At 70.7% G+C, this 57671-nt stretch carries 51 protein-coding genes and 1 pseudogene (1 of these 52 running past the window's edge); 23 read left to right on the forward strand and 29 right to left on the reverse strand.

Translation table 11 applies throughout. The annotated features are described in order from the left end of the window. Nucleotides 1-104: 104 nt before the first annotated feature. The 5 genes from OG435_RS22725 to OG435_RS22745 all read right to left on the reverse strand — a co-directional run bounded on the left by OG435_RS22725 (nt 105) and on the right by OG435_RS22745 (nt 4415). Nucleotides 105-746: a rhomboid-like protein gene (locus OG435_RS22725; RefSeq protein ID WP_266879181.1), complete on the reverse strand. Its 642-nt coding sequence runs from the start codon at nt 744-746 to the stop codon at nt 105-107. Nucleotides 747-858: 112 nt separating this feature from the next. After that, the gene (locus tag OG435_RS22730; protein WP_266879182.1) at nt 859-1578 is read right to left on the reverse strand and encodes an ABC transporter permease; all 720 of its coding nucleotides are present in this window, start codon (nt 1576-1578) and stop codon (nt 859-861) included. 14 nt (nt 1579-1592) lie between these two features. Continuing rightward, nucleotides 1593-2504 (reverse strand): ABC transporter ATP-binding protein, encoded by a 912-nt coding sequence (locus tag OG435_RS22735; RefSeq protein ID WP_266879184.1) that lies wholly within the window; start codon nt 2502-2504, stop codon nt 1593-1595. Continuing rightward, nucleotides 2501-3388: an ABC transporter permease subunit gene (locus OG435_RS22740; RefSeq protein ID WP_266879186.1), complete on the reverse strand. Its 888-nt coding sequence runs from the start codon at nt 3386-3388 to the stop codon at nt 2501-2503. Before OG435_RS22740 ends, OG435_RS22735 begins: the two co-directional genes overlap by 4 nt. Further along, complete coding sequence (locus OG435_RS22745; RefSeq protein WP_266879188.1) at nt 3378-4415, reverse strand: ABC transporter ATP-binding protein; 1038 nt, start codon at nt 4413-4415, stop codon at nt 3378-3380. Before OG435_RS22745 ends, OG435_RS22740 begins: the two co-directional genes overlap by 11 nt. 227 nt (nt 4416-4642) lie before the next feature. Between OG435_RS22745 and OG435_RS22750 the strand changes: the two genes are divergently transcribed. From OG435_RS22750 to OG435_RS22765, 4 genes are all read left to right on the forward strand, one after another. After that, nucleotides 4643-5512 carry a M24 family metallopeptidase gene (locus OG435_RS22750; protein ID WP_266879190.1) on the forward strand — a complete coding sequence of 290 codons (870 nt, stop codon included), beginning with the start codon at nt 4643-4645 and terminating at the stop codon, nt 5510-5512. A gap of 5 nt (nt 5513-5517) precedes the next feature. Next, nucleotides 5518-7290 (forward strand): SDR family oxidoreductase, encoded by a 1773-nt coding sequence (locus OG435_RS22755; RefSeq protein WP_266881998.1) that lies wholly within the window; start codon nt 5518-5520, stop codon nt 7288-7290. A 92-nt stretch (nt 7291-7382) separates the two neighbouring features. Next, entirely contained in the window at nt 7383-8267 is an 885-nt protein-coding gene (locus tag OG435_RS22760) for a metal-dependent hydrolase (protein WP_266882000.1), read from the forward strand. Between the two features lie 10 nt (nt 8268-8277). Beyond that, nucleotides 8278-9192, forward strand: coding sequence for a MerR family transcriptional regulator (locus OG435_RS22765; RefSeq protein WP_266879192.1), 915 nt, complete (start codon nt 8278-8280; stop codon nt 9190-9192). A gap of 105 nt (nt 9193-9297) precedes the next feature. Here the strand turns inward: OG435_RS22765 and OG435_RS22770 are convergent, their stop codons facing one another. After that, the gene (locus tag OG435_RS22770) at nt 9298-10173 is read right to left on the reverse strand and encodes an aquaporin (RefSeq protein ID WP_266879194.1); all 876 of its coding nucleotides are present in this window, start codon (nt 10171-10173) and stop codon (nt 9298-9300) included. Nucleotides 10174-10308: 135 nt separating this feature from the next. Between OG435_RS22770 and OG435_RS22775 the strand changes: the two genes are divergently transcribed. From OG435_RS22775 to OG435_RS22790, 4 genes are all read left to right on the forward strand, one after another. Next, a complete protein-coding gene (locus OG435_RS22775; protein ID WP_266879196.1) occupies nt 10309-10848 on the forward strand; it encodes an RNA 2'-phosphotransferase in 540 nt (179 codons plus the stop codon). Nucleotides 10849-10999: 151 nt separating this feature from the next. Next, the gene (locus OG435_RS22780) at nt 11000-12883 is read left to right on the forward strand and encodes an HSP90 family protein (RefSeq protein ID WP_266879198.1); all 1884 of its coding nucleotides are present in this window, start codon (nt 11000-11002) and stop codon (nt 12881-12883) included. Continuing rightward, nucleotides 12880-15963 (forward strand): tetratricopeptide repeat protein, encoded by a 3084-nt coding sequence (locus OG435_RS22785; RefSeq protein WP_266879200.1) that lies wholly within the window; start codon nt 12880-12882, stop codon nt 15961-15963. The genes OG435_RS22780 and OG435_RS22785 overlap by 4 nt, the downstream gene beginning before the upstream one ends. Before the next feature lie 108 nt (nt 15964-16071). Then, complete coding sequence (locus tag OG435_RS22790) at nt 16072-16974, forward strand: LLM class flavin-dependent oxidoreductase (protein WP_266879201.1); 903 nt, start codon at nt 16072-16074, stop codon at nt 16972-16974. A 51-nt stretch (nt 16975-17025) separates the two neighbouring features. On the opposite strand, the gene lepB is transcribed toward OG435_RS22790, so the two are convergent. Continuing rightward, nucleotides 17026-17799 carry a signal peptidase I gene (gene lepB / locus OG435_RS22795; RefSeq protein WP_266879202.1) on the reverse strand — a complete coding sequence of 258 codons (774 nt, stop codon included), beginning with the start codon at nt 17797-17799 and terminating at the stop codon, nt 17026-17028. 61 nt (nt 17800-17860) lie between these two features. Then, nucleotides 17861-18040, reverse strand: coding sequence for a hypothetical protein (locus tag OG435_RS22800; protein ID WP_266879204.1), 180 nt, complete (start codon nt 18038-18040; stop codon nt 17861-17863). Between the two features lie 137 nt (nt 18041-18177). Between OG435_RS22800 and OG435_RS22805 the strand changes: the two genes are divergently transcribed. Then, entirely contained in the window at nt 18178-19143 is a 966-nt protein-coding gene (locus OG435_RS22805) for an HAD hydrolase family protein (RefSeq protein WP_266879206.1), read from the forward strand. Between the two features lie 83 nt (nt 19144-19226). On the opposite strand, the gene OG435_RS22810 is transcribed toward OG435_RS22805, so the two are convergent. Genes OG435_RS22810 through OG435_RS22825 form a run of 4 tightly spaced genes read right to left on the reverse strand, consistent with a single transcriptional unit; the run spans nt 19227 to nt 27122 of the window. Next, a complete protein-coding gene (locus OG435_RS22810; protein ID WP_266879207.1) occupies nt 19227-20975 on the reverse strand; it encodes a sensor histidine kinase in 1749 nt (582 codons plus the stop codon). A gap of 10 nt (nt 20976-20985) precedes the next feature. After that, a complete protein-coding gene (gene cydD / locus OG435_RS22815) occupies nt 20986-24546 on the reverse strand; it encodes a thiol reductant ABC exporter subunit CydD (RefSeq protein WP_266879209.1) in 3561 nt (1186 codons plus the stop codon). A gap of 50 nt (nt 24547-24596) precedes the next feature. Next, complete coding sequence (gene cydB / locus OG435_RS22820; RefSeq protein ID WP_266879211.1) at nt 24597-25598, reverse strand: cytochrome d ubiquinol oxidase subunit II; 1002 nt, start codon at nt 25596-25598, stop codon at nt 24597-24599. Nucleotides 25599-25616: 18 nt separating this feature from the next. Continuing rightward, entirely contained in the window at nt 25617-27122 is a 1506-nt protein-coding gene (locus OG435_RS22825; protein ID WP_266879213.1) for a cytochrome ubiquinol oxidase subunit I, read from the reverse strand. Between the two features lie 189 nt (nt 27123-27311). Here OG435_RS22825 and OG435_RS22830 point away from each other — a divergent pair, with 189 nt between their 5' ends. After that, entirely contained in the window at nt 27312-27680 is a 369-nt protein-coding gene (locus OG435_RS22830) for a cyclophilin-like fold protein (protein ID WP_266879215.1), read from the forward strand. Nucleotides 27681-27750: 70 nt separating this feature from the next. On the opposite strand, the gene hisC is transcribed toward OG435_RS22830, so the two are convergent. Next, the gene (hisC, locus tag OG435_RS22835) at nt 27751-28833 is read right to left on the reverse strand and encodes a histidinol-phosphate transaminase (RefSeq protein ID WP_266879217.1); all 1083 of its coding nucleotides are present in this window, start codon (nt 28831-28833) and stop codon (nt 27751-27753) included. Nucleotides 28834-29195: 362 nt separating this feature from the next. On the opposite strand from hisC, the gene OG435_RS22840 reads away from it, so the two are divergent. From OG435_RS22840 to OG435_RS22850, 3 genes are all read left to right on the forward strand, one after another. Continuing rightward, nucleotides 29196-30311, forward strand: coding sequence for a LacI family DNA-binding transcriptional regulator (locus tag OG435_RS22840; protein ID WP_214954921.1), 1116 nt, complete (start codon nt 29196-29198; stop codon nt 30309-30311). A 215-nt stretch (nt 30312-30526) separates the two neighbouring features. Then, the gene (locus OG435_RS22845) at nt 30527-31810 is read left to right on the forward strand and encodes a metallophosphoesterase (RefSeq protein WP_266882002.1); all 1284 of its coding nucleotides are present in this window, start codon (nt 30527-30529) and stop codon (nt 31808-31810) included. A 148-nt stretch (nt 31811-31958) separates the two neighbouring features. After that, entirely contained in the window at nt 31959-32771 is an 813-nt protein-coding gene (locus tag OG435_RS22850) for a hypothetical protein (RefSeq protein WP_266879220.1), read from the forward strand. A 3-nt stretch (nt 32772-32774) separates the two neighbouring features. Here the strand turns inward: OG435_RS22850 and OG435_RS50160 are convergent, their stop codons facing one another. The 3 genes from OG435_RS50160 to OG435_RS22865 all read right to left on the reverse strand — a co-directional run bounded on the left by OG435_RS50160 (nt 32775) and on the right by OG435_RS22865 (nt 35649). After that, complete coding sequence (locus OG435_RS50160; protein WP_323187877.1) at nt 32775-33782, reverse strand: hypothetical protein; 1008 nt, start codon at nt 33780-33782, stop codon at nt 32775-32777. A gap of 253 nt (nt 33783-34035) precedes the next feature. Beyond that, on the reverse strand, nt 34036-35085 hold the full coding sequence (locus OG435_RS22860; protein WP_266882004.1) for an aldo/keto reductase: 1050 nt from the start codon (nt 35083-35085) through the stop codon (nt 34036-34038). A 174-nt stretch (nt 35086-35259) separates the two neighbouring features. After that, entirely contained in the window at nt 35260-35649 is a 390-nt protein-coding gene (locus OG435_RS22865) for a hypothetical protein (protein WP_266879222.1), read from the reverse strand. Between the two features lie 936 nt (nt 35650-36585). Between OG435_RS22865 and OG435_RS22870 the strand changes: the two genes are divergently transcribed. Continuing rightward, the gene (locus tag OG435_RS22870) at nt 36586-37698 is read left to right on the forward strand and encodes a tetratricopeptide repeat-containing glycosyltransferase (RefSeq protein WP_266879224.1); all 1113 of its coding nucleotides are present in this window, start codon (nt 36586-36588) and stop codon (nt 37696-37698) included. A 94-nt stretch (nt 37699-37792) separates the two neighbouring features. Here OG435_RS22870 and thiC read toward each other — a convergent pair whose 3' ends face one another. Further along, nucleotides 37793-39580 (reverse strand): phosphomethylpyrimidine synthase ThiC, encoded by a 1788-nt coding sequence (thiC, locus tag OG435_RS22875; RefSeq protein WP_266879226.1) that lies wholly within the window; start codon nt 39578-39580, stop codon nt 37793-37795. Nucleotides 39581-39792: 212 nt separating this feature from the next. Here thiC and OG435_RS22880 point away from each other — a divergent pair, with 212 nt between their 5' ends. Next, complete coding sequence (locus OG435_RS22880; protein ID WP_266879228.1) at nt 39793-41199, forward strand: YibE/F family protein; 1407 nt, start codon at nt 39793-39795, stop codon at nt 41197-41199. Nucleotides 41200-41423: 224 nt separating this feature from the next. Here OG435_RS22880 and OG435_RS22885 read toward each other — a convergent pair whose 3' ends face one another. The 4 genes from OG435_RS22885 to OG435_RS22900 form a co-directional block, all read right to left on the reverse strand. After that, on the reverse strand, nt 41424-41873 hold the full coding sequence (locus OG435_RS22885; protein ID WP_266879230.1) for an SsgA family sporulation/cell division regulator: 450 nt from the start codon (nt 41871-41873) through the stop codon (nt 41424-41426). 97 nt (nt 41874-41970) lie between these two features. After that, nucleotides 41971-42741 (reverse strand): IclR family transcriptional regulator, encoded by a 771-nt coding sequence (locus OG435_RS22890; protein ID WP_323187879.1) that lies wholly within the window; start codon nt 42739-42741, stop codon nt 41971-41973. A 256-nt stretch (nt 42742-42997) separates the two neighbouring features. Beyond that, nucleotides 42998-43216 (reverse strand): DUF5326 family protein, encoded by a 219-nt coding sequence (locus OG435_RS22895; RefSeq protein ID WP_266882006.1) that lies wholly within the window; start codon nt 43214-43216, stop codon nt 42998-43000. Nucleotides 43217-43391: 175 nt separating this feature from the next. Beyond that, complete coding sequence (locus tag OG435_RS22900) at nt 43392-43709, reverse strand: cupin domain-containing protein (protein WP_266879234.1); 318 nt, start codon at nt 43707-43709, stop codon at nt 43392-43394. Nucleotides 43710-43799: 90 nt separating this feature from the next. Here OG435_RS22900 and OG435_RS22905 point away from each other — a divergent pair, with 90 nt between their 5' ends. From OG435_RS22905 to OG435_RS22920, 4 genes are all read left to right on the forward strand, one after another. Next, on the forward strand, nt 43800-44180 hold the full coding sequence (locus OG435_RS22905; RefSeq protein WP_250738594.1) for a phage holin family protein: 381 nt from the start codon (nt 43800-43802) through the stop codon (nt 44178-44180). Between the two features lie 6 nt (nt 44181-44186). Continuing rightward, nucleotides 44187-44684 carry a low molecular weight protein-tyrosine-phosphatase gene (locus OG435_RS22910; protein ID WP_266879236.1) on the forward strand — a complete coding sequence of 166 codons (498 nt, stop codon included), beginning with the start codon at nt 44187-44189 and terminating at the stop codon, nt 44682-44684. After that, entirely contained in the window at nt 44681-45844 is a 1164-nt protein-coding gene (locus tag OG435_RS22915) for a cystathionine gamma-lyase (protein WP_266879238.1), read from the forward strand. Before OG435_RS22910 ends, OG435_RS22915 begins: the two co-directional genes overlap by 4 nt. 118 nt (nt 45845-45962) lie before the next feature. Beyond that, entirely contained in the window at nt 45963-46442 is a 480-nt protein-coding gene (locus OG435_RS22920) for an NUDIX domain-containing protein (protein WP_214947426.1), read from the forward strand. A gap of 26 nt (nt 46443-46468) precedes the next feature. Here the strand turns inward: OG435_RS22920 and OG435_RS22925 are convergent, their stop codons facing one another. Continuing rightward, nucleotides 46469-47755 (reverse strand): globin domain-containing protein, encoded by a 1287-nt coding sequence (locus OG435_RS22925; protein ID WP_430625772.1) that lies wholly within the window; start codon nt 47753-47755, stop codon nt 46469-46471. Between the two features lie 58 nt (nt 47756-47813). Then, entirely contained in the window at nt 47814-48464 is a 651-nt protein-coding gene (locus tag OG435_RS22930) for an HAD family hydrolase (RefSeq protein ID WP_266879243.1), read from the reverse strand. Nucleotides 48465-48613: 149 nt separating this feature from the next. On the opposite strand from OG435_RS22930, the gene OG435_RS22935 reads away from it, so the two are divergent. From OG435_RS22935 to OG435_RS22945, 3 genes and pseudogenes are all read left to right on the forward strand, one after another. After that, the gene (locus tag OG435_RS22935; RefSeq protein WP_266879245.1) at nt 48614-49501 is read left to right on the forward strand and encodes a GNAT family N-acetyltransferase; all 888 of its coding nucleotides are present in this window, start codon (nt 48614-48616) and stop codon (nt 49499-49501) included. A gap of 17 nt (nt 49502-49518) precedes the next feature. Next, nucleotides 49519-49983, forward strand: coding sequence for a GNAT family N-acetyltransferase (locus OG435_RS22940; protein ID WP_266879246.1), 465 nt, complete (start codon nt 49519-49521; stop codon nt 49981-49983). Between the two features lie 53 nt (nt 49984-50036). Beyond that, nucleotides 50037-51210 (forward strand): annotated as a pseudogene (locus OG435_RS22945) (winged helix DNA-binding domain-containing protein). 14 nt (nt 51211-51224) lie between these two features. Here OG435_RS22945 and OG435_RS22950 read toward each other — a convergent pair. Both OG435_RS22950 and dnaB read right to left on the reverse strand, forming a co-directional pair. Next, nucleotides 51225-52610, reverse strand: a complete 1386-nt coding sequence (locus OG435_RS22950; protein WP_266879248.1) for a serine hydrolase domain-containing protein — start codon at nt 52608-52610, stop codon at nt 51225-51227. 10 nt (nt 52611-52620) lie between these two features. After that, complete coding sequence (gene dnaB / locus OG435_RS22955) at nt 52621-54084, reverse strand: replicative DNA helicase (RefSeq protein ID WP_266882008.1); 1464 nt, start codon at nt 54082-54084, stop codon at nt 52621-52623. A gap of 452 nt (nt 54085-54536) precedes the next feature. On the opposite strand from dnaB, the gene OG435_RS22960 reads away from it, so the two are divergent. Further along, nucleotides 54537-55874 (forward strand): MATE family efflux transporter, encoded by a 1338-nt coding sequence (locus tag OG435_RS22960; RefSeq protein ID WP_266879250.1) that lies wholly within the window; start codon nt 54537-54539, stop codon nt 55872-55874. Between the two features lie 122 nt (nt 55875-55996). On the opposite strand, the gene rplI is transcribed toward OG435_RS22960, so the two are convergent. From rplI to rpsF, 4 genes are all read right to left on the reverse strand, one after another. After that, nucleotides 55997-56443, reverse strand: coding sequence for a 50S ribosomal protein L9 (gene rplI, locus OG435_RS22965; RefSeq protein WP_243331152.1), 447 nt, complete (start codon nt 56441-56443; stop codon nt 55997-55999). Nucleotides 56444-56461: 18 nt separating this feature from the next. Further along, the gene (gene rpsR, locus OG435_RS22970; RefSeq protein ID WP_005315025.1) at nt 56462-56698 is read right to left on the reverse strand and encodes a 30S ribosomal protein S18; all 237 of its coding nucleotides are present in this window, start codon (nt 56696-56698) and stop codon (nt 56462-56464) included. 43 nt (nt 56699-56741) lie between these two features. Then, nucleotides 56742-57344 carry a single-stranded DNA-binding protein gene (locus OG435_RS22975; protein WP_243331151.1) on the reverse strand — a complete coding sequence of 201 codons (603 nt, stop codon included), beginning with the start codon at nt 57342-57344 and terminating at the stop codon, nt 56742-56744. A gap of 72 nt (nt 57345-57416) precedes the next feature. Beyond that, nucleotides 57417-57671: the 3' portion of a 30S ribosomal protein S6 gene (rpsF, locus tag OG435_RS22980; protein WP_015034882.1), read on the reverse strand. Its footprint extends 36 nt past the window's final position; only the last 255 of its 291 coding nucleotides appear in the window; the start codon falls outside the window, past its right edge; the stop codon is at nt 57417-57419.

The raw sequence follows: 57671 nt of genomic DNA on the forward strand, positions 1-57671 counted from the left end.
CGCCGCGAGGCGCGCTCGAAGTGGCTGTTCCGGACCTTCTTGTTGCTCCCCGCACGGCTCACTCTGCCTCTGCCGCACGCCTCGTACCAGTGAATTTCCCTGCGTCAGCGGGGGTTGCGGTGCGGTTTCGGGTGGCGGGTCAGCGGCCAGGCGAGGAGGCCGACGGCGAGCGCGATGGCGTGGCCGAAGTCGGTGAAGGTGCCGTCGCTGGCGAGCGGGAGCCCGAAGAAGGCCACGGACCCGGCCAGGTAGAGCCAGCGCCAGGAGCCGGGCAGGCGGTACGTCAGCACTCCGACGGCGGTCGCGAGTCCGTAGCTGACGCCGATGTCGACGACGTGGACCATGCTGCGCGGGGCGCGGTGGTCCTGGATCGCCATCAGGACCAGCTTCTGACTGATCAGGGTGGCCGTGATGTGTCCGGTCGCGATGATGAAGAGCCAGCGCAGGGTGCCGAGCCAGCGCTCGACATTGGCCTGGAAGACCTCGAAGAGGACGAAGTAGAGCGGGAGCGAGGCCGGATCCTCGATCCAGAACGCGCTGCTGAGCAGGGCCCGTGCGGGGTGCCGGGCCAGCTCGTGGATATTGCTGCTGTTGCGGTGGAGCAGGACGTGTTCGAGATGGTCGGGCACGATCACGACCACGATGCTGGTGACCACGATGATCAGCAGCCAGATGTGGGTACCGGGCGCGGAACGTATCCAGGACCGCACCGGCCTGGACGGTTCGGGCTCCGTGTACTCGATCATGCACCGATGATCCCGCGTAAAGCTGTGCCCCGCCTGGCCGGTGGGCCGGGCGGGGCACTGTTTCACGTGAAACATCCGGTACCGGGCCCCTGAGGGCGCCGGTGCGGACCTCCTACTCCTCGCCCGCCAGGGTCAGGCGGCGGAGCTTCTGTCCGGCGTAGAAGGTGGCGCCGACGGTGACCGCGACGAGCAGGATCATCGCGGTGGGCAGCCCGACGGTGGCGTCCACGTACCCCTCGCCAGCGACCTTCTGCGCGAGGGCCAGCGACCACTGCTGGACGCTGAGGGTCTTGGCTCCGTCGACGAGGCTGCCGAAGAGCGACTCCCAGATCAGGGCGTAGACCAGGCCGAAGACGACGGCGTGCCGGCTGACGGTGCCCAGCAGCAGGAACAGGGCGCTGTAGGCGACCGAGGCGACGAGGGCGGCGACGGTGTAGGCGACGGCGATCTGCTGTCCGTTGCCGTTGAGGATGTAGCCGGCGATCAGGGTCGGGATCGCGGAGAAGACCATGGTGACGGCGATCGCGACGGTCAGCTTCGTCATGATGATCGTCGGGCGCTTCACCGGCTTCGAGAGCAGGTAGACGATCGAGCCGTCGTCGATCTCCGGGCCGATGGCTCCGGTGCCGGCGATGACGCCGATCAGCGGGACCATCGTGGCCAGGGCGAAACCGCCGAGGAGATCGGCGGCGACCTTGTCGTCGAGGCCCGTGAAGGCGCGCACGGCGATCGAGATGGCGATGAGCAGGACGGGCAGCGCACAGAGGATCAGCGCGCGGCGGCGGCCGAGCAGGGCCCGGTAGGTGAGCCGGGCAACGGTGGGGTTGTACATGGGTGCCAGCTCCTTCAGGCCGAGACGAGGTAGGAGAAGACCGACTCGAGGGACTCGTCGGAAGGCGAGACCGTCAGCAGCCGGATGTCGTGCTCGCGGGCGACCCGCGGCAGCAGCTCGGTGAAGCGTCCGAAGTCGACGGCCTGGATGCGCAGGGCGCCTTCCTTGAGGTCCACCTCGATCCCGGCGGTGGAGGGGTCGGCGATCAGGGCCGCGGCGAGGGCCCGGTCGTCGGAGGAGCGGACGAGGTAGCGGTGCGGGCGGTCCGTCATCAGGCGGCGGATCTTGCGGAAGTCTCCGGAGGCGGCGTGCCGGCCGGCGACGACCACCTCGATGTGGGAGGCGAGCTGTTCGACCTCCTCCAGGATGTGCGAGGAGAAGAGCACGGTGCGGCCGTCGTCGCCCATCCGCCGCAGCAGCTCCATGAGCTGCATGCGCTGGCGCGGGTCCATGCCGTTGAACGGCTCGTCGAGCAGGAGCACCGAGGGGTCGTGGACCAGGGCGGATGCCATCTTCACGCGCTGGCGCATGCCCTTGGAGTACGTCGAGATCTTGCGGTCTTGGGCGTACTCCATCTCGACCGTGGCCAGGGCCCGCTGGGCGGCCGCCTCTTCGAGGCCGTGCAGTTCGGCGTTGGCTACGACGAACTCCTTGCCGGTGAGGAAGTCGTACATGGCCTCGCGCTCGGGCACGACACCGATCTGCTTGTAGACCTGCTCGTTCTGCCAGATCGCGGTGCCGTCGAGGGTGACGGTGCCCGTGGAGGGCGCGAGGAAGCCGCCCATCATGTTGATGAGGGTGGACTTGCCGGCGCCGTTGGGGCCGAGCAGGCCGGTGACTCCGGGACCGATGCGCATGGTCACGTCGTTGACGGCGACGACGTTCCCGAACCAGCGGGAGGTGTGGTCGATGTCGATGATGGTCACAGCCCGGCCTTCCGGTAGCGGGCCATCAGGGCGGCGTAGGAGCCGGCGATGAGGCCGAGGATGACGAGCAGGTAGACGAAGCCGACGGCACCCGAGGGGCCCTCGCTGCCGGGGAAGCCGGCGTCCGCGCCGAGGAAGGCGGTCTGCAGGCCGTCGATGAGGCTCATCGGGGAGAACAGGCCCAGCCACTCGATGACCCCGGTCGAGCCGGTCTCGTAGGCGATGGCCTGGACGATCGACACGGCGCCGTAGGGGATCAGCAGCACGGCGATGATGGCGGCGACGCCGAAGCCGCGGCGCGGGGTGAGCGCGGCCATGACCAGGCCGAGGCCCGAGAAGAGCAGCGACAGCAGCAGTACCGACACCAGTGCCTGCCCGAATCCCTTGGTCTGGTCGGCGAAGTCGAACTTCGCCAGGAGCGCGCCGATCCACATGATCAGCAGCGGGGTGGCGGTGAGGATGAACAGGGCCGAGGCCATGGCCGCGAACTTGGCCACGACGTAGTCGACGCGCTCGATGGGCCGCGAGAAGTAGAGCGGCACCGTCTTGAAGCGCAGGTCCCGGGAGACGGACTGCGGGGCCTGGGAGGCCAGGAAGAGGTAGATGATCACCTGGGTGGTGATCGCGTACGTCGTGTACTTGATCGGCAGCGAGGTGGAGCCGGGTACCGCGATGGCCACCGCGACCATGATCAGCGCGGGAACGCACATCACCGCGAAGAGCAGCATCGGCAGCACCTTGGACTTGGCCGAGCGGCCGAGTCCGTAGGCGCCGCGCAGCGACTGTGCGAAGAGCGACTTGCGGGCGTAGGAGCGGCCGAGCCGGGGGCCGTCGTAGGACCGGTAGCCGATGTTGTGGATCTGGGTCGAGGTGTCAGGCGCCATCGGAACCGGCTCCCTTCTGCTGGGTGGCGGCCCAGGCGGCGGCCTGGGCGGACTGGGCTGCGAACTGTTCGGCCCGGGCGGCCGCCGCGTCACTGTCGCGGAAGACCTCCGCGATGTGGTGGCGGCGCTGTTCCATGCGGACCAGCCCGATGCCGAGATCGGCCACCGTGTCGCGGACGGTGTCGTACGTGGCTTCTCCGGTGGCTTCCACGAGGAGGATGTGGCCGGCTCCGGGCAGGCCCTCCTCCTCACCCGCGTGCAGGGTCAGTCCCGCTTCGGTGAGCGCCTTGCGCAGGGCGGCGGTGCCGTCCGGGTGGGCGTCGGAGTCGGTGACCTCGACCGCGAGGGTCGTGGTGGTCTGGGTGAAGTCGCTGGTGGAGCTGGAGCGCAGCAGCTTGCCGCCGTCCACGACCACCACGTGGTCGCAGGTCCGCTCCAGCTCGCCGAGCAGGTGGGAGGTGACCAGGACCGAGATGCCGAAGTCGGTGTAGACGCGGCGGATCAGGCCCAGCATCTCGTCGCGGCCGACCGGGTCGAGGCCGTTGGTGGGCTCGTCGAGGAGGACCAGCTGCGGGTCGTGGACCAGCGCCTGGGCGAGCTTGACGCGCTGCTTCATGCCGGTGGAGTAGCCGCCGATGGGGCGGTACCGCTCCTCGTACAGCCCCACGTGACGCAGGGTGTCCGCGGTGCGCTCGCGGGCGGCGGTCGGCGGGAGCCCGGACATGCGCGCCATGTGCACGACGAACTCGGTGGCCGAGACGTCGGGGGGCAGGCAGTCGTGTTCGGGCATGTAGCCGACGCGCTCGCGGATCGCGCTGCCATGGGTGGCTACGTCGAGTCCGAGCACGGCGGCGGTGCCCTCGGTGGCGGGGGACAGTCCCAGCAGAATCTTGATCAGCGTGGACTTGCCGGCTCCGTTGGCGCCAACGAGCCCGGTAACTCCGGGTCCGATGTCCAGGGAGAGCCGGTCGAGGGCGGTCACTCGGGGGTACCGCTTGCTCAGGCTTTCGGTCGCGATGACAGTCACGGGAACGACGTTAGTGGCGTCCCGGGCCCGGATCGTCAGACCTGGAGCTGGATCCCTTCTCCGTCTTCAGGACTACAGACCCCGACATAAGGCTGATGTAGGGCTGATGCGTACCGGACAAGTTTGTCCACAGGTCCGTGCACGGGCCTTGACGTGATCTCCGGTCATTGTCACATTCATCAGTGTCAAGTTACGGGCGCGTACGGCTACATGGACGGACGGCTGGCATGGCTGGGGACACCAGGCAACGCACGAAGCGACGCACCACGGAACTCTCCGCCGAGCTGCGCGGGTTCAAGGAGGTGCAGCGCCTCTCCTACGAGTGCGCGGAAGCCGTCGCGGCGCAGCTGCGCCCCGGCGTGACCGAGCGCGAGGCCGCGCGGATGCAGCGCGACTGGCTGCGCGAGCGCGGGGTGCGGGACTGGTTCCACATGCCGTTCGCATGGTTCGGGGACCGGACCGCCTTCACCAACTTCAAGATCCCCCTGCAGTTCTTCCCGACGAACAGGGCCCTGGAGCCGGGGATGCCGTTCATCCTCGACATGGCCCCGGTCTACAAGGGCCACACCGCGGACATCGGGTACTCGGGCAGCCTCGGCCTCAACCCGGTGCAGGACCGGCTCATGTCCGATCTACAGGCGCACCGCGCACTGATCCTCGACCAGGTCCGCGAGCGCCGCTCCCTGCGCGACATCTACGAGGAGGTGGAGCGGCTGATGATCGCCCAGGGGTACACGAACCGGCACCGGGCCTACCCCTTCGGCGTCATCGCGCACAAGATAGACCGGGTCAAGGAGCGGAGCTGGGCACCGACCGCGTTCGGGTTCGGCACCCAGGCCCTGAAGGGGCTGGCCTCCGACGCCCTGCGCGGCCACCGCGAGGGCTGGTCCCCGCTGTGGAGCCCGTACCACTTCTCCGACCACCCGCCGCAGCCCGGTCTGTGGGCGGTGGAGCCGCACCTGGGCTTCCGGGGCACCGGCGCGAAGTTCGAGGAGATCCTGGTCGTCACCGACTCCCGGGACCCTGAGGAGAGCGCGTACTGGCTGGACGACGATCTGCCGCACGTGCGGCGCTGGGCTGAGGAGAAGGCGGCATGAGCGCAATGACGGACGCGGGCCTGGCGGGCGGGCGCGAGCGCTGGGTGAGCACCGGCGGGGTCGAGCTGTGCGTCGTCGAACTCGGCGACGCGGACCGGCCGACCGTGGTCCTGGTGCACGGGTACCCGGACAGCAAGGAGGTCTGGTCGCAGGTCGCCGAACGGCTGGCCTCCCGGTTCCACGTCGTGCTCTACGACGTACGGGGCCACGGGCGCTCCACCGCGCCGCAGCCGCTGCGCGGCGGGTTCACCCTGGAGAAGCTGACCGACGACTTCCTCGCGGTCGTCGACGCGGTCAGCCCGGACCGCCCGGTGCACCTGGTAGGCCACGACTGGGGCTCCGTACAGGGCTGGGAGTTCGCCACGGTCGCCCGGACCGAGGGCCGGATCGCCTCCTTCACCTCCATGTCGGGGCCCTCCCTGGACCACTTCGGGCACTGGATCAAGAAGCGGATGGCCCGGCCCACCCCGCGGCGGGCGGCCCAGCTGCTGAACCAGGGCGCCAAGTCCTGGTACGTGTACATGCTCCACACGCCGGTGCTGCCGGAGCTCGCCTGGCGCGGGCCGCTCGGCAAGCGCTGGCCGAAGATGCTGGAGCGGATCGAGCAGGTCCCGGCCGGGGACTACCCGACGGCCTCCCTGCCCTCCGACGCCGCGAACGGAGCCTGGCTCTACCGGGACAACGTCCGGCCCCGGCTGCGCCGGCCGCGCGCCGACGCGTACGCCCACGTACCGGTGCAGCTGATCACCCCCACCGGGGACGCCTTCCTCTCCGAGCGGCTCTACGACGAGCTCGAGCTGTGGGCCCCGGACCTGGTGCGGCGCACCCTGCCGGCCAAGCACTGGGTGCCGCGGACCCGGCCCGACCAGCTGGCCTCGTGGATCACCGAGTTCGTCACCGCCCGGGAGGAGCCCGCCACACCGGCGCCGGAGCAGAAGGCCCCCGGCCGGTACGCGGACCGCTTCGGCGGCCAGCTGGTCCTGGTCACCGGCGCCGCCAGCGGCATCGGCCGGGCCACCGCCTTCGCGTTCGCCGAGGCCGGCGCCCGCGTGGTGTGCGTCGACCGGGACGCGGACGGGGCCGCCCGTACCGCCGACATGGCGCGCCTGGTCGGCTCGCCGCAGGCCTGGGGCGAGTGCGTCGACGTCAGCGACGAGCAGGCCATGGAGAAGCTCGCCGAGAAGGTCGCCTCCGAGTACGGGATCGTGGACGTCCTGGTCAACAACGCCGGGATCGGCCTGTCGGGCCCGTTCCTGGACACGACCGCCGAGGACTGGAAGAAGGTCCTCGACGTCAACCTGTGGGGCGTCATCCACGGCTGCCGGCTCTTCGGCAAGCAGATGGCCGACCGCGGCCAGGGCGGGCACATCGTCAACACCGCCTCCGCCGCCGCCTACCTGCCGTCCAAGACGCTGCCCGCGTACAGCACCTCCAAGGCGGCGGTGCTGATGCTCAGCGAGTGCCTGCGGGCCGAGCTGGCCGCGAAGTCGATCGGGGTGTCGGCGATCTGCCCCGGCATCGTCAACACCAACATCACCGCCACCTCCCGTTTCGCCGGAGTGGACGAGGCGGAGGAGAAGCGGCGCCAGCAGAAGTCCTCGCGGCTCTACGGGCTGCGCAACTTCCCGCCGGAGAAGGTCGCGGACGCGATCCTGCTCGCGGTCGTGAAGAACCAGGCCGTGGTCCCGGTGACCCCCGAGTCCAAGGGCGCCCTGTGGATGTCCCGGTTCGCGCCGGGGACCCTGCGGCGGTTCGCGAAACTGGAGCCCAAGCTGTGACCGGGGCGGCGGGCCCGGAGGCGGGCGGGCCAGCGGGCGGGGCGGCCGGCCCGGGCAGGACGGCGGCCGCGGGCAGGGCCGCCGGGTACGCGATCGCGCCGCGCCGGGTGGCATTCGACTGGAAGACCACCCCGCTGCACTGGATACCGGACGAGCCCACCGCCACCCACGTCATCAACGTGCTGCACCTGCTGCTGCCGGCCGGTGAGCGGTGGTTCGTGAAGGTCTTCAAGGAGGGCCTGCCCCTGGTCACGGACCCGAAGCTGCGCAGCGACGTGAAGGGGTTCATGGGCCAGGAGGCCACGCACAGCGTGCAGCACTCCTACGTCCTGGACCACCTCGCCGAACAGCGGCTGCCCACCGAGGCGTACACGAAGTACGTGGACTTCCTCTTCGAGAAGCTGCTGGGGGAGACCCCGCCGTTCGGTGCCCCGGTCACGGCGCAGGAGTGGCTGCGCTTCCGGCTCTCGCTGGTCGCCGCGATCGAGCAGTTCACGGCCGTCCTCGGGGACTGGGTGCTCGGCGCCGAGGGGCTCGACGCGGCCGGAGCGGACGAGGTCATGCTCGACCTGCTGCGCTGGCACGGGGCGGAGGAGGTGGAGCACCGCTCCGTCGCCTTCGACATGTACCAGCACTGCGGCGGCGCGGGCCTGCCCCGCTACGCCCGCCGCGTCGGGGGCATGGCCGTGGTCGCGCCGGTCATGGGCTGGCTGTGGATCGCGGGGGCCTCGTACCTCCTGCGCAACGACCCCGAACTGCGCGGACGGACCCGCTATTCGCTGGGCGAGCACAACCGGGCCGTGCGCAGAGGTCTGCTGCCGACTTGGAGAGAGCTCGCCGCGGCCATACCCCGCTACCTGCGGCGGTCGTACCATCCCTCGCAGGAGGGCTCGCTGCGCAGGGCGGTCGAGTACCTCGCGGCCTCACCCGCCGCCCGGTCAGCTGCGGGCGCGGTCGGCCGAGCCGCCATGTCGTAGGGAGCCGGGATTGTCCGAGCAGGCAGTAGCCGAGTACCGGATCGAGGATCTGGCGCACCACAGCGGTGCGACCGTCCGCACGATCCGGGCGTACCAGGACCGCGGTCTGCTGCCGAAGCCGGAGCGGCGAGGCCGTTCCAACGTCTACCGGGACACACATCTGGCGCGGCTGCGCCAGATCGCCGACCTGCTCGACCGCGGGTACACCCTGGCCTCCATCAAGGAACTCCTGGAGGCCTGGGACGCGGGCCGCGGACTCGGCGGGGTCCTCGGTCTGGTGGCCGAGGTGCACGGACCGTGGACGGACGAGGAGGCGGCCCGGATAAGCCGGGACGAGCTGAACGAACGGTTCGGCGGCAAGCCCGACGACGAAGCCGTCGGCGAGGCCTGCGAACTGGGCGTGCTGGAGCGGATCCCGGGGCGCCCGGACCAGTTCCTCGTACCGTCTCCGCAGGAGCTGTCCGTGGCGGCCGAGCTGTATGCCGCGGGGGTGCCGCTGCCCGCGATCACCGGTCATCTGCGGGAGTTGCGCGGTCAGGTGGAGCTCATCGCCTCGCGCTTCCTGGAGTTCACCACGGAGCACGTCTTCGCCCGGTACCTGGGAGCCGTGCCCCCCACGGACTCCGACGCGGCCGAGGCGGCGACGATGGTACGGAGACTGCGGCCGCTGGCCCAGCAGACGGTGGACGCGGAGCTGGCGCGGGCGATGCGCCTCTTCGCGACCCGGCACCTGCAGCGCCACCTCGGGGCCGCCGGAACCCCGCAGCCCTCCGGGCCGGCCCCGGTGGCACTGCCCGCGGAGACCGTGCGGGCAGTACAGGAGCTGGTGGGGGCCGACCATGTGGCGGAATTCGTCCGGGCCGCCACGGAGCGGGAGTTGCAGGCCCGGACGATGAACAATCTGGCCAGTCGCGGCGGCCGGTAGTGCTCGCTCAGTAGTCCACAGGCCGGATCACACTTTTGTCGGCGAAACCGGCGCAAAGGGCTGTGGACAAGTCCGGCCTACCTGTGGGGAACTCCTCCCCGAGGGTCAGACGGCGGCCTGGAAGGCCGGTCCGGGCGTGCTGGTTTCGGCCACCGGGCCGGTGGGGCCGGCGGTGTTTCCGGTGCTGACGGTGCCCGTCGCGCCGACGGCACCGGCAAGGCCGGCGGTGCCCGTGGCGACGACCGTGCCCGTGGCGACGACCGTGCTGCCGACCGTGCCCGCGGCTGCCTGGCGGGTGCTCCCGTAGAGCACGGCCGCGAGGACCAGGCCGAGGACCCCGCCGACGAGCTGGGCGGCGACGAAGCCCGGCAGCGACTGCGGTGCGATGCCGGTGAAGGAGTCGCTGAAGCTGCGCCCGATGGTGCCGGCCGGGTTCGCGAAGGACCCGGAGGAGGTGAACCAGATCGCGGCGGCGATGTAGGCGGCGACCGCGGCCGGGATCAGCTTCGGCCGACCGATGCGACCGAGGCCCTGGATCACCAGGACCAGTCCGGCGGTGGCCACGACCTCCCCGACGAGCAGGTGTCCGCCGTCGCGGACCTGGGTGGAGAAGGCTCCGGGGACGCGGCCGAACATCGCTTCCGCGAGGACCGCGCCGCCTATGGCCCCGGCGGTCTGGGCCGCCACGTAGACCAGGGCCTCCCGGCCTTCGACCCCTTCACCACCGTTGCGCCGCCCCCACCAGGCCGCGAGGGTGACCACCGGGTTGAGGTGGGCGCCCGAGAGCGGCCCGAAGAGCGTGATGATCAGCCCGAGCCCGATGGCCGAGGCGAACGAGTTGGCGACCAGGGCGACGCCCGTATCGGAGGTGAGCGCCGCGGCCTGGATACCTGATCCGATGACGACCACGAGGAGGGCGGCGGTGCCGACGAGCTCGGCGGTCGCACGCCGAGACAGAGACAGAGACGCACTATTTGTCATACTCTTCTTCCCCTTGAGTGGCAGTTCAGCGGAAAATGTATTCCGTATCTTGGAAACGCGATAGAGGGAGTCCACGTTCAGGAGAACGGCGAAAAATCGCTGCGCCGGACCCGGCCGAGCCGTCACCCTGGGCGAATGAATGACAAGCGGACCGTCAAGGTGTCCAAATACGTCTCGAAACACCTCCGCCATCAGCCGGAACGCATCGGACTGGTGCTCGACCCGCAGGGCTGGGTGGAGATCGACGATCTTCTGAGCGCCGCCACCGCCCACGGCTTCCCCATCAGCCGCTCCGAGCTCGACCACGTGGTCGCCGCCAACGACAAGCAGCGCTTCGCCGTCGACGGCAGCCGGATCCGTGCCAGCCAGGGGCACACCGTCCCGGTGGACCTGGGCCTGCCGGAGGCCGAACCGCCGGCGTACCTCTACCACGGCACCGTCGCGGCCTCCCTGGACGCGATCCGCGCCGAGGGACTGCGCCCGATGGCCCGCCACCACGTCCACCTCTCCCCGGACCGGGAGACCGCTACCCGGGTCGGCGCACGGCGCGGCCGGCCGGTCGTCCTCGCCGTGGACTCGGGGGCGATGCGCACCGCGGGGCACGTCTTTCGGATCAGCGCCAATGGGGTGTGGCTGGTGGACTCCGTGCCGCCGCAATTCCTTCGGTTCCCCTAAGCGGAACGATCTTCAAAGAGGCCCCTCGGGGCCCGGAATTCACGGAGGGATTGTCAGATCATCCCCCTACTCTGTTCCTCACTCCGGGATCTGTGAGGGGGGTACCTCGCGGTCGCCGAACAACCCGTACCAGCACGCGAGGTGACGCCCCATGATGTCCGAAGAGCCCCATCCGAACACGTTCCAGGTCGACCTGCGCGGCCTGGTCGACCTGCTCTCCCACCACCTCTACTCCAGCCCCCGCGTGTACGTCCGCGAGCTCCTCCAGAACGCCGTCGACGCCGTCACCGCCCGCCACGCCCTGGATCCCGAGGCCGAGATCCGCATCCGGCTGTCGGCGGCCGGGAACCGGGTGACCATCGAGGACAGTGGCATCGGCCTGACCGCCGACGAGGCCCACTCCCTCCTCGCCACCATCGGACGCAGCTCCAAGCGCGGAGGCCCTCACGGCCTGGAGACCACCCGCCAGGAGTTCCTCGGCCAGTTCGGCATCGGTCTGCTCGCCTGCTTCGTCGTCGCCCGCGAGATCCGCGTGGTCACCCGCTCCGCCCGCGATCCGCAGGCCGCGCCCGTCGAATGGCTGGCCACGGACGACGGTTCCTACACCGTCCGCGAACTCCCCTCCGACGCCCGCCCGGAGCCCGGCACCACCGTCGTCCTGGAGGCGCGCCCCGGCGCCGAGGAGTGGACCGTCCCGGCCAAGGTCGAGCAGCTGGCCCGCGACTACGGCTCCCTGCTGCCCTACGACATCACCTTCGACGACGGCTCCGCCGCCGGGCCCCGCCCGGTCACCGACCGGCCCGCCGTCTGGGACCGGCCCTTCCCCACCCCCGCGGCCCGCCGCGTCGCGCTCGCCGGGCACTGCGCGCAGCTCTTCGGTTTCACCCCGCTCGACAGCATCGACCTCGATCTGCCCGTGGCGGGAGTGCGCGGAGTCGCGTACGTCCTGCCCGAGCCGACCAGTCCCGCCCACCGGTCCGGGCACCGCGTCCACCTCAAGGGCATGCTGCTGACCGACAGGGCCGACAACCTGCTGCCCGACTGGGCGTTCTTCGTCCGCGCCGTCCTCGACACCGACACCCTGCGGCCCACCGCCTCCCGCGAGAACCTGTACGACGACGAAACCCTGGCCGCCGTGCGGGAGGCCCTCGGTGCCCGCGTGCGCGCCTGGCTCGCCGAGCTCGCCACGAGCGATCCCGAGCGGCTGGCCGCCTTCCTCGGCGTCCACCACCTCGGGGTGAAGTCGCTGGCCCGGCACGACGCCGAGCTGCTCGGCCTGATGCTGCCCTGGCTGCCGTTCGAGACCAGCGACGGTTCGATGAACCTGGAGGAGTTCACCTCCGCGCACACCGAGATCCACTTCACCCGGACCGTGGAGGAGTTCCGCCAGATCGCCCCGATCGCGGCGGCCCACGGACTCGGCGTCATCAACGCCGGCTACACCTACGACGCCGACCTGCTGGCCCTGCTGCCCTCCGTACGCCCGGAACTCAAGGTCACCGAGCTGGACGCGGGAGCCGTCACCGAACGGCTCGATCCGGTGCCGACCTCCGCCGAACTGGCCCTGGCCCCCTTCCTCGCCACCGCCCGCACCCGCCTGGAACCCCAGGGCTGCGACGTCGTCCTGCGCGCCTTCCAGCCCGCCGCCGTCCCCGCGCTCTACCTCGACGACCGCCAGGCCCGTCAGGAGCGCGACCGTACCGCCGCCCTGGAGACCGCCGACTCGCTGTGGAGCGGCATCCTCGGTTCGCTGCGCGGCTCCGCCCCGCGCGCCCGCCTCGTGCTCAACCACAACAACCCGCTCGTCCGCCGGATCGCCGCCCTCCCCGACGAGGCCCTGACCGCCACGGCCGTCGAATCGCTCTACGGCCAGGCCCTGCTGAGGTCGCAGCGGCCACTGCGCGCGGCCGACACCACCCTGCTCAACCGGGCCTTCCTCGGACTCCTGGAATGGGCGACGCACCCCGTCAGCAGCACGGCCGGCAGCACAGACAGCAGCGGCAACGGCAACGGCACCCAGGAGGGGCAGAAGTGAGCACGATGACGCGCGAGGAGATCGAGCGCGGACTGGCCGAGAACCGCCAGGCTCCGGGCGGGACCGCGCGCAACGCGCATGCCGAAGCCCTGTCCACCGCGGCCGAAGCGACCGGGGACCGCCCGCTGTTCCGTGCGGCGCTGGACAACCTGATCAACTCCTACCTGTACAGCTCCGAGTCGCCGAAGATGCTCGTCCCCTTCGCCCGGCTGCTCCAGGAGTACGACAAGGACCCCGGCGCCTTCGACGAGTGGGACGCCCACTCGCTGTTCTGGCAGTTCAAGTGGATCTCCGGCGCCATCGGCAACTCCCCCGAGATCCCGCTGGAGTCGGCCGCCGGCTGGCTGGACGAGATGGAGCGCCGTTACCGGATCGCCGGCTACAGCGAGCGTCCCGTGCGCGAGGCCGAGCTGTGGCTCGCCGACACGACCGGCGACGACGAGCGGGCCGCCCGCGCGTACGCGGCCTGGCAGGCCGCCGACCGCGACGACATGAGCGACTGCCACGCCTGCGAACTCAACAGCCAGGGCCACTACGCCATGCTGCGCGGTGACGACACCGAGGCCCTGAGGGTCTGGCAGCCGGTGCTGTCCGGCGAGCAGACCTGCGCCGAGGAACCCCACCGGGTCCTGGCGACCTCGCTGCTGCCGCTGGTGCGGCTCGGCCGGTTCGACGAGGCCCGCTCGGCCCACCTGCGCGGATACCGCCTCGCCCGGGGCAACGAGAGCCTGCTGCCCTCGGTGGGACGGCACATCGAATTCTGCGCGCTCACCGGGAACGAGTCCCGGGGTCTGGAGATCCTGGCCGAGCACGCGGTGCACGTGGCCCCGCTCGCCAACCTCTCCGACCAGCTGGCCTTCCACGGCGGAATCCTCGTCCTGCTGCGCCGCCTGACGGAGCTGGGCCACGGCCGGAGCCCCGCCGTCCCCTACGAGGGCGGCCCGCGCACCGTGTCCGAGCTGTACGAGGTGCTCCGCGCGGGCTCGCTCGACATCGCCGGGCGGTTCGACGCCCGCAACGGCTCCACCCGGGTCTCCGAGCGGTTCCTCGCGCGGATCGGCGCGGCCCCGGTGACCGCGGTCCTGCCGCTGGGCGTACGCAGCTCCGCGCTCGCGGAGCTCCCGCAGCCGGGCCCCGCCGCCCCGGCGCCCGCAACGGCAACGGCACCGGGCCCGGCACCGGCCGAGGGGTTCGCGGAACTCCTGGAGCGGGCCCGGGCCGCACGCGAGCTCGGGCACCCCGGTGCGCCCGCCCTCTGGGACGAGGTGGCCCTGCGCCCCGGGGCGGCGGCCGGGTCCGATCCGCTGGCCGCCGCCGATGTGGCGGACCACCGGGCCCTGGCGGCCGCTCGGGCCGGCGCCGCGAACGCACCGGAACTGCTGGCCGGCGTACGCGACAGCTACCGGGAACTGGGGCTCGCGGAGCGGGCCGCCCTGGCCGAGCTGCGGCTGGCGACCGTGGCCGCGCAGTCGGGCACCGGGGCGGGGGAGCTGCGCGCACTGCTGGCCGTCGCCCTGCGCGCCGCCGAGGCACTGGACGCGGACGAGCCGCTGCGGACCCGGCGGATCGCCCTCGCGGAACTGACCGGAATCCGGGTGGAGTCGTACCTGCGCTCGGTCGAGGACCCCGAAGACGGGCACGACCCCGAGCACGGCCACGGACACGGCCACGGCCCCGACCCGGAGCATGGGCGCCGCGAGCTGGCCGCCGAACTGGCCGCCTTCGCCGATTCCTACGCCGCGGCCCTGCCCGACCTGGCGGCGGAGGCCGAGGGGATGCTGGGCCGGCTCGCCCTCTCGCAGGGCGACCCGGAACGCGCCGTGGCGCTGCTCGCCGGATCCGCCGAGCGGTCGGTGGCCTCGGCCCGGCCGTGGCTCGCCGTGGACCCGCTCGTGCTGCGGGCCGGCGTGCTGATGTCGCTGGACCGGGTGGCGGAGGCCGAGGAATCGGCCCGCGCCGGGCTGACCCATGCCGCCGAGGTGACCGACCCCGAGACGCAGGGCGTCGTACGGCTCACCCTCGCCGACATCCTGCTGGGGCGCGGCGAGGCCGACGCGGAGGCCGCGCTGCTCGCCCTGGAGGCGGCGCACTGGTTCGACCAGGCCGGGCTCACCGCCGACGGCGGCGCCCAGGCCCGCCTGCTGCTCGCCCGGTGCCATGCCCGCGAGGGCCGCACCGCCGAAGCGGCCGAGGTGTTGCAGTCGACGCTGCCGGACCTGCTGGAGCACGGTGAGGGCCAGGCCGTCTCGGTACGGGATCTCCTGGGCGACCTGCTGCGCGAACTGCACGACCCCCGGGGCGCGGCCGAGCAGTACCTGCTGGCGGCGGAGCTCTCCGAGGGCTGGGAGGACCCGCGTCCGCAGGCGAACTTCGCCCAGGCCGCCGCCGATCAGCTCTCCGAGGCGCAGCTGGTGCCGGAGGCGGTCGCCGCGTACGAGCGGGCCCTGGAACTGCGTCGGCGCTCCAAGGACGCCCCGGTCGCCGAGGTACGGATCCTGCGGTCGCTGGCCTGGCTGGGGCTGCGCGAAGAGGTCACCGACGCGGCGGTCGCGGGGGCCCGGGCCCGGATGGGCGAGGCCGCCGAACTGCTGACCGCCGCACTGTCGCAGGCACCCGACGATCCCGGGGCCCCCGAGGCACGGGCCGAGCTCGCCGAGACCTGGAACCAGCTCGCCCAGGTGCTCGACCGCCGGGTCCGCGCCGACGAGGAGGCTCGGGAGGAGGACGCGGAAACCGAGGCCGGGAGAGCGGAGGCCGGGGAAGCGGAGGACCGCCGCTCGGCGTCCGCGGAACCGCTGGGCGCGGCGGAGCTGGAGGCGCTGCGGCTGGAGGAGATCCTGCTCTGGGAGCGGGCCGCCGCCCTCCACGCGGAGCTCGGCCCGGAGCACCTGCAGGCCCGGTTCCAGTGCGTGAACAACGCCGCCTGGACCGAGCACGAGCTGGGCCGGCCCGAAGCCGGCGCCGCCCGGGTCTCGGCGCTGGCGGCCGAGGTCCGCGCGCTGCCCGAGGGCGTGGCCCCGGAGTGGCTCCTGGAAAGCGCCGAGCGCACCACCGAGCACCTGCTGCGCACCTCTTCCTGAGGCAGCGCACCGCCGTCGCCCCGGCGTACGGGGCGACGGCGGCGGCAGCGGACGACGCGGGCCGGTGGCAGTGCGAAGACCCTGCGCGACAGTCGTAGGCTCACGGGTATGACCCTGCGCCTGAGCACCGTGATCCTTCCCGTCAACCGCTGGCACGAGGGCGGTCGTGACCGCTGGCAGCGGGCCGAGCAGCTGGGCTTCCACAGCGCGTACACCTACGACCACCTGTCCTGGCGGACCTTCCGGGACGGTCCGTGGTTCGGCGCCCTGCCCACCCTCACGGCCGCCGCGACGGCCACGGAGCGCCTGCGCCTGGGCACGCTCGTCACCTCGCCGAACTTCCGGCACCCCGTGACGCTCGCCAAGGAGCTGATCTCCCTGGACGACATCTCGGGCGGCCGGATCACCCTCGGCATCGGGGCCGGCGGCAACGGCTTCGACGCCACCGCCCTCGGCCAGGAGGCGTGGACCCCGCGCGAGCGCGCCGACCGCTTCGCGGAGTTCGTGCCTCTCCTGGACCGCCTCCTCACCGAGGACGCCGTCACGGAGCAGGGCACGCACTACTCCGCCGACGAGGCCCGCAACCTCCCCGGCTGCGTCCAGCGCCCCCGGCTGCCCTTCGCGGTGGCCGCCACCGGCCCGCGCGGGATGAAGCTCGCCGCCCGGCACGGCCAGGCATGGGTGACCACCGGCGACCCGAAGCTGTTCGAGGCGGGCACCCAGGAGCAGTCGGCGGAGGCCATCCGCGGCCAGATCCAGCGGCTCGGCAAGGCCTGCGCCGACATCGGCCGGGACGTGGCCGAGCTGGACAAGATCCTCCTCACCGGCTTCACACCGGAGCCGGGCCGCCCCCTGGAATCCCTCGACGCCTTCGTGGACTTCGCGGGGATCCACCAGGAGCTGGGCATCACCGAGATCGTCGTCCACTGGCCGATCCCCGACTCGGACTTCGCCGCCGACCAGAGCGTCTTCGAGAAGATCGCCACCGAGGCGCTCTCCCAGCTGGGCTGACCACGAGGAACCCGAACGGGACCGAGGAGTTCGCAGGGCCGTGCGCCGGTGTCACGGCGTGGGAGCAAGACCCGGCTGCTCGAAAGTGCTCGGCACCGGCAGGGTCGCCCAGCGGTCGACCGGCCAGGCGAGCACCACGGCACGGCCCACCACGTCCTTCAGGGGCACCATGCCGCCGCGGGGGTCCTGCTGGTGATAGCGGGAGTCCTGCGAACTCTGCCGGTGGTCGCCCATCACCCAGATGTGGCCGCTGGGCACCGTGACCTTGAACTGGCCTCCCGCATCCGTGCTGCAGGCGGTGTTCCCGGCGAAGACGTACGGCTCGGTGAGCGGCTTGGAGTTCACCTTCAGCGGTCCCGTGCCCGCGCATTCGACCGTGTCGCCGGCGACGCCGATGACACGCTTGATCAGGTGGTTCTCTCCGGCCGCGGGCATCAGACCGATGGCGCTCAGGAACTTCTGGGCCACATTCGGTTCCTCCACCGGATGCCCCTCCAGCCAGTCGCCGGGATCACGGAAGACCACGACCTCGCCCCTGGCCGGCTCCGAGCCGAACCACGGGGTGAGCTTGTCGACCAGGACGCGATCGCCCTTCTGCAGGGTGTTCTGCATGGAGCCCGAGGGGATCAGGAACGCCTGGAGCAGGAAGGTCTTGATCAGGAAGGCCAGCACCAGCGCGACGCCGACGAGAAGCGGCAGCTCCATCCAGAAGGGGCGGCGCCGCTTCGGCCCGCGCCCGGAGACAGGTGCGGGCCGCTTCACGGGATCGCCCTCGTCCTCCGGGCCCTCCCGGTCGGATCGCGTATCGACCACCAAGTCCCCCATGACAACTCCAGGCTCCGGCGCATTTCTGCGGTCTGCACGGACCCTACGCCCGAGGCTGTACCTACGGCGTGAAGAGAAGCTCGCGCAGGACCTCGCCCACCAGCACCGGTTCTCGCTCCGGATGCAGGGTGCCCTCTCGTTCGCACGCCCCGCACAGGGCCATCGCCAGGCTCGCGACCCACTTGGCATGCGGGCCGCCACAGGCGTCGCAGTCCGACGTGCGGGCTGAAGGGATGAGCACGTCGCCCCCGAGTGATGTCGTCCGAACCGGCACCGAGCCGGCAGCGCGAACCGCAGCGGAACCGGCGAGGAGATCCTTCCACCGCCCACTGACAACCATGTGGCGATGTTTCACGTGAAACATCGCCGACCTTCGGCATGGGCGAAGATGGACCCGTGACCTCGGCTCCCCAGCGCCCGGACGGGCCAACCCCCGCGACCCGGCTCATCGCCACCGACCTCGACGGCACCCTGCTGCGCGACGACAAATCCGTCTCGGAACGCACCGTCGCCGCACTCGCCGCCGCCGAGGAGGCCGGCATCGCGGTGTTCTTCGTGACCGGACGCCCGGCCCGGTGGATGGGTGTGGTCAGCGACCACGTTCAGGGCCACGGTCTGGCCATCTGCGCGAACGGCGCCGCCGTCGTCGACCTGCACGCCATGGACCGGCACACCGCCGACGGGCAGACCACCGATGGGCAGACCGCCGATCGGCACACCTCCGACCGGCAACCTGCGGGCCGGGAGTTCGTCCAGGTCAGGCCGCTGCCCCGGATCACCGCGCTCAAGGTGGTGGAGGCCCTGCGGGCCGCCGCCCCCGGCACCTCCTTCGCCGTCGAGCTGACCACCGGCATCAACTACGAGCCCCAGTACCCGCCGTTCTTCCAGGACCCGGGCGCCAATGTCGCCACCGCCGAGGAATTGCTGCACGAGGCCACGGACGACGATGCGGCCCCCGTGCTCAAGGTGCTCGCGCACCACGCCGAGCTGGCTCCGGACGAGTTCCTCGAGCTGGCGCGCTCCGTCGCCGGCGCGTACGCCTCGATCACCCGCTCCAGCCCGACCTCCCTGCTGGAGATCAGCGGCCCCGGTGTCTCCAAGGCGAGCACCCTGGCCCTGTGCTGTGAGGAGCGCGGCATCTCGCCCGCCGAGGTGGTCGCCTTCGGCGATATGCCGAACGACGTGGAGATGCTCGGCTGGGCCGGCACCTCCTACGCCATGGGCAATGCCCATCCGGATGTGATCGCGGCCGCGTCGGGCCGTACGGTCGCCAACAACGAGGACGGCGTCGCCCTGGTCATCGAGCGCATCCTGGCCGCGCGGGCGTCCCGCACCGAGGCATAGCTACGGCGCGGCCACGGCGGGGCGACCCCAGCTCGTCGACCACAGCCGGTCGACCACAGCCGGTCGACCACAGCAGGGCCTCGCTACAGCGGGGCCTCCCACACCAGGGTGGTCCCGCCGCCCTCCTCACCGAGGCCGGGGCCGTACGAGCTGGAGCCGCCGAGCGATTCGGCCCGCCGGCGCAGGTTCCGCAGCCCGCTGCGCCGTCCGCCCTCCGGGATGCCCACCCCGTCGTCCGCCACCTCCAGCCGGACCCCGGGCCGGCCGTCGGCCAGGCTGACGGTGGAGTCGAGCACCACCTCGATCCGGGACGCCTCCGCGTGCCGGAACGCGTTCGACAGGGCCTCGCGCAGGGCGGCGATCAGGTTCTTGCCGACGAGTTCGCCGACGACCGCGTCGATGGGTCCGAGGAAGCGGTGCGCGGGCTTGAAGCCCAGCGGCACGGCGGCCATGTTGATCTCCCTCAGCACCCGGGTGCGCAGCCCCGAAGGCGCCTCCGCCGGTCCCTGCTGGAGCGCGAAGATCGCGGTGCGGATCTCCTGGATCGTCACGTCGAGCTCGTCCACGGCCTTGCCGACCCCGTCGCGGACCTCCGGGACGATGGAACGGCGCTGGGCACCCTCCAGCATCATCCCGGTGGCGAAGAGCCGCTGGATGACCAGGTCGTGGAGGTCGCGGGCGATCCGGTCGCGGTCCTCGAACACCGCGAGGCGCTCCCGGTCCCGCTGCGCCTCCGCCATCATCAGTGCCAGGGCCGCCTGCGAGGCGAACTGGGTGGCCAGGGTCCGCTCCGCCTCGGTGAAGGGCCGCTTCCCGCGTGCCCGCGGCGTGACGAGGGCCCCCAGCACCCGGCCCCCGCTCTGCAGCGGAAGCATCATGCAGGCCCCGTACTGACTGGTCAGGCGGCTGATCATGCGCGGGTCGGAGGCGGCGTCGTCCACGAAGACCGGCTCGCCCTCCAGCAGCCTGGCCACCACCGGGCTCTCGGCCGGGATGACGATGCCGAGCGAGGTCGCCGGGTTCTCGGCGGAGACGGCGACGATCTCCATCCCGCCGTCCTCGGCCGGCAGCATCACGATCCCGGCGGCCGAATCGGCGAGCCGGCGGGCCTGTTCGGCGACGACCGCGAGCGCGTCGTCCGCGTCGCCGCCCGACAGCAGGGCCGTGGTGACGGCCACCGAGCCGTCGATCCAGCGCTCGCGCTGGGTGGCGGCCTCGTAGAGCCGGGCGTTGCCGATGGCGATGCCCGCCTCGGTGGCCAGTACCCGGACCATGTGGACGTCGTAGTCGTTGAACTCGCCGCCGCCGTTCTTCTCCGCGAGGTAGAGGTTCCCGAAGATCTCACCCTGGACCCGGATCGGAACGCCGAGGAAGGTCTTCATCGGCGGGTGATGGGCGGGGAAGCCCGACGAGCGCGGGTCCTTGGTCAGGTCGGCGAGGTGCACGGGGTCCGGGTTCGAGATCAGCGCACCCAGCAGGCCGCGCCTCCCGTCCGGTCGGTGGCCGATCTTCTTCGCCACCGCGTCGCTGATCCCGAAGGTGACGAAGTCCGAGAGCCCCCGGCCCTCGGTGTCGACCACGCCGATGGCCGCGTAGCGGGCGTCCGCGAGCTCGGCGGCCGTCTCGCAGATCCGGTCCAGCGTGGAGTGCAGTTCGAGGCCGGTACCGACCGACCGCATGGCCTCCAGCAACTGCGGTACCCGGGCCGTGAGCTCGGTGGACAGCCCCTGGAGACTGCGGGTGGCCGCGGTCGCGGCCTCCAGCGGGTCGGGCGATTCCGGTGAGGACTCCGGCGGGTACTCGGGTGATTCCTGGGACTCCTGCGCTGACATGCCCTTGAGCCTAGTTAGTCCCCTTTAGCGAGGAAAGTCGAGCCTGCACCGAGCCGCCCGTCCCGTCCGCTTCCCGCTCCAGCAGCCCGCGCAGCGGACCGGGGACCGCCGCCAGCTCCGCGTAAGCACCGCGCTGGACCACCGCGCCGCCGTCCAGGACCAGCACCTCGTCGACCTCCTCCAGACCGGCCAGCCGGTGCGTGATCAGCACGGTGGTGCGGCCCTCGGTCGCGGCCAGCAGGTCCGCGGTCAGCGCGTCGGCCGTGGCCAGGTCCAGGTGCTCGGCGGGCTCGTCCAGGACGAGGACCGGGAAGTCCGCGAGCAACGCCCGCGCCAGGGCGAGGCGCTGGCGCTGTCCCCCGGAGATCCGTTCGCCGTGCTCGCCGACCAGCGTGTCCAGCCCGTCCGGGAGCCCCTCGGCCCACTCCAGCAGCCGGGCCGCCGCGAGCGCCTCCCGCAGCCGCGCCTCGCTCGCCCCCGGGGCGGCCAGGCGCAGGTTCTCCCGTACGGAGCTGTCGAAGATGTGCGCGTCCTGGGCGCACAGCCCCACGACCCGGCGGACGTCGTCCCCGTCGAGGGCGCGCGCGTCGGTCCCGCCCAGGGTGTACGAGCCTTCGTGCTGGTCCAGGAAGCGCAGCAGGACCTGTGCCAGCGTGGTCTTGCCGGCCCCCGAGGGCCCGACCACCGCGATCCGGCGGCCCGCCTCCAGGGTCAGGTCGAGCCCGCTCAGCGCGTCCTCCTCCTGCCCGGGATGCCGGGCGGCGAGCCCCGTCAGCCGCAGCGGGAAGGGAGACGCGGGCAGGGCTTCGGGCCGCTCCGGCTCGGTGACCGGGGCGGGTGTGTCGATGACCTCGTAGACCCGCTCGGCGCTGCGCCGGACCCGCTGGCGGTACTGGACGGCCTGCGGAAGCCCGCTGACGGCCTCGAAGGCTGCCATCGGGGTCAGGACGACCACGGCCATGGCCACCCCGGACAGCCGGCCCCCGGCGACGGCGTTCGCCCCGACCGCGGCCGCGCACACCACGGTCACTCCGGTCACCAGGGCCGACAGCCCGCTCCCGAGCCCGGTGACGGCGGCCGCGCGGGCGGCGATCCCGGTCAGCGTGCCGTCGCTCTCCTTCGCGGCGGCCCGGCGCCCGCCGAGCGCTCCGGCGACGGTCAGTTCCGCGGTTCCGGTGAGCAGATCCGCCACACGGGTGGCGAGCTCCCCGCGGGCGGGCGCGAGCCGGCGTTCCGTCCGGCGTGCGCAGACCGCGCTGACCAGCGGTACCCCGACACCGGCGGCCAGCAGCCCGACGGCGAGGACCACCCCGGCCCCGGGCAGCAGCCAGGCGGTGAACGCCACCGAGCCGGTGCCCACGAGCACCGCGGTGCCGACGGGCAGCAACCAGCGCAGCCAGTAGTCCTGGAGGGCGTCGGCGTCGGCCACCAGCCGCGTCAGCAGGTCCCCGCGCCGATGGCTGCGCAGCCCTGCGGGCGCGATGCGCTCCAGCCGCTGGAACACCGAGACGCGCAGGTCGGCGAGCATCCGCAGAACCGCGTCGTGGGACACGAGGCGCTCCACGTAGCGGAACACGGCCCGCCCCATGCCGAAGGCCCGTGTCGCGGTGACGGCCACCATCAGGTACAGCACGGGCGGCTGTTCGGAGGCGCGCGAGATCAGCCATCCGGAGACGGCCATCAGCCCGACGCTGCACCCGACGGCCAGCGCCCCGAGGAACAGCCCGAGCCTGAATCGTCCCTGCCAGGCCTTGGCCACACCCCGTACCCGCTTGAGCGGATCGCCGCCGCCGGCGTCGCCGCTGCCCGGACCGCCCACCCGCTCCGGGGCGTCTCCGAGGATCCATTCGCCGGGATCGCGCGGCGCGGGTGCCGGCGCCGGCTGCTCCGCCCGCGCGGCGGGAAGGGGTGCGGCCGGGGAGGGTCCCGCGGGGCCGGCCCCGACCCGTACGACCCGGTCGGCCAGCGCCAGGAGGGCCGGCCGGTGCACCACCAGCAGGACGGTCCGCCCGACCGCGAGGCGGCGTACCGCCTCCACCACGGCCGCCTCGGTCTCGCCGTCCAGTGCCGCCGTCGGCTCGTCGAGCAGGAGCACCGGCCGGTCCGCGAGGAACGCCCGCGCCAGTGCGAGGCGCTGGTGCTGCCCGGCGGACAGTCCGGTCCCGCCCTCACCGAGCAGGGTGTCCGCCCCCCGCGGCAGGGCCCGTACGAACTCCCAGGCCCCGGCGTCCGCCAGCGCGGCGGTCACCTCGGCATCGTCGGCGCCTGGCCGCGCCAGCCGTACGTTCTCCGCGATCGTCCCCGCGAACAGGTGCGGCCGCTGCGGCACCCACGCGATCCGCTCCCGCCACTGCTCGGGCGCCAGAGCGGCCAGGTCGGCGCCCCCGACGCGGACCCGGCCCGCGCTCGGCGGCACGAAGCCCAGCAGGACCTGCAGCAGCGTGGACTTGCCCGCGCCGCTCGGCCCGGTGAGGGCCACGCATTCGCCCGGTTCCACGGTCAGCGAGACGGGTCCGGGGGAGTCCTCGCCCCGGCCCTCGTACCGGACAGCCACGCCGTCGAACTCGATCCGCAGCTCCGAGGCAGCAACGGCGGCCGTCCCCCGCGATGCGGCGACCGGGGTCTCCAGCACCTCGAAGATCTCTTCGGCGGCGGCCAGCCCCTCCGCCGCCGCGTGGTACTGCGCGCCGACCTGACGCAAGGGCAGGTACGCCTCGGGTGCCAGGATCAGGATGACCAGTCCGGTGTAGAGGTCCAGTTCCCCGTGGACGAGCCGCATGCCGATGGTCACGGCGACCAGCGCCACCGACAGGGTCGCCAGCAGTTCGAGTGCGAACGAGGACAGGAACGCGATGCGCAGCGTACGCATCGTGGCCTGCCGGTAGTCATCGGTGATCTTGCGGATGGACTCCGCCTGCGCCTTCGCGCGGCCGAAGACCTTGAGGGTCGGCAGACCGGCCACCACGTCCAGGAAGTGTCCCGAGAGCCGGGACAGCAACCGCCACTGGCGGTCCATCCGGGACTGGGTGGCCATGCCGATCAGGATCATGAACAGGGGGATCAGCGGGAGCGTGACCACGATGATCGCCGCCGACACCCAGTCCTCGGTGACGATCCGCGCGAGCACCGCCACGGGGACGACGATCGCGAGCCCCAACTGGGGCAGGTACCGGGAGAAGTAGTCGTCGAGCGCGTCGACCCCCCGGGTGGCCAGGGCCACCAGGGAGCCCGTCCGCTGGCCGCTCAGCCAGCCGGGGCCGAGGTCCGTCGCACGATCCAGCAGCCGGCCGCGCAGTTCCGACTTGACCGCGGCGCTCGCCCGGTGCGCGGCCAGCTCGGTCAGCCAGGCGACCAGGCCCCGGCCGAGCGCCACCGCCGCGAGCAGCAGCAGGGGCGTCCGCAGGGCTCCGCCGTCCAGTCCGTCCTCGAAGGCACCGACCACGATCTCGGCGATCAGCATGGCCTGGCCGACGACCAGCCCCGCCCCGGCGAGCCCCAGGGCCACCACCGCTCCGAGGAAGAGGCGGGTGGACCGGGCGTACCGGAGCAGGCGCGGGTCGATCGGTTTCACGTGAAACATCCCCCAGGCAGGAGCGGACGGAGCGAGGCGACGGAGTCGGCTCAGTGCGCGTCGACGATGTGCTGCGTGCCGATGCGCTTGCGGAACACCCAGTACGTCCACCCCTGGTAGAGCAGGACGAGCGGGGTCGCCACCGCCGCGCACCAGGTCATGATCTTCAGGGTGTACGCGCTGGACGAGGCGTTGGTGACCGTGAGGTTCCAGGCGTCGTTCAGCGAGGACGGCATGACGTTCGGGAACAGCGTCAGGAAGAGCATCGCGACGGCCGCCGCGATGGTGACCCCCGACAGGCCGAACGACCAGCCCTCCCGGCCCGCGAAGTTGAAGCCGAGGGCCCCGACCAGGGCCAGTACCGCCACGATCATGGCGATCAGGCTCCAGCCGTCACCGCGCGAGACCTGGGTCCAGATCAGGAAGACGAGCGCCAGGACGGCGGTCACCACACCGAGCCGGGTGGCCAGCGCGCGCGACCGGTCGCGGATGTCACCGACCGTCTTGAGCGAGGTGAACACCGCGCCGTGGAAGGTGAACAGGGTCAGGGTGACCAGGCCGCCGAGGATCGAGTAGACGTTGAGCAGGTCGAAGAAGTTTCCGACGTACTCCATGTCCTGGTCGATCTTCACTCCGCGCACGATGTTGGCGAAGGCCACGCCCCACAGGAACGCGGGGATCAGCGAGGTCCAGAAGATCGCGTGTTCCCAGTTGGTCTGCCACTTGTCCTCGGGCCGCTTGTGCCGGTACTCGAAGGCGACCCCGCGGATGATGAGGCAGATCAGGATGATCAGGAGCGGCAGGTAGAAGCCGGAGAAGAGGGTGGCGTACCACTCGGGGAAGGCGGCGAAGGTCGCACCGCCGGCCGTGAGCAGCCAGACCTCGTTGCCGTCCCACACGGGCCCGATCGTGTTGATCAGGACCCGCTTCTCCGTGCGGTTGCGGGCCAGCAGCTTGGTCAGGACGCCGACTCCGAAGTCGAAGCCCTCGAGGAAGAAGTAGCCGATCCACAGAACGGCGATGAGCACGAACCAGACGTCGTGGAGTTGCATGGTGTGGTCTCCTCAGCCTCAGTACGAGAAGGCCATCGGCCGGTCGGGGTTCTTGTCGTCTCCGCCGATCTTGGTCGGCGGGTTGAGGTCGGCCTCCGTGAGCTCGGGCGGGCCGGCCTTGACGTACTTCAGGAGGAGCTTGACCTCGATCACGGCGAGCACGGCGTAGAGCGTCGTGAAGCCGATCATCGAGGTGAGCACCTCACCCTGGGAGACGTTCGGCGAGACCGCGTCCCTGGTGCGCAGGACCCCGTAGACCACCCAGGGCTGGCGGCCCATCTCGGTGAAGATCCAGCCCCAGGAGTTGGCGATCAGCGGGAAGCCCATGGTCCAGAGCGCGATGATCCAGTACCAGTTGGTGAACTTGGGGCTCAGCGCCTTCTTGAAGAGGACCAGGTGCGGGACCTCTTCCTCACCGGTGCGCAGCCCCGGCGGCAGCATGAACTTCTTGCGGGTCAGCCAGAGCCCCAGGATGCCCACGCCGAGCGAGGCCATGCCGAAGCCGATCATCCAGCGGAAGCCCCAGTAGGCGACGGGGATGTTGGGCCGGTAGTCGCCGGGCCCGAACTTCTCCTGCTCGGACTTGTTGACGTCGTTGATGCCCGGGACGAAGGAGCTGAAGTCGTCGTTGGCCAGGAAGGACAGCAGGCCCGGGATCTCTATGGCGACCGTGTTGTGACCCTTTTCCACGTCGCCGTAGGCGAAGACGGAGAAGGGCGCCGGCGCCTCGCCGTCCCAGAGCGCCTCGGCCGCGGCCATCTTCATCGGCTGCTGCTTGAACATGACCTTGCCGAGGAGGTCTCCGCTGATGGCGGTGCCCAGACCGGCGATGATCATGACGACCAGGCCGAGTCGCAGCGAGGTCCGCATGACGGGGATGTGCTTCTTGCGGGCGAGGTGGAAGGCGGCGATGCCGACCATGAACGCGCCGCCGACCAGGAAGGCCGCCGTCATAGTGTGGAAGAACTGGGTCAGCGCGGTGTTCTGCGTGAGCACCAGCCAGAAGTCCGTGAGCTCGGCCCGGCCGCGCTCGGGATTCATCCGGTAGCCGACCGGGTGCTGCATCCAGGAGTTCGCCGCGAGGATGAAGTACGCGGACAGGATGGTGCCGATGGAGACCATCCAGATGCAGGCCAGGTGGATCTTCTTCGGCAGCTTGTCCCAGCCGAAGATCCACAGGCCGATGAAGGTGGATTCGAAGAAGAACGCGATGAGCGCCTCGAAGGCCAGCGGAGCTCCGAAGATGTCACCGACGAACCGCGAGTAGTCGGACCAGTTCATGCCGAACTGGAACTCCTGGACGATGCCCGTGACGACACCCATCGCGATGTTGATCAGGAAGAGCTTGCCCCAGAACTTGGTGGCCTTGAGGTACTTCTCGTTTTCCGAACGCACCCAGGCGGTCTGCAAGATCGCGACGAGCGCGGCCAGAGAGATCGTCAAGGGAACGAAGAGGAAGTGATAGACGGTGGTAATACCGAACTGCCATCGCGCCAGGGTCTCTGGCGCCAAAGCTAGGTCCACGTCGTCGTCTCCTTCGTTTCGCCGTGGTCACAGCCGCAGTTTGCCTCTTGTATCCCACTCAATCCGGGAGGAAGCAGGACACGCTTGTGAACGCGTTCACATTCACAAGCATTATGTCGTACCGCTGTCGGCATCTTTCAGGGGGGTCCCCCCTAGCAAATAGATTCAACAGATTGTTGAATGCAACGCATGAAGATTCGATTCCTCTGGCCCGCCGGCCAGCTCACCGCGACGCTCGACGAGACCCCGACCGCCAAGGCACTGGCCGACGCGCTCCCCATTTCGGCTTCCGCCAACACCTGGGGCGAGGAGGTCTACTTCGACACCGGCATCTCCGTGGCTCTGGAGCACGACGCCCAGCAGGTCGTCGAGCCCGGCACGGTCGCGTTCTGGACCGAGGGCGACGCGCTCGCGCTGCCCTACGGCCCCACCCCGATCTCCCGCGGGGGCGAGAGCCGCCTGGCGAGCCCGTGCAACGTCCTCGGCTCGTTCGACGGAGACCCCCGCCTGCTGGCCACCGTCCGCGACGGCGACCCCATCCGCGTGGAACTGGCCTGACCTCGGCCGGCCTACCGGCCGACCACACCACGGCCGGCCGACCGGTAGGCCGGACCAGCTCCCCGGAGCTCTAGAGCTCCTTGAAGAACGCCTCCGCCGTGTGCAGGAAGAGGTCGTTCGCCTCGGGCTCGCCGATCGTGACCCGCAGGCCCTCGCCCGCGAAGGGCCGGACCACCACGCCGGCCTTCTCGCAGGCCGCCGCGAAGTCGGCGGTCCGCTCCCCGAGCCGCATCCACACGAAGTTGGCCTGCGTCTCGGGCACCACGGTCCAGCCCTGGGCCAGCAGCGTCCCGTAGACCCGGGCGCGCTCGCTCACCAGCGACCCGACCCGGCCCATCAGCTCGTCCTCGGCCCGCAGCGAGGCGACCGCCGCGTCCTGGGCGAGCTGACTGACACCGAAGGGCACCGCGGTCTTGCGCAGCGCCGCTGCCACCGGCTCGTGCGCCACCGCGAAGCCGACGCGCAGGCCGGCGAGGCCGTACGCCTTGGAGAACGTGCGCAGCACGGCGACGTTGGGGCGGCTGCGGTAGAGCTCGATGCCGTCCGGGACCTCGACGTCGCGGACGAACTCCTTGTAGGCCTCGTCGAGGACGACGAGGATGTCGGAGGGCACCCGGTCCAGGAAGCGCTCCAGCTCGGCACGGCGCACGGCGGTGCCGGTGGGGTTGTTGGGGTTGCAGACGAAAATCAGGCGGGTCCGCTCCGTGATCGCCTCGAACATCGCGTCCAGGTCGTGCACGTCGCCCTCGCCCAGGGGGACCTGGACCGACGTCGCGCCCGAGATCTGAACGATGATCGGATAAGCCTCGAAAGACCGCCAGGCGTAGATGACCTCGTCGCCCGGGCCCGCCGTCGACTGGATCAGCGACTGGGCGACCCCGACCGAGCCGGTGCCGGTGGCGATGTGCTCTACGGGAACCCCGAACCGCTCGGCGAGCTCGTTCACCAGACCCGTGCACGCCATGTCCGGGTACCGGTTGAAGTGGCCCGCCGCGGCGACCGCGCTCTCCAGCACCCCAGGCAGGGGCGGGTACGGGTTCTCATTCGAGGACAGCTTGAACGCGACCGGGCCGCCCGCTGCCGCGGGCTTTCCGGGCTTGTAGGTGGGGATGCCGTCCAGCTCGGCGCGCAGCTTCGGGCTCTTCTCGCTCACCGCAGGTCCTCCTCGACCGTCCCGTACGACGTCGCCGTCGACTCATTACTCCTCACCTTATGAGGATTCCGCCCATCCGAGAACGGCGGGCGCCTGGAATGCGGGAGAGCGCACGCATATATGCGTGCGCCGGTGGCCTGCGCCGTGGCGCGCGTCCCTCGTACAGGTGAGTTGAGCAGAGCGCGAGAGGGCTCCGTTTTGGCATGCACGGTCCCGTCGGCAAGGGCACCAGACACCCTTCGCGACCAAATGCCTTTATTTCCAAGGTCATTAGGGGTGGCGAACCGTGCAGAATCGTGCCTGTCAACGCGTGCATATGCATCCGGACCGCCCTGCCCACCGAGCCCTACTATCGGCTCGCCATGACAGCAGCAGGGAAGCATCAGGTGAGCCGGACCGAGACCACCCGGCGGGCCGCCGGCCGACAAGGCCGGGCGGGCATCAGGGACGTGGCCGCCGCGGCGGGCGTCTCGATCACGACCGTCTCCGACGCCCTCAACGGGAAGGGACGGCTGCCGGACGCCACCCGCCGCCACGTCCGCGAGGTCGCAGACCGGCTGGGCTACCGCCCTTCCGCGGCGGCCCGCACCCTCCGTACCGGCAAGTCGGGCCTCATCGGCCTGACCGTGACGACGTACGGGGATGAACCTTTCACCTTCACCGAATTCGCGTACTTCGCCGAAATGGCCAGGGCCGCCACCTCCGCCGCGCTCGCTCGCGGCTACGCCCTCGTCATCCTCCCCGCCACCTCCCGACACGACGTCTGGTCCAACGTGGCCCTCGACGGCACCGTCGTCATCGACCCCTCCGACCACGATCCCGTCGTCACCGAACTGGTCCGCCAGGGTCTGCCCGTCGTCTCCGACGGACGCCCCGCCGGCTCACTCCCCGTCACCGCCTGGGTCGACAACGACCACGAGGCCGCCGTCCTGGGGCTCCTCGACCACCTCGCCGCCGCCGGAGCCCGCCGCATCGGGCTCCTGACCGGCACCACCACCGACACCTACACCCGGCTCTCCACCACGGCCTACCTGCGCTGGTGCGAGCGCGTGGGCCAGGACCCCGTCTACGAGTCCTACCCCGCCCACGATCCGTGCGCCGGCGCCGTCGCCGCCGACCGGCTGCTCGCCCGGCCCGACCGGCCCGACGCCGTCTACGGCCTGTTCGACCCCAACGGCACCGACCTGCTCGCCGCCGCCCGGCGCTACGGCCTGCGCGTTCCCGAGGATCTGCTGCTCGTGTGCTGCAGCGAATCCACCGTGTACGCCAACACCGAGCCGCCCATCACCACCCTGTCCCTCAAACCGCGCCGCATCGGCACCGCCGTCGTCCAGCTGCTCATCGACGCCATCGAGGGCGTGGACACGGGCGGACCCGTCGAACAGGTCATCCCGACCGAGCTGATCATCCGTACCTCGTCCCAGCGCAGGCAGCCCCGTACGACCGTCAGCCCGCCCCGATCCCCGGCACAGGACTGACCACCACGCCGGCCCAACGGCGGGGCCGCCGGCCCCGCCTAGGATTTCAGCAACACGCATATCGGGAGAAACCGGCATGAAGAGCCAGCTCCGGCCAGGATTCACCACCCCTGGTGCGTCACAGAGCGCGAGCTGCATTCCTATGATGGGCGCACGACATCACGGATCCTCCGCCCCGGAGGCGGGCGGGTCCGCAGGTGTACGGCAGCGCGACGGTGGTGGAGGGGTCGATGACTCAGGGGGCCGGTCAGGGACCCGCGGTGCGGACGGACACCGAGCGGGACTTCCGGTTGCCGGTCGCCGAACCCGCCTCGCATACCGCTCTCCCGGGATCCGTAGCAGCCGCAGCGGTCGGCTCCACGGGGCTCGGGGTGGACGCCCCCGTCTACGGCAAGTACCCCGCGTACTACGACGCGGGCCCGGCTCCCGTCCCCGCGCAGCACGGATACGGCCACGAAGCCCCGTACGAGGCGCCGTACGAGGCCCCGTACGATGCCGCAGGCGCCCTCGGTGAGCCCGCCGGCCGCCCGATGGGCCACGTCTCCGAGGAGAGCGACCCCGAGGGGTACACGCCGACCCAGCGCGACCTCCCCGTCATCGGGCGCGGCGCCCCCGGCGGGCCCGGCGACACCGTCCAGGTCCAGTACGTCCCCCAGGAGACCCCCGGCGAGGGCCCCGGCCCGCTCTACGTAGTCGGCGACGTGCACGGCTACATCGACGAACTCGTCGCCGAACTGCAGTTCCAGGGGCTCATCGACGCCGACCGCAACTGGTCCGCCGGCAACGCCCGGCTCTGGTTCCTCGGCGACTTCACCGACCGCGGCCCCGACGGCATCGGGGTCATCGACCTCGTCATGCGGCTCTCCGCCGAAGCCGCCGCCGCGGGCGGCTACTGCAAGGCCCTCATGGGCAACCACGAGCTGCTGCTCATCGGCGCCAAGCGGTTCGGGGACACCCCCGTCGTCTCCGGCGCCGGCACCGCCACCTTCCAGGCCGCCTGGCTCCTCAACGGCGGCCAGCGCACCGACATGGACCGGCTCCAGGACGTCCACCTCCAGTGGATGTCCCGGCTCGACGCGGCCGTCCTGGTGGAGGACCACCTGCTCCTCCACTCGGACACCACCGCCTACCTCGACTACGGCGACTCCGTCGAGGACGTCAACGACACCATCCACGAGCTGCTCAACCGCAACGACGCCGACATCACCTGGGACCTGTTCCGCAAGTTCACCAAGCGCTTCGCCTTCCGCGACGAGGGGACCGGCCCCCAGGCCGTACGCGAGCTCATCGGCACCTACGGCGGCAGCCGCGTGGTGCACGGCCACAGCCCCATCCCGTACCTGCTGGGCGAGGTGGGCACCGAGGACGGTGACGGCGCGCACGGCCCCGAGGCCGTCGTCGGCCCGCACGTCTACGCCGACGGCCTGGCCATCGCGATGGACGGCGGAGTGACGATGGCGGGCAAACTGCTCGTCGTGCAACTCCCGCTGAACGACTGAGGCTTCCCGGAGCTGGGTATTTCCGGAAAGCCCCTGTCGACGTACGGCGTGGGCGCTCTACCATCGCTCTATCCGTAGCAGGCTCTCCTCCGTTTGTGCCGGCGCCCCGTTCTACGCGGGCATACCGGTCCCTACGGAGCATCGGGGGATGCACATGACCAGCGCTCCGCACCTGCTCACCGAAGACCGACCGGAGTTCGATCGGCTCCTCGACGAGGCGCTGCGCACCGCGAACGCCAGGCCCGAGCTCGCCGCCCTCGGCGAACGGCTGAACGCCGAACAGCTGCGCACCATGGCCATGGGGGCCACCGGGCTGCTGACGGCTGCGGCCGCAGCCGAGTACGACCACTACGTGAAGGTCCGCAAAGAGCGGCAGGACGAGATCCTGTCCACCCCCGGAACCACGGGGGAGGAGGGCGACGGGCAGGACGGCGGCGCGGGCGTCAGCGCCGTGGTCGCGGTCCTCGCGCCGGTCCTGGCCGGCACCGCCATGCTGATCTTCCTGCTGGTGGGCTACATCCTGAAGATGATCGAACCCGAACCGGCCTTCGCCGACACGATGCTGACGGCGGGCTGGCTGTTCGGCGGGCTCACCGCGGCCGCACTGCTCTTCGCCGTGATCGGGCTGCTCGTGACGGCCGTCCGCAACAGCTCCACCGAGGTGGCGGCGGACGAGACCGAGGCGGTACCCGACGAGGTGGCGCGAGCCCGGGAAGCCTGGCGCAACGCCCTGCTGGAGCGGGGCATCGTGCCGTTCCTCCGGGACGCGCTGGCCGATCCCAGCGCGGGTGCCGGCTTCCCGGCCCCCCGAAAGCCGGGAGCCGGGCGCATCCCCAACCTGGGATACACCCGGCCCGATTTCACCAGCCCGGGAGCCCCTGCGGAGGGGCCCCGTCCCGGCTACTCGTCTCCGGACTTCACCAGTCCGGACTTCGGCGGCCCGGAGACCGAGCCGGAGTGAGGGCTACAGGGCGTTCGGCGAGCCGGAGTAGGCCAGGTCGCCCTTCCATTCGGTCTCTTCCTTGGAGATGCCCTTGGCACGGACGACGGGGGTGGGCGACGGCGTCTGCTCCTGCCAGCCGGCGGCGTCCGGGATGAAGGTCTGCCCGGTGACCGCGATGTGGAGCTGGAACACCCGGCCGGTGGTCGTCAGCACCTTGATGTAGGCGGCAGTGGCCTGTCCATGGACGGAGACGGCGCAGGCGAACCCGGTCTCTTCGCTGTTGGGATAGCCCGGAAGGCCCGAGACGTCGATCCAGGTGGGGGCCCCACCCACGGTGGTCGCCCGACCCGCGAAGGTGTGACCGTTGCTGAGCACGGCGTGGAAGTCCTCGTTGTTCGACGGCGCGAAGCTGTCCAAGTCACTGCACGGACCGGTGGGGCCTGTCGCACCGGTCGCACCCGTCGCACCGGTGGCACCCGGCGCGCCGGTGGCACCCGTCGCACCGGTGGGGCCGGTCGCGCCCGTCGCCCCGTTGGTACCCGAGGCGCCGGTCGAACCGGTGGGTCCGGTGGCGCCCGTGGGTCCGGTGGCGCCCGTGGGGCCGGTGGCGCCCGTGGGGCCGGTGGCGCCCGTGGCGCCCGTGGGGCCGGTGGCGCCCGTGGGGCCGGTGGCGCCCGTGGGGCCGGTGGCGCCCGTCGCACCCTGGTAGCCGCGCGGCCCGGTCGGACCCGTCGCTCCGGTGGCACCCCTGGGTCCGGTGGGCCCCGTCGCGCCCTTCTGCCCCTTGGGCCCGCGGGGGCCCTGCGGGCCCACCTTGCAGTCGTCGCCGTGAGCCGCCGCCGGCGCACCCGCTCTGTGGCGCTGGGCCTTGCAGCGGTCCGGACCGCCCGACGCCTCGGCCAGCGCGACCGCCGGAGTCGTCAGGCCCGCCAGCACCAGCGCCACCGAGGCGAGCGTGCCTCCCGTCAGCCAGCCGGCTCGTCGGGGCAACGGCCCCAGGTAGGCACGGGCCTTGTTCTCAGAACTCATGTACCGCTTCTCGCACACACCGGATCGAATCGATCTGCGAAGCCAGGACACAAGGCCGGTCTCCGCGGGCCATCCTGAAGACCCGGACCCCGCGCGTCCGACCGGCGCGCCCATCCGTCAGCGGAACGGATCAGTCCACACAGCCACTTGGCGGCCCACCGCACGGCCGCTCGCGTCTGTGTCTGCGTCTGCGTCACGTTTCACGTGAAACATCCGTCGCTGTTTCACGTGAAACATCGGAGCGTCCGCCCGATCAACCGGCGGACCGGTCTCCCGGCGACCGCCTGCGCTGGGTGACATCCGCCAGCGCCGGGGAGTGCCAAGCGCCGTCCGGGTGGTACAGGTTCCGGCCCGGTTCCACGATCTCGTCGATCCGGTCGAGGGTCGCATAGTCGAGGACCAGGCCGGCGCCCTTCACCAGTGCTTCCAGCTGCTCCATGGTCCGCGGCCCGGTGATCACCGAGGTGACGGCGGGATGCGCCAGCGGGAAGGCCACCGCCAGCTCGGGCAGCGTGCAGCCGATGGAGTCGGCGAGGTCCACCAGCTGCTCCACAGCCTCCAGCTTCGCGATGTTGCCCGGCACCGCCGGATCGAAGCGGGCCGGAGTCAGCGCCGCATGCCCCGAGGTCATGTCGACGGCGCTGCCGAGCCGGTACTTCCCGCTCAGGAACCCCGACGCGAGCGGGCTCCAGGTCAGGACGCCCATCCCGTACCTCCGGGCCACCGGCAGCACACTGCTCTCGATCCCGCGCGCGAGGATCGAGTACGGCGGCTGCTCGGTCCGGAACCTCGGCAGAGCCCGCCGTTCGGCGACGTGGTGCGCCTCGACGATCTCCTCGGCCGGGAAGGTGGAGCAGCCGAAGGCGCGTATCTTGCCGGCCCGGACCAGATCACCGAGGACGGACAGGGTCTCCTCGACATCCGTCCCCTGATCCGGCCGGTGCACTTGGTAGAGGTCGATCCAGTCCGTGTCCAGTCGGCGCAGGCTGTCCTCGACGGCACGCACGATCCAGCGCCGGGAGTTCCCGCTACGGTTGCGGCCCTCGCCCATCTGGAAGTGCACCTTGGTCGCGAGCACGACGTCGTCCCGCCGGCCCTTCAGGGCCTTGCCCACGATCTGCTCGGACTCCCCGGCGGAGTACATGTCCGCGGTGTCCACGAAGTTGATCCCGTGGTCGAGCGCGGCATGGATGATCCGCGCGCACTCCTCGTGATCCGGATTGCCCACCGCACCGAACATCATCGTGCCGAGGCAGTGCGTGCTGACCTCGATGCCGGTCCCACCCAGAATTCGGTATCGCATGCTCATGCGTCCGGACTGTAGGAGCTGGAGCGCACTCCAGCACAAGCCCCCCGGCGAAGCCTCGTGCGACTACGGGACGTACGGCGGCCCGGAGCGCCGGCCGGACCGAAGTCCGGCGGCACTCCGGGCCGCGTCGGTACTGCGCGTGCACTACCTCAGGTCAGGCACACCGGATCACTTGCGCGGCTTGGCCGCGCGGGCGGACTCGGCCTTGAGGCCCGGCGGGATCTTGTTCGGGGTGCCTTGCGCCTGGAGGTCACCCTTGAACGCGCCTCTGACGAGCACGGCCGGGGTGTGCGTCGTCTGCTGGAACCATTCCTTGTTCCAGACGAAGTTGCCGCCATTGATGTCACCGTGCGTCTGCCACACGGTCCCGATGGCAGTCACCACCTTGACGTACGCGTCATTGCCCCCGGCCTCGATCGCGACGCCGCAGACCTGCGCCGGGTAGCCGAGGTTCGCGGGGTCGGTCATGGTCGCGACCGTGTTGGTGAGGTCTTGCCAGGCGATCGACCCGCCCACGGTGGCGGCTTTGCCCACGTACGTCTTTCCGCCCGTGAGCACGGCTTGGAAGTCCTCGGTGTTCGAGGGCGCGTAGGCGTCGATGTCGCTACACGGGCCGGTGGCGCCCGTCGCACCTGTCGCACCTGTCGCACCCGTGGTGCCCGTCGCACCTGTCGCACCTGTCGCACCCGTGGTGCCCGTCGCACCTGTCGCACCCGTGGGGCCGGTCGCGCCATCAACACCCGTCGCACCGTCAGCACCCGTGGCACCGGTCGGACCCGTGGCACCGGTCGCACCATCAACACCCGTGGCGCCCGTCGCACCGTCAGCACCCGTGGGGCCGGTCGCACCCGTCGGGCCCGTCGCGCCATCAGCGCCCGCGGCACCGGTCGCGCCCGTCGCGCCATCGGCACCCGTGGGGCCGGTCAAACCGGTCGGACCCGTCGCACCATCAGCACCGGCCGCACCCGTCGCACCCGTCGCACCCGTCGCACCCGTCGCACCCGTCGCACCGGTCGGCCCCGTCGGGCCTACGGGCGGGCACCCGTGATCGTGCCCGTCGGGGTGGTCGCGTCCGTCCTCGTGGCCCCACTCCTCGTCGCCGCCGTCGTTCCCGTCACCCCGGTACCTGTCCTGCGGCGGCCCGTCGTACCGCTCGCAGTCCTCACCTCCCGCGATCCAGGCACGGTTGCGGGGGACGGGACCAAGCTGAAGCTTGCTCCGGTGCTCACGACTCATCTGCAGCGCTCCTTCGGAACGGAACGAGCCGGAACAGGTGGCTCCCGGGCTGCGGGTTCGGACGTCCTTGGGGCTTACGGACGGAGCCGCCCGGATCTTGAGATGGCCGGGATGTTTATCAGCAGAACGGCTTATCGGACGCCCCCGAACGGCTGCGCCGCCGCCCATCGGGAGGTAGCGCCACCGGCGTGCCGCCGACCCATCGACGGCCGCACTCCCTAACGTCGCCCGCGATCCGTCCGACGAGAGGGTGCTGCGGTGAGGCCGACCATCTGTCTGAACATGATCGTCAAGAACGAGGCGCCGACGATCCGGAAGTGCCTGGAGTCGGTGCGCCCCCTGATCGACACCTGGGTGATCGTCGACACGGGGTCCACCGACGGCACCCAGGACGTCATCCGGGACTGCTTCGCCGACCTGCCCGGCACGCTCCACGAACGGCCCTGGAAGGGCTTCGACGGCAGCCGCACCGAGGCGATCGAACTGGCGCGCTCCAGCGCCGACTACCTGCTGTTCATCGACGGCGACGACGAGATGCAGATCCGGCCCGGTTTCCGCATGCCGGACCTGACCGGCGACGCGTACCAGGTCGCGCTGCACGACGGTCCGATCGTCCACTGGCGGCCGGCGCTGGTCTCCACCCGGCTGCCCTGGCGGTACGTGGGCGTGCTCCACGAGTACATCGACTGCGGCACCGAGTACGGCCGCGACGTGATCGAGGGCTTCAACATCCTCTCCGTCGGCGGTGGCGCCCGGCTCCGGGAAGAGGGTCAGCGGGCGAAGTACCTGCGTGATGCGGGCGTACTCACCGAAGGTCTCGCGAAGGAGCCCGACAACACCCGTTACGCGTTCTACCTGGCCCAGAGCTGGCGCGACGCCGGCGAGCCGGAGAAGTCCCTCGACGCCTACGACCACCGGGTCTCCATGGGCGGCTGGGCCGAGGAAACGTACTGCGCGCGGCTCTACGCCGCGCGGCTCGCGGTCACCCTCGACAGGCCGTCGGCCGAGGTGATGGACCGCTACCTCCGCGCGCACGAGAGCCGTCCCTCACGCGTCGAGGCACTCGGCGACCTCGCCCGCCTCTGCCGCCTCGAAAACCGCTGGTCCCTCGCCTACCTGTTCGCCCGGCAGGCGGTCAGGGTGCCGCGCCCGGACGACATCCTCTTCGTCGAATTCGCCTGGCACGACTGGCGCGCACTCGACGAACTGGCGGTGGCCGCCTACTGGGCGGGGGAGTACCAGGAGTCCTTGGACTGCTGCGAACTCCTGCTCCAGGACGGCAAGCTGCCCGACGACCAGCAGGACCGGGTCCTCGCGAACCTCGAGTTCGCGCGACGCAAGCTGGGCGTGGGCTCCCGGACCTTCGCCTGACCGTCCGCCCCGCACCGGGCGGACACGACGTACCCCACGGCGGCCCGCGACTCCCCCCTCGGTGTCGCGGGCCGTCCGTGCGTCCGGACGAGGGTCAGTCGGCCAGCGGCAGGTACACGCGGTTGCCCGCGGCCGCGAACTCGGCGGACTTCTCCGCCATGCCCGCCTCGATCTCCTCGGCGCCCAGGTCACCGCCGTGCTGGCGGCGGATGTCCTGGGAGATCTTCATCGAGCAGAACTTCGGACCGCACATGGAGCAGAAGTGCGCGGTCTTGGCCGGCTCGGCCGGGAGGGTCTCGTCGTGGAACTCACGGGCCGTGTCCGGGTCGAGGGCCAGGTTGAACTGGTCCTCCCAGCGGAACTCGAACCGCGCGTCCGACAGGGCGTCGTCCCATTCCTGGGCGCCCGGGTGGCCCTTGGCCAGGTCCGCCGCGTGGGCCGCGATCTTGTACGTGATGACACCGGTCTTCACGTCGTCGCGGTTCGGCAGGCCCAGGTGCTCTTTGGGCGTGACGTAGCAGAGCATCGCGGTGCCCCACCAGGCGATCATCGCGGCGCCGATGCCCGAGGTGATGTGGTCGTACGCGGGCGCGACGTCCGTGGTCAGCGGGCCGAGCGTGTAGAACGGCGCCTCTTCGCAGATCTCCTGCTGGAGGTCGATGTTCTCCTTGATCTTGTGCATCGGGACGTGCCCGGGGCCCTCGATCATCGTCTGCACGTTGTGGCGCTTGGCGATCGTGTTCAGCTCGCCCAGCGTCTTGAGCTCCGCGAACTGCGCCGCGTCGTTCGCGTCCGCGATGGAGCCGGGGCGCAGGCCGTCACCCAGCGAGTACGTGACGTCGTACGTCGCGAGGATCTCGCAGAGCTCCTCGAAGTTCGTGTAGAGGAAGTTCTCCTTGTGGTGCGCCAGGCACCAGGCGGCCATGATCGAGCCGCCGCGCGAGACGATGCCGGTCTTGCGGCGGGCGGTCAGCGGCACGTACGACAGCAGCACGCCGGCGTGGACCGTCATGTAGTCGACGCCCTGCTCGGCCTGCTCGATGACCGTGTCCTTGTAGATCTCCCAGGTCAGGTCCTCGGCGCGGCCGTCGACCTTCTCCAGCGCCTGGTACAGCGGCACGGTGCCGATCGGCACGGGGGAGTTGCGCAGCACCCACTCGCGGGTGGTGTGGATGTTGCGGCCGGTCGAGAGGTCCATGACCGTGTCGGCGCCCCACTTGGTCGCCCAGGTCATCTTGTCCACCTCCTCCTCGATCGAGGAGGTGACCGCGGAGTTGCCGATGTTGGCGTTGACCTTCACCAGGAACCGCTTGCCGATGATCATCGGCTCGATCTCGGGGTGGTTCACGTTGACCGGCATTACCGCGCGACCTGCGGCGATCTCCTCGCGGACGACCTCGGGGGAGACGTTCTCGCGGATCGCGACGTACTCCATCTCCGGGGTGATCTCGCCCCGGCGGGCGTACGCGAGCTGCGTGACCGCGGCGCCGCCGCGGCCGCGGCGGGGCTGGCGCGGACGGCCCGGGAAGACCGCGTCGAGGTTCTTGAGGCCACCGCGCGGCGAGGTGTGCTTGATGCCGTCGTCCTCGGGGCGCGCGGGGCGGCCCGCGTACTCCTCGGTGTCACCGCGGCTGATGATCCAGTGCTCGCGCAGCGGCGGCAGGCCCCGGCGCACGTCGGTCTCGATCTGCGGGTCGGTGTACGGACCGGACGTGTCGTAGAGCGTCACGTCCTTGCCGTTGGTGAGGTGGACCTGACGAACCGGCACCCGGATGTCGGGGCGGGAGCCCGCCACGTATCCCTTGTGCCAGCCGGGCTGGCGCTCGGTCTGGCCGTCGGCGTCCTGGCTGACGGCAGGCGTGCGTGCGTCCTGAATGGTCATGAGACCTAATCTCCCTACGCCGGCATTACCCGGTAACAGGTTCGGCGGTCGACGCAGCCTCCTCCCGTACGCATATCCGAATGCGAACGGTGATCAGCGCCCTCTCAGCCCGGTGCTCCGAGCTCCCGCGTTGTGCAAAGTAGCCCCCACGCTAGCGTCATGTGTGGCGTGCTGAACAGTGGGCCCCCCTCATCTGTTGCGATGATCAGCCAGTGACGTCCTCGCCGCAGCCCCCCACCGACCCCACGGATCCCGCCGGCCACGCGGGCCACACGCACGCCGACCCCGGTCACTCCGACCACTCGCGCGACCGCTCTCCCGGACACTCCCACGGCCACACCCACAGTCATGGCCCGGCCGCCCCCGTCTCGAAGCACCTGCGCAAGGTGATCGCGGCCGTCCTGATCCCCTTCGCCGCCGCCGTCGTGATCGGCATGGCGGTGCTCTGGCCCGGTGGCGCACCGGACCACGCGCGCACCGGAGTCGGCTTCGACCGGCAGACCCAGCAGGGAACGGTCGTCGCGCTCCAGCAGGTCGACTGCAAATCCGTGAACGCCGCACAGGTCCCCGCCACCGGCGACACCTCCACGCCCGAGGGGCGCGAGGCCCTCGCCTCGCAGACCGGCGAGTGCAAGAAGGCCACCATCAGGGTCGGCAGCGGCCCCGACAAGGGCCGCGAGTTCTTCGAGATCCTCCAGCCCGGCGCACCACGGCAGTTGACGGACGGCCAGGGCGTGGTGGTGGCCTACGCCCCGGACGCGCCCCGGGACCTCCAGTACTCCGTGATCGACGTGAACCGCAAGCTGCCGATGGCCCTGCTCGCCGGCATCTTCGCCGTCGCGGTGGTCCTCGTCGGACGGATGCGCGGGCTGTTCGCGCTCATCGCCCTCGTCGTCAGCTTCGCGGTACTGACCCTGTTCATCCTCCCGGCGATCCTGCAGGGGTCGAATCCGCTGGTCGTGGCCGTGGTGGGAGCGAGCGCGATCATGCTGATCGCGCTCTACATGTGCCACGGGCTGACGGCCCGCACCTCGGTCGCGGTCCTCGGCACCATCATCTCGCTGCTGCTGATCGGCCTGCTGGGTTCGCTGTTCATCGACTGGGCGTTCCTCAGCGGCAACACGGACGACAACACCGGGCTGATCCACGGGCTCTACCCGAACATCGACATGAGCGGTTTGCTGCTTGCGGGTGTCATCATCGGATCGCTCGGCGTACTCGACGACGTGACCGTCACGCAGACCTCGGCGGTCTGGGAACTCCACCAGGCAGACCCCTCGATGGGCCCGCGCGGGCTCTACCGGGCGGGCATCCGCATCGGGCGCGACCACATCGCCTCGGTGGTGAACACCCTGGTACTGGCGTACGCGGGCGCGGCGTTGCCCCTCCTTCTCCTGTTCTCGATCGCGAACAGCAGCATGGGTTCGGTGGCCAACAGCGAGTTGGTCGCGGAGGAGATCGTACGCACCCTCGTGGGCTCGATCGGACTGGTCGCCTCGGTACCCGTGACGACAGCACTGGCCGCCTTGGTGGTGTCCGCCGACCGCGCGGAATCCCCGGCGGCCACAGCGGCCTCGGGGCCGCTCCGCGGCGGCCGGGGTCGGCGGCGCAAGCACTGAAAAGGGCGGGACCGGCGGGCACGACGGATCGGTTCGCGCACACGGCCGGTCGTGTGGAACGGCAGGGTGGAGCACTCAGCGCGTCGGCACGCTGAGCCGTGCTGCGGGTGGTGCGGGTGGTGCAGTGATGCGTTGATGCATTGACGCAGATGGTGCGTTGACGCAGATGGTGCGGTGCTGCTTGCCGGCACACCCTGGTCGGCGGGCGTCCGGCCGGGCTTCGGTCAGCCCGCGTTCTGCTCGTTCTGCTGCGACTCCGCGAGGATCTTTTCGAGCGCCTCGTCGAGGTTCTCCTCGAAGTCCCCGAGGTTGCGCTCCTGGCCGAGCGGAACGATCCGGTCGGTGCGGTCGAGGAACGCCACGAGCGGCGCCGCGCTCGCGCGGAACAGAGCCCGGTCTGCGCCTACCTGCAGCCGGATGTGGACATCGGACAGCTCCTCCGGATCGGTCGGGGCGATGTGGACATCTCCGTCACCGCACGGCTTGTTGATGCCGTCGAGAAGGAGCTCCCGGCCGAACGCCCAGGTCACGGGTGCGTCTCCGGGAAGGTGGAACGTCAGGCGGACCGCGTAGGGGTCACGAGCGTCGTACCGGAGTTCCACCGGAATCCGGAACGAGAGCTCCTCGGAAACGAGGAAGCTCATCATGACCTCTGCCTGTACCGACTCGCGCATTGCCTACCCCGCTGTAGTGGAAGTGGCCAGGAATGATCCCCCAAGGCCCTCTTGACAAGAGTGGTGGAAGCGCTTGCAGATCACAAGGAGTGAGTTTTCAGATACTGATAGAGAACGAGAGGGTGCTCAACAGCGCGCCTACTTCACTCCGTAGCCGATCGACCGCATACAGCAATCGCTGTTCGTGGTGCAGAGGAAGAGAAATCGCCATCGTCGCCGCGGTGTCTCCGGCCGTGATCGGGATGGCCGCGCACACCGTGCCCAGGGCGTATTCCTGCCGCTCGGTCACCGGCTGCATCCGCTCCAAGGAGCCGATCCGCTGCTCCAGAACCCTTTGATCCCGCACGGTGTACTGGGTGATGGCCTCGACCGGGTGCCGGTCGTAGTAGTCCTTGCGCGTCTTCTCGTCGAGCTGGCCCAGCAGGCACTGCCCGATGGCGTGCGCGTGGCCGGTCTCGCGGAAATCGGCCCACTCCTCGCACGCGGGGTTCGCCGGGGTGTCCGAGACACCCACGACCTCGATTTCACCCTCGCGGTAGACCGCGAAGTAGACGGGGGCCCCGACCGCGTCGCGAAAGTGCGCGAGGGAGTCGAGGATCATGCTGCGACGTTTCTGCTGAAGTCCCCCACCGGCGAGGCGGCCGGCGGCGTCCCCCAGGACGAAGACTCCGCTCTCCCGTCGCAGATAGCCCTCGTGCGTCAGGGTGCGCAGCAGGTGATACGCGGTGGGAAGCGGGAGCCCGGCCTCGCGCGCCAGTTGTTTCGCCGGGGCTCCCTCACTATGGGAACCCACCGCTTCGAGCAGCCTCAGTGCCCGCTGCACCGAACCGATCAGAGTCGGCACACCGGCATTGTGAACCGAAGACAAAGCTCACCCCCAGGCGTGGCGGCGAGCCTTGGGGGGCCCGCCTTGCGGGGGCCGCCCCCGCGTGCGACGTGACTCCTGGGGGTCGTGCTCGGTGGCTGTACCAAAGAACCGCAGGTCAGAGCGGAACTACCGGCGTTCGGTGCCCAGGGAACGGCACAGATTGCCACTCTATCCGCCGATTCCCGGGCTGTGAGCGGTTTGGCGGTTCACGTTCCCTCAGCTGGGTTAATCCCGCTGTGCCCCGGTTGCTCCAGTTCTACCACTCCCCGGCGGAGGACTTCGACTCAGTGCCCTTGAACTTCCTGACGACGAAGATCAGGCCTCCGACGAGGGCCACGAGGAGCAGCGCCTTGAAGAGGAAGCCGATCAGCGCACCGATGACGCTGGTGATCACACCACCGAAGACGAACAGGACCAGCAGCGGGACGGCGACCCACTTGACCCACCAGGGCATGCCCTCGAATATCCCTCGGATGCCTTCCATGTCCTCGACCTCTTCTTCCTAGTCCGTCTTGTCGGTGAACTCCTGCTCTCGATGCTAGGAGCCCGGGGCCTCCGGCGGGGGCCCGCGAGCCCCCGTACTCCCCTGATCCGCCCCCTAGGGGGACGGGGCCGCGGACCCTCAGTGCCCCTCAGCGCCCAGGGGGCGTTCACCCTTCCGGCGGAGAGAAGACGACCATGACCTTCAGGTTCTCGGTGATGTGGTGGAACTTGTGCGGCACCCCGGCCGGCACGTAGACCACGCTTCCGTTGGCGACCATCGTCGTCTCCTCCCCGACGGTGATCGAGGCGCGGCCGCTCACCACGAAGTACACCTCGTCCTGTCCGTGGGGCTGTTGGGGGTCGTTCTGTCCTGCGTCCAGTGCGTACAGCCCGACCGACATGTTCCGCTCGCGCAGGAACTGCAGGTAGGCACCCTTGTTGGCGGCCCGCTCGGCCTCGAGCTCGTCCAGCCGGAAGGCCTTCATCTTCTTCGTACCCCTTGTGCTCTCTCGCCCGGCGAGCATGCGCAGATCAGCTGATGTTCCACCGGGACCATCTCTGCAACGATCAGACACATGACGAATTTCGTAGTCAAGACCCTCGCCAACGCGGCAGCCCTGGGCGTCGCCATCTGGCTCGTCTCGGGCATCACGCTGGACGACGGCAGCAGCACGGGCCGTCAAGCGCTCTCCCTGATCCTGGTCGCGCTGATCTTCGGCCTGGTCAACCTCATCGTCAAGCCCGTGGTGAAGCTGCTCTCGCTGCCGCTGTTCGTCCTCACCCTCGGCCTGTTCACCATCGTGGTGAACGCGGCGATGCTGCTGCTGACCTCGTGGCTGGCCAAGCAGTTCGACCTCAGCTTCCACGTCGACAACTTCTTCTGGTCGGCGATCGCCGGCGCCCTGATCGTCTCCATCGTCTCCTGGGCCCTGAACATGGTCCTCGACAGGGACTGAAGCCGAGTGCCCAAGTACCGCGTGTGCTTCGTCTGCACCGGCAACATCTGCCGCTCGCCCATGGCCGAGTCGGTCTTCCGCTCCCACGTGGCCGACGCCGGGCTCTCGGACCTGGTCGAGGTCGACAGCGCCGGCACCGGCGGGTGGCACGAGGGGGACGGGGCCGACCCGCGCACCGTGGCCGTCCTGGAGGCGGCCGGATACGAGCCGGGCCACCGGGCCCGGCAGTTCCGGTCCTCCTGGTTCGCCGGCCTCGACCTCGTCATCGCGCTCGACGCCGGGCACCTGCGCGACCTGAGGGCACTCGCCCCCACCCCCGAGGACGCCGCCAAGGTCCGGCTGCTGCGTTCCTACGACCCGGCCTCCTCCTCCGCCCAGACCGACGTACCCGACCCCTACTACGGCTCCCTCGACGGATTCGAGGAGTGCCTGCACCTGGTCGAGGCCGCGAGCCCAGGCCTGCTGGCCGCCGTAAGAGAAGCCGTGAAGGAGCACACCCCATGAGCGCCCCCGACCCCGTGTCGCCGAGGGAGGAACGGCTCGGCGACGGCACCGTCGCCGTCCGCGCCGGTCTGCCGGAGCCCGTCAAGAACGAGCCTCCGCTGCCGGGCCCCGTGTTCGCCGCCCACTTCCACCTGCCCGGCGACGTCGAGGGCCCCTACGCCTACGCCCGCGACACCAACCCCACCTGGACCCTGCTGGAGCGGGCCATCGGGGAGCTGGAGGCCCCCGGCCTGGACGGGACCGACACGGTCGTCTTCGCCTCCGGCATGGCCGCGGTGTCCGCCGTGCTCCTCTCCCAGGCACGCGCCGGCGACACCGTCGTCCTGCCGGACGACGGCTACCAGGTGCTGCCCCTCGTCCGGGAACAGCTGGAGACGTACGGGGTCCACGTGCGCACCGCCCCCACCGGCGAGGACGCACAGCTCCAGGTCCTCGACGGAGCCCGGCTGCTGTGGCTGGAGACCCCGTCCAACCCGGGGCTCGACGTCTGCGACGTACGGCGCCTCGTGGACGCGGCGCACGCCGGCGGAACCCTCGTCGCCGTCGACAACACCCTCGCGACCCCGCTCGGCCAGCGCCCCCTCGAACTGGGCGCCGACTTCTCGGTGGCCAGTGGCACCAAGGGGCTGACCGGCCACGGCGACCTGCTGCTCGGTTACGTCGTCTGCCGCGACGCCGAGCTCGCGGCGGGCATCCGCCGCTGGCGCAAGGTGGTCGGCGCGATCCCCGGCCCCATGGAGGCCTGGCTCGCCCACCGGTCCCTGTCCACCATCCAGCTGCGCGCCCAGCGCCAGTGGGCCAACGCGCTCGCGGTCGCGGAGGCCCTCGCCGACCGCGCCGATGTCACCGGGCTGCGCTACCCGGGCCTGCCGTCGGACCCGTCCCACAAGACGGCCGCGCGCCAGATGAGGGGCTTCGGCTCCGTGGTCTCCTTCACCCTGGCCGACCGCGCGCACGCGGAACGGTTCATGACGGCCCTGCGGCTCGTCGAGGACGCCACCAGTTTCGGCGGGGTGCGGTCCACGGCGGAGCGCCGCCGGCGGTGGGGCGGCGACGACGTTCCCGAGGGCTTCATCCGCTTCTCCGCAGGGGCCGAGGACACCGAGGACCTGGTCGCGGACGTGCTGCGGGCACTGGACCTGGCGGCCTCCAGGAGCTGACGGGCCGGCCGGAGGCGGTCCGAGCACGCCCTGGGGCGGCTCGGCCCGCCCGGTTCCCCGCCCGGCGGGTTTCACCCGGACGCGTTTCAGAAGCGGAAGTCTGGGCCACTCTTCTCCCATGACCGAACGTCCAGTGGTCAAACGCACCGCCCGCGCGATCCTGCTCGACGGTGACGACCTGATCCTCATCAAGCGGACCAAACCCGGCGTCGACCCGTACTGGCTCACCCCCGGCGGGGGCGTGGAGCCCTCGGACCTGACCGTCGTCGACGCCCTCCACCGAGAGCTCCACGAGGAACTCGGCGCGAAGATCACCGATGTCGTGCCCTGCTTCGTCGACACCGTCGAGCACATCGCCGACAGAGGAGTGACCGGCGTCAAGGTGCAGCACTTCTTCGTCTGCCATCTCGAATCCATGGACCCCAGCCAGCGACACGGCCCCGAGATCGACGAGCCCGAGGGCGAGTACGAGATCGTCCGAGTGCCCTTCAGCCGCGTCGGCATCGCCGCGGTGCACCTCGTCCCGCTGTCCCTGCGCCACTACCTCGACGGCAACATCGAGGGCGTGCGCGCGATGCACGCCCCCGACCTGGGCTGACCCACCGCACGCGGGCGCCGCCGGAATCAGCCGGCGACGCCCGCCAGTTCCTCCACCTCGTCGTGCCAGATCCGCTCGTCGGGGATCCCGATCCTCTTGAGCGCGTCCACCCCGCTGCGGATCATCGCGGCCGGGCCCGAAACGAAGGCGTCGTACGAACTCCAGGGCCCGTGGGTGGCGACGGCCTGCGGGAGTTGCCCGGCGAGGCCCTCGTCGCAGACCACCGGGCGCACCGACAGCCAGGGGTGCGAGCGCTGCAGCCCCAGCAGCGTGTCCTTGTCGTACAGGTCGTCATCGCTGCGCGCCCCGAAGAACACCTCCACCGGACGCCGCTCCCCGTGCTCGGCCACGTCCTCGATCAGCGCCTTGATCGGGGCGATGCCCGTGCCCCCACCCAGACACAGCATGCCGTTGTCGGTGCTGTGGTCGACCACCATCGACCCCGCCGGGGGACCGAGCCTCAGCACGTCGCCGGGCCGGGCGTGCCGGACGAGCGCGTTGGAGACCCAGCCCGCCGGAACGGCCTTGACGTGGAAGGACAGCAGTCCGTCCGCGCGCGGGGCCGAGGCGAAGGAGTAGTGCCGCCAGATCCGCGGCCACCACGGGGTCTCCAGGCTCGTGTATTGGCCCGCGAGGAAGGGGTAGGGCTGGTCGGGGCGGACGGTGATCACCGCGATGTCGGACGTGCGCAGATCGTGGGAGACCACCTCCGCGTGCCACCACGGCGGCGCCTTGGGCTCGTCCTCGGCCGCCGCATCGATCATGATCTGGGAGATCGCGGTGTACGCCCGGACCCACGCGGCCTCGGTCTCCGGCCCCCAGGTGTCCTGCGCGTACTTGGCCAGCGCCCCGATCAGGGCCTCGCCCACCGGCGGATAGTGCTCGGGCCGGGTTCCGTACTTGCGGTGCCCCGTGCCCAGCCGGCGCAGATAGGCGGTGAGCACCTCGGGGTTGTCGATGTGCTCGGCGGCCGTCAGCAGCGCCTTCAGCAACCGGTCCCGCTGTACGTCCATCGCGGCGGGGAACAGCCCCCGCAGATCGGGATGTCCGGTGAACACCACGGCGTAGAAGTAGGAGGTCACCTTGTCGGCGACGGGTGCGATCTCCGCGAGGGTCCGGCGGATGAGGACGGCATCGGGGGAAGGCTCGGGGGAGGGCTCGGGCTCACCGTCCCCGGACGGTATCCGGGACGGCCCCCGTCTTGCCGATCTGGTGGGCGGAGCGTCCATGCGGTGCCTCGCTTCGAGCATCTCGGTAGGTCTGCACGCGCCACGGCCTTCGAATCCGTGGTTCCGGGTTTCACAGCGTGCCAGTCCGCCCCAGAGCCTGCGGGGAAATGCGGGAAATCCGCGTTTCGAACCCACTTTCCCCTTAAGATGCCTCAACTCCCGTGCGCGCCACCCCTGTCAGCTGGTATGCCTCGCGCAGGTCCCGGCCCTCGTAGACGTGCGTCGCCCGCTCCACCAGGTAGGGCCGGGCATTCACCGCGACCGAGAGCGGGACCACCTCGAAGAGCGCCACGTCGGTGCTGGAGTCCCCGTACGCGACGCAGTCGGCCCGGGTGACACCGAACCGCGCGCACAGCTGGTCGGCAACCGTGACCTTCGCCTCCGGCGTCAGGATCCCGGCCACGTCCACGAGCCGGGTGAAGGGCACTTCCGGGAAGACCGAGCCGTGCGCGGCGTGCGCGCCCCACTCCAGCAGGAGCTCCACGAAGAAGGACGGCGACAGCGAGATCACCGCGCAGTAGTCCCCGCGCTCCCGGATCTCCTGCCAGACCTCCCGGATCCCCGACAGCCACGGGGACCCGTCGAACGCCGCCCGGACATGGGCCGGAGTCAGGTCCGTCCAGAGCTGCTGCACCGCCAGTGCGAACTGGTGCGGCTGGAGCTGCCGCGCGACGAAGGCCCGCTCCAGCTCGGCGATCTCGCTGGAGAGCCCGAGCTGCCGGGAGATCTCGACCGGTGAGGCCGAACCGTACATCAGCGTCCCGTCGAGGTCGAACAGGTGGAGGAGGGTCATGGCCAATGAGGCTAGTACGTCGGTTTCACGTGAAACAGTGGGTTGCGGACCGGGTTGCGGACCGAGTTGCGGACACGTCGATGTTTCACGTGAAACATCGACCCCAAATCCCCTGGACCCGGCCCGGTTCGATGAACCACTCTGAGGCCGTGACACCACCCCATCTCACCGCCCTTCCCATCCGCGCACTGACCGTGGACGACCTCCGCCACTGCGCCGATCTCTCAGAAGACCGCGGCTGGCCCCGCGAGGACCACAAGTGGGGGCTGCTGCTCGCCGCCGGACACGGCTACGGCATCGACGCCCCCGACGGCCGGGGACTCGCCACGGTCTGCGTGGTCACCCGCTACGGGCCTCCACTGGCCGATCCGGAACTCGCCGCGATCGGCATGGTCCTGGTAGCCGAGCGCTACGCCCGACAGGGTCTGGGCCGGCGCCTGATGACGTACATCTGCGACGACGTCCTCAAGGGCATTCCGCTCACCCTGCACGCCACCCCGTACGGACGCCCCCTCTACGAGGAGCTCGGCTTCGAGACCACCGGCCGCGCCGAGATGCTCCTGGGCTCCTTCAGCCCGGATCCCGCCGGTCCCGCCCAGGACGCCTTCCGTGTCCGGCCCGCCGGCGCCGGGGACATCCCGCGGATCCTCCGGCTGGACGCCGAGGTCTTCGGCACGGACCGGACCCATCTGGTCACCCGGCTGCCGGCCTTCACGGACCTGCTGCTCGTCGCCGAGGACCCCTCGGGCGAGCTGATCGGCTACGGAGCCATCTGGCCGAACATGGACACCCATGTCATCGGACCGCTGGTCGCCCGGGACACCGGCACGGCCCAGACCCTCGTCACCGCCCTCGCGGCGAGCACCGACCGGGACCTGCGCACCGATGTCGACGTACGCCACGAAGAGCTGCTCGGCTGGCTCAAGGACCGCGGCCTCGGCTCCGTGGCCTTCAATGCCGTGATGACCCGGGACATCCCCGCTCCGCCCGGTGACTGGACCCGCCGCTGGGCCCCGATCACCGTCGCGGCCGGCTGAGCATGAAGCACCGGACCATGGCCGACAGCGCCTCCGGGCTGCGCATCCGTCCCGCCACCGCGGAGGACCTGCCCGCGATCGTCGCGATGCTCGCAGACGACCCGCTCGGCGCCACCCGGGAGTCCCCGGACGATCTCGCCCCGTATGCGGCGGCCCTCGAGCGGCTGACGAACGACCCCCACCAGCACGTGGTCGTCGCCGTCCGCGCCGACCGGGTCGTCGGCACCCTCCAGCTGACGATCGTCCCCGGACTCTCCCGCAAGGGGAGCACCCGTTCGATCATCGAGGGCGTGCGGGTGCATGCCGACGAGCGCGGCAGCGGGCTGGGCACCCAGTTCATCGAATGGGCGATCGAACAGTCCCGTGCCGAGAACTGCCAACTCGTCCAGCTCACCTCGGACGTGACCCGCACCGACGCCCACCGCTTCTACGAGCGGCTCGGCTTCACGGCTTCCCACGTCGGGTTCAAACTCCAGCTCTGAGCAGGCGGGTGTGGGCCGGGTCGCTGTCGGCGGCCCGGCCTACGATCGGGAGGATGAGCAGCCTTCCCCTCATCAGCACCGCCGAGCGCCGCCGCCGTATCGGCCGCCGGCACCGCCTCGCGCCGTCGGCCCGCGCCACGACCGTGCCCGAGGCCGCGGACGCCGTGATCGGCCTGCACGCCACCGATGCCTCGACGGTCTTCCTCTCGGCCCGGGCCCGGCTGAGCGAAGGCGGACCCGAGGTGGTCGAACGGGCCCTGTACGAGGAGGTGAGCCTCGTACGACTGCTCAGCATGCGCCGCACGCTCTTCGCCGTCTCCACCGCGCTCGCCCCCTACGTCGACTCCTCCACCGCGCGGGCCATCGCCGCGAAGGAGCGCCGGACCTTCCTCAAACGGCTCGCCGAGGACGGTCAGGGCCTCGATGCCGACTGGCTCGCCGCAGCGGAGACCGCCGCGCTCGACGCCTTGGACAGCCACGGCCCCTCCACCGGCAGCCAGCTCTCGGCAGCTGTACCGCTCCTGCGCCGGAAGGTCACCGTCGAGCGGGGCGGGAAGTACGAGGCGCAGGTGGGCGTCGCCACCCACGTCATCAGGCTGCTCTCCTGCGACGGCCGCATCCGCCGGGACCGTCCCCGGGGATCGTGGACTTCCAGCCAGTACCGCTGGGTCCACACCGAACCCTGGCCCTCCATGGCCCCGGTCGAGGCCCGCGCCGAGCTCGCCGGCCGCTGGCTCCGGTCCTACGGTCCGGCCACCGAGGCCGACCTCAAGTGGTGGACGGGCTGGACCCTGACGGACGTGCGCAAGGCCCTGGCCGCGGTTGGCCCCGACACGGTGCGGCTCGACGACGGCACGACCGCGCTCGTCAGCCCCGGCGACACCGGCTCCGAACCCGACCAGGAGCCCTGGGCCGCCCTGCTGCCCGCCCTCGACCCGAGTGCGATGGGGTGGGCGGACCGGGGCTTCCACCTCGACCCCGCCCACCGCCCGGCCCTCTTCGACTACGCCGGCAACATCGGCCCCACCGTGTGGTGGAACGGCCGGATCGTCGGCGGCTGGGCCCAGCGCAGACGGCGAGATCGTCCACCGGCTGCTGGGCGACCCCGGCGGCGAGGCCGAGCGGGCCATCGCGGCCGAGGCCGCCCGGCTCGCCGCTTGGGTGGGGGAGGCCCGCATCACCCCGCGCATGCGCACCCCGCTGGAGCGTGAACTCGTAGCGGGGTGAGGGCGGTCCGTCCGTCAGCCGATGCCCCGCCAGCCCTGCGGGTCCACTCCTCCGGGCACCGGGGACTGCGGGTCGTAGGGCTCGCGGGTGAACACGAACGAGCCGAGGTCCAGGTGGCTCACCGATCCGTCCGGCCGCCGTACGGCCCGCAGCGACTCACCCGCGTAATAGCCGCCCAGTCCCGTCCAGCTGCCGTCGGGCTCCGGCCGGAAACGCGCGGACCGGCCGCTGCCGCCCACCGGGCCCAGCTCCAGGAACCCGTCGTAGGTCAGCCGCACGGCCTGCGCCGACGTGCCCCAGTACCAGGGGCCGCACAGCTCCAGCGCGACGGGATCCGCCTCCCGCAGCGGTCGCCACGGTTCGGGGATCCGCGGCTCGGCCTCGGCGACGATGCCCACCAGTTCGGCTGCGAGGGTCGAAGCGGGCAGCCCCGAGGTGCAGTTGGCCAGTACCACCGCGGCCACGTCGTCCTCCTCGCTCAGCCACAGCCCGGCGACGAACCCGGGCAGCGATCCGCTGTGGCCCGCGAGCCGGCGCCCGCCGCTCTGCGTCAGCTGCATCCCGAGCCCGTATCCGAGCTCGGCGAGACCCGGCTCCGGGGGAGTGGCCGACGTCCGCATCTCCCGTACGGACTCGGCGCTCAGCACGCGCGCGTCGCCCCGTACGAGGAACGCGGCGAACTTCGCCAGATCGCCGGTGGTGGACCACAGCTGGCCGGCCGGGGCCATGAGCCCGAGGTCTTCCATGGGTTCCGGCATCATCACGTCGGCCCACGGGTGCACCGCCCAGCCTCCGGCGTGCGGGGCCACCGGCTGCGCGCTCGTACGCTCCAGCCCGAGCGGCTCCAGCACCTCGGCGCGGAGGGCTTCGTCCCACGACGTGCCTCGGACCGCTTCCACGAGCGAACCGAGCAGGGTGTAGCCGGGGTTGGAGTAGTGGTGGCGACGTCCGGGCTCGAAGCGGAAGGGGCGCTCGCCCAGGACGTCCGAGAGCTCCGGCCGCAAGGTGCCCGCCGTGCGCTCCCACCATTCGCCGGGCGTCTCCGCCGCCAGACCGGAGGTGTGGGACAGCAGTTGTCCCACCGTCACCTCGCCGACGCCCGTGCCGGGAAGGAACTTCTCGATCGGGTCGCCCAGTTCCAGGAGACCCTCGTCCCGGAGCCGCATCACGAGCACGGCGGTGAACGTCTTGGTGATCGAACCGATCCGGTACTGCACGTTTCCGTCGGGACCGTGGCCCTCGACCATGGTCCGGGACCCCTCCCAGACCACCTCTCCACCCCGCACCACGGCCGCCACCAGGGACGGGGACCGGCCTTCGCGCTGAGCGACCGCGATCCGGTGGTTCAGCGAGCGCCGGGTCGCGGGCAAGACGGCAAGATCGTTCAAAGCGGCATCCATGGTGCGGATGCTACGTGTTGGCCATGTCCACGAACCGCGAATAATGGCCCTGGAAGGCCACGGTGATGGTGGCCGTCGGACCGTTACGGTGCTTCGCCACGATCAGGTCCGCCTCACCCGCTCGGGGGGACTCCTTCTCGTACGCGTCCTCGCGGTGCAGCAGGATCACCATGTCGGCGTCCTGCTCGATCGAGCCGGACTCACGCAGGTCGGAGACCATCGGCTTCTTGTCGGTGCGCTGTTCGGGACCACGGTTCAGCTGGGACAGCGCGATCACCGGGACCTCCAGCTCCTTCGCCAGGAGCTTGAGGTTTCGGGACATGTCGGAGACCTCCTGCTGACGGCTCTCGGGCCGGCGCGAGCCGCCCGACTGCATCAGCTGGAGATAGTCGATGACGACGAGCGACAGGTCGCTGCGCTGCTTGAGCCGACGGCACTTCGCCCGGATCTCCATCATCGACAGGTTGGGGGAGTCGTCGATGTAGAGCGGGGCCGCGGAGACGTCCGGCATCCGGCGGGCCAGCCGGGTCCAGTCGTCGTCCGTCATCGTGCCGGAGCGCATGTGGTGCAGGGCCACCCTGGCCTCCGCCGAGAGCAGGCGCATCGCGATCTCGTTGCGCCCCATTTCGAGGGAGAAGATGACGCTGGGGAGGTTGGCCTTGATGGAGCAGGCACGCGCGAAGTCCAGCGCGAGCGTGGACTTACCCATGGCGGGGCGGGCCGCGATGACGATCATCTGGCCCGGGTGCAGACCGTTGGTCAGCGAGTCCAGGTCCGTGAAGCCGGTCGGGACGCCCGACATCTGGCCGCTGCGCGAACCGATCGCCTCGATCTCGTCGAGGGCGCCTTCCATGATGTCGCCGAGCGGCAGGTAGTCCTCGGAGGTCCGCTGCTCGGTGACGGCGTAGATCTCGGCCTGGGCGCTGTTGACGATCTCGTCGACGTCCCCGTCGGCGGCGTAGCCCATCTGCGTGATCTTCGTACCCGCGGCGACCAGCCGGCGCAGGACCGCCCGCTCGTGGACGATCTCCGCGTAGTACTCGGCGTTCGCCGCCGTGGGGACCGACTGGACCAGGGTGTGCAGGTAGGGGGCCCCGCCGACCTTGCTGATCTCGCCGCGCCGGGTCAGCTCGGCGCTGACGGTGATCGGGTCGGCCGGCTCTCCCTTGGCGTACAGGTCGAGGATGGCCTGGTAGATCGTCTCGTGCGACGGACGGTAGAAGTCGTGGCCCTTCAGCACCTCGACCACGTCGGCGATGGCGTCCTTGGACAGCAGCATGCCGCCCAGGACCGACTGCTCGGCGTCGAGGTCCTGGGGCGGGACCCGCTCGAAGCCGCCGCCACCGCCGTCCCAGGAGCCGCCCTCACGGCCCCGGTCGCTCTGTTCGTCCCCGCGGCCACGGCCTTCGCCGTTGCGGCGCGGACGGGCGGGCAGACGGTCACCTGGACCGCTGTCGGCCCAGGGGTCGTCCATGGGCTCGGACATGCTCACCGGGCCGCCTCCTCCCGTCCGCAACGCGGACCTTGCCGTGTCACTCTTTCTACGACACGGCTCTGACATTTGGGGCACCCGAATCGGCTCTCGGCGAGTCGGACAACGACCAACGGTAGGGCCGGGAGCGACGTCAGCCAATCTTGTTATCCACAGGCTGTGTGGATGAGGTGTGGATGACGGCGCCAATGCTGTGGGTAACTCTCCGGAAGCTGTGCACGGACCGGGGGACGGTGCTGTGGACAAAATCACCTGCCCCACCCACTTACCCATCATGACCTGGCATTTCTTCCTCCACCGGCTGTGGGGGAGAAAAATTTTCGCCACTGTCTCGAGATCGCCTCCAACGAGGTGGGACGAACGCTCGAATCGGCGCATCGGTAAGGCTCCCAGAGGGCTTGTGTCTATTACCTGTGGAAGATTAGATTGACCACATGAGACAGGCCCCCACCGCACCAAAGGCTGCCCCGAGACGGCACGACCGCGAGATCCTCGCACTCGCCGTCCCCGCCTTCGGCGCCCTCGTCGCCGAACCCCTCTTCGTGATGGCCGACAGTGCCATCGTGGGCCACCTCGGCACACCCCAGCTGGCCGGTCTCGGCATCGCCGCCGCACTGCTCACCACGGCCGTGAGCATCTTCGTCTTCCTCGCCTACGCCACCACCGCGGCCGTCGCACGCCGCGTCGGCGCGGGCGACCTCCAGGCCGCCATCCGGCAGGGCATGGACGGCATCTGGCTCGCCCTGCTCCTCGGTGCGGCCGTCGTCGCCGTCGTGCTCCCCACGGCGCCCACCCTGATCTCCTTCTTCGGGGCCTCCGACACCGTCGCCCCGTACGCGATCACCTACCTGCGAATCTCGGCCCTCGGCATCCCCGCGATGCTCATCGTCCTCGCCGCCACCGGCGTCATCCGCGGCCTCCAGGACACCCGTACCCCGCTCTACGTCGCGATCGGCGGCTTCGCCCTCAACGGAGGCCTGAACGTCGCCCTCGTCTACGGGGCCGGCCTCGGCATCGCCGGCTCCGCCTGGGGAACGGTGATCGCCCAGTGCGCCATGGCCGCCGCCTACCTGGTCGTGGTCGTCCGGGGCGCCCGCAGGCACGGCGCCTCCCTGAGGCCCGACGCCGAGGGCATCCGGGCCTGCGCGCAGGCCGGTGCGCCCCTGCTGGTCCGCACCCTGTCCCTGCGGGCCGTCCTGCTGATCGCGACGGCCGTGGCCGCACGTCTCGGGGACGCCGACATCGCCGCCCACCAGATCCTGCTCTCCCTGTGGAGCCTGCTCGCCTTCGCGCTCGACGCGATCGCGATCGCGGGGCAGGCCATCATCGGCCGGTACCTCGGCGCGGGCGACACCGAGGGGGCCAAGGCCACCTGCCGCCGCATGGCGCAGTGGGGGATCTCCTCCGGCATCGTCCTGGGCCTCCTCGTGATCGCGGCCCGACCGGTGTTCATCCCGCTCTTCACCAGCGATCCCGCCGTCGAGGACGCCCTGCTGCCGGCCCTGCTCGTGGTGGCCGTCTCGCAGCCCGTCTCCGGCATCGTCTTCATCCTCGACGGGGTTCTGATGGGCGCGGGCGACGGACGCTACCTGGCCTGGGCCATGCTCCTGACCCTCGCGGTCTTCACCCCGGCCGCCCTGCTCGTACCGATCCTGGGCGGCGGGTTGACGGCCCTCTGGTGCGCCATGACGCTGATGATGCTGGTCCGCATGGTCACCCTCCAGCTGCGCGCCCGCTCGGGCCGCTGGCTGGTCGCCGGCGCCACGCGATAGCCCGCAGGAGCCCCGAGGCGTTGTTTCACGTGAAACAACGCGGATGAGCCGGCTCATGTTTCACGTGAAACAACGAAGAAGGGCCGCACCCCCACAGGGGTGCGGCCCTTCATGCGCAGCCCTTAGGCGGCGACGACCTCGATGCCGACGGTCGCGGCCACGTCGGCGTGCAGACGCACGGAGACCTGGTACGAGCCGAGGGTCTTGATCGGGGAGCCCAGCTCCACGCGGCGCTTGTCGACCTTCGGGCCACCGGACGCCTCGATCGCCGTGGCGATGTCGGAGGGCGTGACGGAACCGAAGAGACGACCGGCGTCACCCGCGCGGGTGGCCAGACGGACCTTGACGTTCTCGAGCTTGGCCTTGAACTCGTTGGCCTGCTCGATCGTCGCGATCTCGTGGATCTTGCGGGCGCGGCGGATCTGCGCCACGTCCTTCTCGCCACCCTTGGTCCAGCGGATCGCGAAACCACGCGGGACCAGGTAGTTGCGAGCGTAACCGTCCTTGACGTCGACGACGTCGCCAGCGGTGCCGAGGCCAGAGACCTCGTGGGTCAGGATGATCTTCATTATTCGGTCACCCTTTCCTTATCGCGCGGTGGACGTGTAGGGCAGCAGTGCCATCTCACGGCTGTTCTTCACAGCCGTGGCGACGTCACGCTGGTGCTGCGTGCAGTTGCCGGTGACGCGGCGGGCACGGATCTTGCCACGGTCGGAAATGAACTTCCGCAGCATGTTCGTGTCCTTGTAGTCCACGTACGCGGTCTTGTCCTTGCAGAACGCGCAGACCTTCTTCTTAGGCTTGCGCACAGGCGGCTTCGCCATTGTGTCTCTCCTGTGAAATCAAGAAGTGGGGGTGCGAGCTGCCCTAGAAGGGCGGCTCGTCCGAGTAGCCACCGCCGGAGCCGCCGGAGCTTCCGCCCCAACCGCCACCGCCGCCGCCCTGCTGCTGGCCGCCGGCCGGCGCACTGGACGCCCAGGGGTCGTCGGAGGGAGCTCCGCCGCCCTGGGGGGCGCCGCCACTGGGGGCTCCGCCCCAGTTGCCACCGCCGCCGCCCTGCTGCTGACCGCCGCCACCGCCGCCGTACCCACCCTGGCCACCGCGACCAGTGGTCTTGGTGACCTTGGACGTGGCGTTCTTCAGGCTGGGGCCGACTTCCTCGACGTCCAGCTCGTAGACCGTGCGCTTGACACCCTCACGGTCCTCGTACGACCGCTGCTTCAGCCGGCCCTGCACGATGACGCGCATGCCCCGAGTAAGGGACTCGGCGACGTTCTCAGCCGCCTGGCGCCAGACCGAGCAGGTCAGGAACAGGCTTTCGCCGTCCTTCCACTCATTGGTCTGCTTGTCGAAGGTGCGGGGAGTGGACGCGACACGGAACTTCGCGACCGCCGCACCCGAGGGGGTGAAGCGCAGCTCGGGGTCGTCGACGAGATTGCCGACGACCGTGATGACGGTCTCGCCTGCCATGGATGAACCTCTCGGCGGGGATTGCTGCTGGGCTGCTGTGCTACTCGGTCCCGATTACCGCTGAACCGAAGTTCAGTGGGTCTCGGGGCGGAGGACCTTGGTCCGGAGAACCGACTCGTTCAGGTTCAGCTGTCGGTCAAGCTCCTTGACGACCGCAGGCTCGGCCTGGAGGTCGATGACCGAGTAGATGCCCTCGGGCTTCTTCTTGATCTCGTAAGCGAGACGACGACGGCCCCAGGTGTCGACCTTCTCGACCTTTCCGTTGCCCTCACGGACGACGGAAAGGAAGTTCTCGATCAGCGGGGAGACAGCGCGCTCCTCGAGATC

This window comes from Streptomyces sp. NBC_01264 (assembly GCF_026340675.1).
In the GTDB taxonomy this organism is placed as follows: domain Bacteria; phylum Actinomycetota; class Actinomycetes; order Streptomycetales; family Streptomycetaceae; genus Streptomyces.

Excerpts from the sequence above, each read along its gene's own strand:
- OG435_RS22940 (WP_266879246.1), top strand. The coding sequence starts at position 49,519 with ATGGCCGACAGCGCCTCCGGGCTGCGCATCCGTCCCGCCACCGCGGAG.
- dnaB (WP_266882008.1), bottom strand. The coding sequence starts at position 54,084 with ATGGACGACCCCTGGGCCGACAGCGGTCCAGGTGACCGTCTGCCCGCC.
- cydB (WP_266879211.1), bottom strand. The coding sequence starts at position 25,598 with ATGCAACTCCACGACGTCTGGTTCGTGCTCATCGCCGTTCTGTGGATC.
- OG435_RS22840 (WP_214954921.1), top strand. The coding sequence starts at position 29,196 with ATGACAGCAGCAGGGAAGCATCAGGTGAGCCGGACCGAGACCACCCGG.
- OG435_RS22810 (WP_266879207.1), bottom strand. The coding sequence starts at position 20,975 with ATGTCAGCGCAGGAGTCCCAGGAATCACCCGAGTACCCGCCGGAGTCC.
- OG435_RS22750 (WP_266879190.1), top strand. The coding sequence starts at position 4,643 with ATGGCTGGGGACACCAGGCAACGCACGAAGCGACGCACCACGGAACTC.
- OG435_RS22915 (WP_266879238.1), top strand. The coding sequence starts at position 44,681 with ATGAGCGCCCCCGACCCCGTGTCGCCGAGGGAGGAACGGCTCGGCGAC.
- rplI (WP_243331152.1), bottom strand. The coding sequence starts at position 56,443 with ATGAAGATCATCCTGACCCACGAGGTCTCTGGCCTCGGCACCGCTGGC.
- OG435_RS22730 (WP_266879182.1), bottom strand. The coding sequence starts at position 1,578 with ATGTACAACCCCACCGTTGCCCGGCTCACCTACCGGGCCCTGCTCGGC.
- lepB (WP_266879202.1), bottom strand. The coding sequence starts at position 17,799 with ATGGGGGACTTGGTGGTCGATACGCGATCCGACCGGGAGGGCCCGGAG.
- OG435_RS22930 (WP_266879243.1), bottom strand. The coding sequence starts at position 48,464 with ATGACCCTCCTCCACCTGTTCGACCTCGACGGGACGCTGATGTACGGT.
- OG435_RS22920 (WP_214947426.1), top strand. The coding sequence starts at position 45,963 with ATGACCGAACGTCCAGTGGTCAAACGCACCGCCCGCGCGATCCTGCTC.
- OG435_RS22950 (WP_266879248.1), bottom strand. The coding sequence starts at position 52,610 with ATGGATGCCGCTTTGAACGATCTTGCCGTCTTGCCCGCGACCCGGCGC.
- OG435_RS22960 (WP_266879250.1), top strand. The coding sequence starts at position 54,537 with ATGAGACAGGCCCCCACCGCACCAAAGGCTGCCCCGAGACGGCACGAC.
- OG435_RS22885 (WP_266879230.1), bottom strand. The coding sequence starts at position 41,873 with ATGCGCGAGTCGGTACAGGCAGAGGTCATGATGAGCTTCCTCGTTTCC.
- OG435_RS22780 (WP_266879198.1), top strand. The coding sequence starts at position 11,000 with ATGATGTCCGAAGAGCCCCATCCGAACACGTTCCAGGTCGACCTGCGC.
- OG435_RS22740 (WP_266879186.1), bottom strand. The coding sequence starts at position 3,388 with ATGGCGCCTGACACCTCGACCCAGATCCACAACATCGGCTACCGGTCC.
- OG435_RS22860 (WP_266882004.1), bottom strand. The coding sequence starts at position 35,085 with ATGCGATACCGAATTCTGGGTGGGACCGGCATCGAGGTCAGCACGCAC.
- OG435_RS22805 (WP_266879206.1), top strand. The coding sequence starts at position 18,178 with ATGGGCGAAGATGGACCCGTGACCTCGGCTCCCCAGCGCCCGGACGGG.
- thiC (WP_266879226.1), bottom strand. The coding sequence starts at position 39,580 with ATGACCATTCAGGACGCACGCACGCCTGCCGTCAGCCAGGACGCCGAC.
- OG435_RS22900 (WP_266879234.1), bottom strand. The coding sequence starts at position 43,709 with ATGAAGGCCTTCCGGCTGGACGAGCTCGAGGCCGAGCGGGCCGCCAAC.
- OG435_RS22905 (WP_250738594.1), top strand. The coding sequence starts at position 43,800 with ATGACGAATTTCGTAGTCAAGACCCTCGCCAACGCGGCAGCCCTGGGC.
- OG435_RS22790 (WP_266879201.1), top strand. The coding sequence starts at position 16,072 with ATGACCCTGCGCCTGAGCACCGTGATCCTTCCCGTCAACCGCTGGCAC.
- OG435_RS22755 (WP_266881998.1), top strand. The coding sequence starts at position 5,518 with ATGACGGACGCGGGCCTGGCGGGCGGGCGCGAGCGCTGGGTGAGCACC.
- rpsR (WP_005315025.1), bottom strand. The coding sequence starts at position 56,698 with ATGGCGAAGCCGCCTGTGCGCAAGCCTAAGAAGAAGGTCTGCGCGTTC.
- OG435_RS22850 (WP_266879220.1), top strand. The coding sequence starts at position 31,959 with ATGCACATGACCAGCGCTCCGCACCTGCTCACCGAAGACCGACCGGAG.
- OG435_RS50160 (WP_323187877.1), bottom strand. The coding sequence starts at position 33,782 with ATGAGTTCTGAGAACAAGGCCCGTGCCTACCTGGGGCCGTTGCCCCGA.
- OG435_RS22770 (WP_266879194.1), bottom strand. The coding sequence starts at position 10,173 with ATGACAAATAGTGCGTCTCTGTCTCTGTCTCGGCGTGCGACCGCCGAG.
- OG435_RS22830 (WP_266879215.1), top strand. The coding sequence starts at position 27,312 with ATGAAGATTCGATTCCTCTGGCCCGCCGGCCAGCTCACCGCGACGCTC.
- OG435_RS22775 (WP_266879196.1), top strand. The coding sequence starts at position 10,309 with ATGAATGACAAGCGGACCGTCAAGGTGTCCAAATACGTCTCGAAACAC.
- OG435_RS22725 (WP_266879181.1), bottom strand. The coding sequence starts at position 746 with ATGATCGAGTACACGGAGCCCGAACCGTCCAGGCCGGTGCGGTCCTGG.
- OG435_RS22975 (WP_243331151.1), bottom strand. The coding sequence starts at position 57,344 with ATGGCAGGCGAGACCGTCATCACGGTCGTCGGCAATCTCGTCGACGAC.